The organism is Neoroseomonas marina (assembly GCF_012927745.1).
Lineage (GTDB): Bacteria > Pseudomonadota > Alphaproteobacteria > Acetobacterales > Acetobacteraceae > Neoroseomonas > Neoroseomonas marina.
On the sequence record NZ_JABBKX010000007.1, the window covers coordinates 218,447 to 259,133 of the forward strand.

Annotated in this window: 39 protein-coding genes (1 of these 39 only partly in view); 15 read left to right on the plus strand and 24 right to left on the minus strand. The window is 71.8% G+C overall.

Annotated features, from left to right (window positions below; translation table 11 throughout):
• A protein-coding gene (kdpB, locus tag GWK16_RS19110) for a potassium-transporting ATPase subunit KdpB (RefSeq protein WP_170055563.1) crosses the window boundary here: on the plus strand, nt 1–1,927 show its 3' portion. It extends 143 nt beyond the left edge of the window; only the last 1,927 of its 2,070 coding nucleotides appear in the window; the start codon falls outside the window, past its left edge; the stop codon is at nt 1,925–1,927.
• 2 nt (nt 1,928–1,929) lie between these two features.
• Nucleotides 1,930–2,517, plus strand: a complete 588-nt coding sequence (gene kdpC, locus GWK16_RS19115) for a potassium-transporting ATPase subunit KdpC (protein WP_170055564.1) — start codon at nt 1,930–1,932, stop codon at nt 2,515–2,517.
• A gap of 9 nt (nt 2,518–2,526) precedes the next feature.
• Here kdpC and GWK16_RS19120 read toward each other — a convergent pair whose 3' ends face one another.
• Entirely contained in the window at nt 2,527–3,633 is a 1,107-nt protein-coding gene (locus tag GWK16_RS19120) for an enolase C-terminal domain-like protein (protein ID WP_170055565.1), read from the minus strand.
• 99 nt (nt 3,634–3,732) lie between these two features.
• Between GWK16_RS19120 and GWK16_RS19125 the strand changes: the two genes are divergently transcribed.
• The 6 genes from GWK16_RS19125 (at nt 3,733) to GWK16_RS19150 (ending at nt 9,829) form a co-directional block, all read left to right on the plus strand.
• Nucleotides 3,733–4,488 carry a FadR/GntR family transcriptional regulator gene (locus GWK16_RS19125; RefSeq protein WP_170055566.1) on the plus strand — a complete coding sequence of 252 codons (756 nt, stop codon included), beginning with the start codon at nt 3,733–3,735 and terminating at the stop codon, nt 4,486–4,488.
• On the plus strand, nt 4,485–5,624 hold the full coding sequence (locus GWK16_RS19130) for a mandelate racemase/muconate lactonizing enzyme family protein (RefSeq protein WP_170055567.1): 1,140 nt from the start codon (nt 4,485–4,487) through the stop codon (nt 5,622–5,624). Before GWK16_RS19125 ends, GWK16_RS19130 begins: the two co-directional genes overlap by 4 nt.
• Nucleotides 5,624–6,634, plus strand: coding sequence for a hydroxyacid dehydrogenase (locus GWK16_RS19135; RefSeq protein ID WP_170055568.1), 1,011 nt, complete (start codon nt 5,624–5,626; stop codon nt 6,632–6,634). Before GWK16_RS19130 ends, GWK16_RS19135 begins: the two co-directional genes overlap by 1 nt.
• A complete protein-coding gene (locus tag GWK16_RS19140; protein ID WP_170055569.1) occupies nt 6,631–7,800 on the plus strand; it encodes a mandelate racemase/muconate lactonizing enzyme family protein in 1,170 nt (389 codons plus the stop codon). Before GWK16_RS19135 ends, GWK16_RS19140 begins: the two co-directional genes overlap by 4 nt.
• A 51-nt stretch (nt 7,801–7,851) precedes the next feature.
• On the plus strand, nt 7,852–8,835 hold the full coding sequence (locus GWK16_RS19145) for a Bug family tripartite tricarboxylate transporter substrate binding protein (RefSeq protein WP_170055570.1): 984 nt from the start codon (nt 7,852–7,854) through the stop codon (nt 8,833–8,835).
• A 124-nt stretch (nt 8,836–8,959) separates the two neighbouring features.
• Nucleotides 8,960–9,829 carry a shikimate dehydrogenase gene (locus GWK16_RS19150; protein ID WP_170055571.1) on the plus strand — a complete coding sequence of 290 codons (870 nt, stop codon included), beginning with the start codon at nt 8,960–8,962 and terminating at the stop codon, nt 9,827–9,829.
• A gap of 4 nt (nt 9,830–9,833) precedes the next feature.
• Here GWK16_RS19150 and GWK16_RS19155 read toward each other — a convergent pair whose 3' ends face one another.
• Entirely contained in the window at nt 9,834–10,484 is a 651-nt protein-coding gene (locus GWK16_RS19155) for a GntR family transcriptional regulator (protein ID WP_170055572.1), read from the minus strand.
• On the minus strand, nt 10,481–11,218 hold the full coding sequence (locus GWK16_RS19160; protein ID WP_170055573.1) for a GntR family transcriptional regulator: 738 nt from the start codon (nt 11,216–11,218) through the stop codon (nt 10,481–10,483). The genes GWK16_RS19155 and GWK16_RS19160 overlap by 4 nt, the downstream gene beginning before the upstream one ends.
• A gap of 163 nt (nt 11,219–11,381) precedes the next feature.
• Between GWK16_RS19160 and dctP the strand changes: the two genes are divergently transcribed.
• From dctP to GWK16_RS19185, 5 genes are all read left to right on the plus strand, one after another.
• Nucleotides 11,382–12,377 (plus strand): TRAP transporter substrate-binding protein DctP, encoded by a 996-nt coding sequence (gene dctP, locus GWK16_RS19165; protein ID WP_170055574.1) that lies wholly within the window; start codon nt 11,382–11,384, stop codon nt 12,375–12,377.
• Nucleotides 12,378–12,387: 10 nt separating this feature from the next.
• Entirely contained in the window at nt 12,388–12,861 is a 474-nt protein-coding gene (locus GWK16_RS19170; RefSeq protein ID WP_170055575.1) for a TRAP transporter small permease, read from the plus strand.
• Nucleotides 12,858–14,159, plus strand: a complete 1,302-nt coding sequence (locus tag GWK16_RS19175) for a TRAP transporter large permease subunit (RefSeq protein WP_170055576.1) — start codon at nt 12,858–12,860, stop codon at nt 14,157–14,159. The genes GWK16_RS19170 and GWK16_RS19175 overlap by 4 nt, the downstream gene beginning before the upstream one ends.
• A 13-nt stretch (nt 14,160–14,172) precedes the next feature.
• Nucleotides 14,173–14,616, plus strand: coding sequence for a type II 3-dehydroquinate dehydratase (locus tag GWK16_RS19180; RefSeq protein WP_170055577.1), 444 nt, complete (start codon nt 14,173–14,175; stop codon nt 14,614–14,616).
• A 109-nt stretch (nt 14,617–14,725) separates the two neighbouring features.
• Nucleotides 14,726–15,652, plus strand: a complete 927-nt coding sequence (locus GWK16_RS19185; RefSeq protein WP_170055578.1) for a 2-hydroxyacid dehydrogenase — start codon at nt 14,726–14,728, stop codon at nt 15,650–15,652.
• On the opposite strand, the gene GWK16_RS19190 is transcribed toward GWK16_RS19185, so the two are convergent.
• The 14 genes from GWK16_RS19190 to GWK16_RS19255 form a co-directional block, all read right to left on the minus strand.
• On the minus strand, nt 15,646–16,269 hold the full coding sequence (locus GWK16_RS19190; RefSeq protein WP_170055579.1) for a biliverdin-producing heme oxygenase: 624 nt from the start codon (nt 16,267–16,269) through the stop codon (nt 15,646–15,648). The genes GWK16_RS19185 and GWK16_RS19190 overlap by 7 nt on opposite strands.
• Nucleotides 16,270–16,272: 3 nt before the next feature.
• Nucleotides 16,273–18,468 carry a GAF domain-containing protein gene (locus tag GWK16_RS19195; protein ID WP_211187557.1) on the minus strand — a complete coding sequence of 732 codons (2,196 nt, stop codon included), beginning with the start codon at nt 18,466–18,468 and terminating at the stop codon, nt 16,273–16,275.
• Complete coding sequence (gene ppsR, locus GWK16_RS19200; protein WP_170055580.1) at nt 18,465–19,817, minus strand: transcriptional regulator PpsR; 1,353 nt, start codon at nt 19,815–19,817, stop codon at nt 18,465–18,467. Before ppsR ends, GWK16_RS19195 begins: the two co-directional genes overlap by 4 nt.
• Nucleotides 19,818–19,939: 122 nt before the next feature.
• Nucleotides 19,940–20,962 (minus strand): photosynthetic reaction center cytochrome PufC, encoded by a 1,023-nt coding sequence (gene pufC, locus GWK16_RS19205; protein WP_170055581.1) that lies wholly within the window; start codon nt 20,960–20,962, stop codon nt 19,940–19,942.
• Entirely contained in the window at nt 20,959–21,936 is a 978-nt protein-coding gene (gene pufM, locus GWK16_RS19210) for a photosynthetic reaction center subunit M (protein WP_170055582.1), read from the minus strand. Before pufM ends, pufC begins: the two co-directional genes overlap by 4 nt.
• 14 nt (nt 21,937–21,950) lie before the next feature.
• On the minus strand, nt 21,951–22,778 hold the full coding sequence (pufL, locus tag GWK16_RS19215) for a photosynthetic reaction center subunit L (protein ID WP_170055583.1): 828 nt from the start codon (nt 22,776–22,778) through the stop codon (nt 21,951–21,953).
• 105 nt (nt 22,779–22,883) lie between these two features.
• Nucleotides 22,884–23,048, minus strand: coding sequence for a light-harvesting antenna LH1, alpha subunit (gene pufA, locus GWK16_RS19220; RefSeq protein WP_170055584.1), 165 nt, complete (start codon nt 23,046–23,048; stop codon nt 22,884–22,886).
• A 14-nt stretch (nt 23,049–23,062) separates the two neighbouring features.
• Complete coding sequence (pufB, locus tag GWK16_RS19225; protein WP_211187558.1) at nt 23,063–23,275, minus strand: light-harvesting antenna LH1, beta subunit; 213 nt, start codon at nt 23,273–23,275, stop codon at nt 23,063–23,065.
• Between the two features lie 160 nt (nt 23,276–23,435).
• The gene (gene bchZ / locus GWK16_RS19230; protein WP_170055585.1) at nt 23,436–24,884 is read right to left on the minus strand and encodes a chlorophyllide a reductase subunit Z; all 1,449 of its coding nucleotides are present in this window, start codon (nt 24,882–24,884) and stop codon (nt 23,436–23,438) included.
• Between the two features lie 2 nt (nt 24,885–24,886).
• A complete protein-coding gene (bchY, locus tag GWK16_RS19235; RefSeq protein WP_456306761.1) occupies nt 24,887–26,380 on the minus strand; it encodes a chlorophyllide a reductase subunit Y in 1,494 nt (497 codons plus the stop codon).
• 3 nt (nt 26,381–26,383) lie between these two features.
• Nucleotides 26,384–27,403, minus strand: a complete 1,020-nt coding sequence (locus tag GWK16_RS19240; protein ID WP_170055586.1) for a chlorophyllide a reductase iron protein subunit X — start codon at nt 27,401–27,403, stop codon at nt 26,384–26,386.
• Nucleotides 27,400–28,356, minus strand: coding sequence for a chlorophyll synthesis pathway protein BchC (gene bchC / locus GWK16_RS19245; RefSeq protein WP_170055587.1), 957 nt, complete (start codon nt 28,354–28,356; stop codon nt 27,400–27,402). Before bchC ends, GWK16_RS19240 begins: the two co-directional genes overlap by 4 nt.
• A gap of 88 nt (nt 28,357–28,444) precedes the next feature.
• Nucleotides 28,445–29,575: a methyltransferase gene (locus GWK16_RS19250; RefSeq protein ID WP_170055588.1), complete on the minus strand. Its 1,131-nt coding sequence runs from the start codon at nt 29,573–29,575 to the stop codon at nt 28,445–28,447.
• Nucleotide 29,576: 1 nt separating this feature from the next.
• Complete coding sequence (locus GWK16_RS19255; RefSeq protein ID WP_170055589.1) at nt 29,577–30,446, minus strand: polyprenyl synthetase family protein; 870 nt, start codon at nt 30,444–30,446, stop codon at nt 29,577–29,579.
• 120 nt (nt 30,447–30,566) lie between these two features.
• Between GWK16_RS19255 and crtD the strand changes: the two genes are divergently transcribed.
• Nucleotides 30,567–32,114, plus strand: a complete 1,548-nt coding sequence (crtD, locus tag GWK16_RS19260; protein ID WP_170055590.1) for a 1-hydroxycarotenoid 3,4-desaturase CrtD — start codon at nt 30,567–30,569, stop codon at nt 32,112–32,114.
• Between the two features lie 89 nt (nt 32,115–32,203).
• Nucleotides 32,204–32,953, plus strand: coding sequence for a carotenoid 1,2-hydratase (locus GWK16_RS19265; RefSeq protein WP_338144514.1), 750 nt, complete (start codon nt 32,204–32,206; stop codon nt 32,951–32,953).
• Here GWK16_RS19265 and GWK16_RS25620 read toward each other — a convergent pair.
• The 7 genes from GWK16_RS25620 to bchI are packed head-to-tail and all read right to left on the minus strand — an operon-like array spanning nt 32,942 to nt 40,591.
• On the minus strand, nt 32,942–33,067 hold the full coding sequence (locus GWK16_RS25620; RefSeq protein ID WP_277613653.1) for a hypothetical protein: 126 nt from the start codon (nt 33,065–33,067) through the stop codon (nt 32,942–32,944). The two genes, GWK16_RS19265 and GWK16_RS25620, sit on opposite strands and share 12 nt — an antisense overlap.
• Nucleotides 33,068–33,074: 7 nt before the next feature.
• Nucleotides 33,075–34,091: a phytoene/squalene synthase family protein gene (locus tag GWK16_RS19270; RefSeq protein WP_211187559.1), complete on the minus strand. Its 1,017-nt coding sequence runs from the start codon at nt 34,089–34,091 to the stop codon at nt 33,075–33,077.
• The gene (locus GWK16_RS19275; protein WP_338144515.1) at nt 34,078–35,589 is read right to left on the minus strand and encodes a phytoene desaturase; all 1,512 of its coding nucleotides are present in this window, start codon (nt 35,587–35,589) and stop codon (nt 34,078–34,080) included. Before GWK16_RS19275 ends, GWK16_RS19270 begins: the two co-directional genes overlap by 14 nt.
• Nucleotides 35,586–36,869, minus strand: coding sequence for a DUF3422 family protein (locus GWK16_RS19280; RefSeq protein WP_170055592.1), 1,284 nt, complete (start codon nt 36,867–36,869; stop codon nt 35,586–35,588). The genes GWK16_RS19275 and GWK16_RS19280 overlap by 4 nt, the downstream gene beginning before the upstream one ends.
• Nucleotides 36,866–37,804: an alpha/beta fold hydrolase BchO gene (gene bchO, locus GWK16_RS19285; RefSeq protein WP_338144516.1), complete on the minus strand. Its 939-nt coding sequence runs from the start codon at nt 37,802–37,804 to the stop codon at nt 36,866–36,868. Before bchO ends, GWK16_RS19280 begins: the two co-directional genes overlap by 4 nt.
• Nucleotide 37,805: 1 nt before the next feature.
• Complete coding sequence (locus tag GWK16_RS19290; protein ID WP_170055594.1) at nt 37,806–39,521, minus strand: magnesium chelatase subunit D; 1,716 nt, start codon at nt 39,519–39,521, stop codon at nt 37,806–37,808.
• The gene (gene bchI / locus GWK16_RS19295; protein WP_211187560.1) at nt 39,518–40,591 is read right to left on the minus strand and encodes a magnesium chelatase ATPase subunit I; all 1,074 of its coding nucleotides are present in this window, start codon (nt 40,589–40,591) and stop codon (nt 39,518–39,520) included. The genes GWK16_RS19290 and bchI overlap by 4 nt, the downstream gene beginning before the upstream one ends.
• Nucleotides 40,592–40,687: the final 96 nt, after the last annotated feature.

Sequence of the window (40,687 nt, forward strand, 5' to 3'; positions counted from 1 at the left end):
CATCTTCGTGACCGAGGTGGTCTCCATCCTCGTCACGATCCTCGCGCTCCGCGCCGCGGCGCTCGGGCAGCCCTGGACCTTCCAGGCCGGCATCGCCCTGTGGCTCTGGCTGACCGTGCTCTTCGCCACCTTCGCCGAGGCGGTCGCCGAGGGCCGGGGCCGCGCGCAGGCGGACAGCCTGCGCCGGGCGCGGTCGGATACGCAGGCCAAGGTCCTGCTGCGCGCCGACGATCGCGCGCTGTGGGAACCGCGCGCGGCGGAAGGCCTGCGCGTCGGCGAGCTGGTGCTGGTCGAGGCCGGCGACCTCATTCCCTCCGACGGCGAGGTCGTCGAAGGAATCGCGAGCGTGAACGAGGCCGCGGTGACCGGCGAATCCGCCCCGGTGATCCGCGAGAGCGGCGGCGACCGCAGCGCGGTGACCGGCGGCACGCTGGTGGTCTCGGACTGGATCGTCGTGCGCATCACCGCCGCGCCCGGCTCGACCTTCCTCGACCGCATGATCGGGCTGGTGGAAGGGGCGTCGCGCCAGAAGACGCCGAACGAGATCGCGCTCGACATCCTGCTGGCCGGCATGACGATCATCTTCCTCGTGGCGGTCGCGACCCTGGTCGGGCTGGCGTCCTGGAACGGGCAGCCGCCATCCGTCGCGGTCCTGGCCGCGCTGCTCGTGACCCTGATCCCCACGACCATCGGCGGGCTGCTGTCGGCCATCGGCATCGCGGGCATGGACCGCCTGGTGCGGTTCAACGTGCTGGCGACCTCCGGCCGGGCGGTGGAGGCGGCGGGCGACGTCGATGTCCTGCTGCTCGACAAGACCGGCACGATCACGCTGGGCAACCGCCAGGCGGCCGCCTTCGTCCCGGTCCCGGGCGTCGGCGAGCGGGAGCTGGCCGAGGCCGCCGCGCTGTCCTCGCTGGCGGACGAGACGCCGGAAGGCCGCTCGATCCTCGCCTTTGCGCGGGAACGCCACGGCATCACGGTGCCGCCGCAACCGGCGGCCGCCACCGTCGTGCCCTTCACGGCGCAGACCCGCATCTCGGGCGTCGACCTGCCTACCGGGAGCTACCGCAAGGGCGCGGTCGACGCCATGCTGCGGAGCCTCGGCGGCGAGGCCCCCCCCGCGTTGCGGGAGGCCGTGGATCGCATCGCGCGGGCGGGCGGCACGCCGCTCGCGGTGGCGAAGGACAGCCGGCTGCTCGGCGCGATCGAGCTGAAGGACATCGTCAAGACCGGCATGCGCGCGCGCTTCGATGCGCTGCGCCGCATGGGCATCCGCACGGTGATGGTCACCGGCGACAACCGGCGCACGGCCGCCGCGATCGCGGCGGAAGCGGGCGTCGACGACTTCATCGCGGAGGCCACGCCCGAGGACAAGCTCGCCTACATCCGGAAGGCCCAGGCGGAAGGCCGGCTGGTCGCCATGGCCGGCGACGGCACCAACGACGCGCCGGCCCTGGCCCAGGCCGATGTCGGCCTCGCCATGCAGACCGGCACCCAGGCAGCGCGGGAAGCCGGCAACATGGTCGATCTCGACAGCGACCCGACCAAGCTCATCGAGGTGGTGGAGATCGGCAAGCAGCTGCTGATCACGCGCGGCGCGCTGACGACCTTCTCCATCGCCAACGACGTCGCGAAGTACTTCGCCATCCTGCCGGCGATCTTCGTCGCGAGCTATCCGGAGCTCCAGGCCCTCAACGTCATGCACCTGGCCAGCCCGGAGAGCGCCATCCTGTCCGCCGTCATCTTCAACGCCCTGATCATCGTGGCGCTGGTGCCGCTCGCCTTGCGCGGCGTGCGCTACGTGCCGGTCGGCGCCGCCGCCCTGCTGCGGCGGAACCTGCTGATCTACGGGCTGGGCGGCATCGCGGCGCCCTTCCTCGGCATCAAGATCATCGATTCCATCCTCCAGCTCCTAGGGCTTGCCTGACCATGACGACCATCCTTCGCCCGGCCATCAGCGTGGTCGTGCTGCTCACCCTTCTCCTCGGCCTGGCCGTGCCGCTCGCCTTCACCGGGGTGGCCGGCGTGGCCTTCCCCACCCAGGCCGGCGGCAGCCTGGTCGAGCGCGAGGGCCGCGTGGTCGGCTCCGCCCTGCTCGGCCAGAACTTCACCTCGGAGCGCTACTTCCACCCGCGCCCTTCGGCGACCACGGAGCCGGATCCCGAGAACGCGGGCAGCACGCGCGCGGCACCGTACAACGCGGCGGCCTCGGCCGCCTCGCAGCTCGGTCCGACCTCCGAAGCCCTGCGCGGCGCGGTGCAGGAGCGTGTCGCGGCGCTCGGCGGCGGTCCCGTGCCCGCCGATGCCGTCACCGCCTCCGGCTCCGGCCTCGACCCGCACATCAGCCCGCAGAACGCGGCGCGGCAGATCGGCCGCGTGGCACGGGCCCGCGGCGTGCCGGAGGCACGGCTCGCGGCGCTGGTCGCGCAGCATACGGAAGGCCCGGCCCTCGGCCTGCTGGGCGAGCCCCGGGTGAACGTGCTCGCCCTCAACCTCGCACTCGACGGCTTGCGCTGACGCGGAGGATCAGCGCAGCACCGCGATCGCATTGTGCCGGATCAGGTCGAAGTCGATCGCGGCACCCAGCCCGGGCTTGTCCGGCGCGCGCACCAGGCCGTTCGCGTCGATCTCGATCTCCTCCAGCATGCCGTACTTCTGCGCCTCCTCGGGCAGCAGCACCTCGAAGAACTCGGTGTTCGGGATGCACATGGCGAGGTGGAGGTTGGCGAGGTTGTTCAGCGAATTCCCGCCATGGTGGATCTCGTAGTTCATGCGGAAGGCCTGGGCGAGGTGCGCCGTCTTCAGGCAGGTGGTCAGCCCGCCCTTCACCGTGACGTCGCCGCGCAGGTAGTCGGTGGCGTGGTTCATCAGCCAGACCGGGTAGGATTCGAGCCCGGTCATCGGATACTCGGTCGCCATGATCGGGATGTGCAGCGTCTGGCGCAGCTTGACGTAGTTGTAGACGTCCTGGTCGTGCAGCGGGTCCTCGTACCAGTAGAAGCCCATCTCCTCGATCGCGCGGCCGACACGCAGCGCGGTGGGGAAATCGTAGCCCCAGGTGGAATCGAGCATCACGCGGTAGTCGTCGCCGACCGCGCGGCGCACCGCCTCGCAGGCGGCGATGTCGTCGCGCAGGCGCTGCGGCGGATGGATCTTGTAGGCCGCCCAGCCGGCCTGCTTGATGCGCTGCGCTTCCTCGGCATAGGCGCTCGCGGAGGGCAGCACGGCCGAGCTCGCATAGGCCGGGATCGCGTCGCGCACCTTGCCGATCAGCTTCCACACCGGCACGCCGAGCGCCTTGCCGGCGATGTCCCACAGCGCGATGTCGATGGCGCCGACGGCGCGCGTCGTGGTCTGGCGGATGCGGCTCCAGAGTTTCTGATTGAGCCTTTCGCGCGCGAAGGGATCCTCGCTCAGCATCATCGGCTTCAGCGTGCGGATCAGGGATGCCGCCTCGCTGTCCGCCCCATTCGTCGCGCTGCCGAGGAAGGCGTGGCCGGTCACGCCCTCATCCGTCTCGATGGCGAGCAGGCCCATCTTGGTCTCGCCGCCGCCGGCGGCATGCGCGCCGTAGCTGATCTTCGGCAGGTTGCTCCAGGTGAACAGCGTCAGCGTGATGTCGGTGATCTTCATGCGTCTCGTCCCCGTGCGGCTGCCCCGACGCTGCAAGCCCCTTGAGGGATTGTCAAATTGGCCCTACCAATCTGGTGGGACCAATTTGGACGGTCAGACATGTCGCCAGCACACCCGGCGATCTCGGTGCGCCCCGCCCGCGAGGACGAACGGTCGGACCTCGTCGCGCGCATCCTCGCCTTCGTCGCGGACCGCCGCCTGACCTCGGGCGAGCGCCTGCCCTCGGAACGCGAGCTCGCCGAGCGCTTCGAGGTCGGGCGCAACGCGATCCGCGAGGCGATCGCCGTGCTCGAGACCGTGCGCATGGTCGAGCGGCGCCCGAACTCCGGCATCTACCTGCGCGCCATGGACCGCGACGGCAGCCTCGATGCGCTGGTGCTGCGGGCCGATCTCGGCGTGCCGCTGGACGAGGCGGAGGTGTCCGAGCTCATCGAGATGCGGCGAATCCTCGAGGTGCAGGGCACCGAACTCGCCGGGCTGCGCCGGAAGGACGAGGACCTGGCCCGCATCGATGCGGCGCTCGAGGCCGGGCGGCGGACCGTCGCGGCCGGCGATAACTTCGCGGCCTGCGACGCGGAATTCCACCTGGCCGTCGCGGCGGCCACGCGCAACAGCGTACTGCGTCGGGTGGTCAATTCCTTCTACCTGCTCTCGCGCACGCGGCGCTGGCACTACTTCGCCGATGGCCGCCGCGCGCCCGAGGCGCAGCGCCAGCACGAGGCCATGGCCGATGCGATCCGCGCCGGCGACGCCACCGCCGCCGCGGGGCTGATGCGCGCGCATCTGCAATCGACCGAGGCCTATTGGCACGAATTGCTGCAGCAACGTCTTCCGGGGGGAAAAGCCGCTTCATGAAGGTCACGTCCGTCACCTGCCACCTGCTGCAGTCGAAGGTCGAGAAGCCCTTCGTCTCGGCCCGCGGCTGGGTCTACTCCACGCGTTCCTCCTGCATCGTCGAGATCGCGACGGATGCGGGCATCACCGGCTGGGGCGAATGCTACGGCCCGGCGGCGGTGAACAAGGCGCTGATCGAGACGCAGTACGCCCCGCGCATCATCGGCCGCGACCCCTTCGACGTGGAGGTGGTGTGGGAGGATTTGTACAACCGCATCAAGGACTACGGCGCGCAGGGCTTCGCCATCACCGCGCTGTCCGGCATCGACATCGCGCTGTGGGACATCATGGGCCGCGCCGTGGGCAAGCCGATCCACAAGCTGATCGGCGGCGCGCATCGCACCGAGGTCATGGCCTATGCCACCGGCCTGTATTTCATCGACATGAACCGCCTGGTCGAGGAAGCGGTGGAGGAAGCCGTCGGCTATGCCGAACAGGGCTTCCGCGCCATCAAGATGAAGATCGGGCTCGGCGACCCGGCGCTCGACCACCGCCGCGTGAAGGCGGTGCGCGACGCGATCGGGCCGGAGGTGAAGCTCGCGGTCGATGCGAACCATTGCTTCACGGTGCCGCAGGCGATCCGGCTCGGCCGCATGATGGAACCGCTCGACCTGCTGTGGTTCGAGGAACCGATCAGCCCCGAGGACCATGACGGCTATGTGGAGGTCACGCGCGCGCTCGACATGGCGGTGGCCGGTGGGGAGAACGACTTCACCCGCTGGGGCTTCCGCGACATCATCGCGAAGAAGGCGATGGACATCGTCCAGCCCGATGTCTGCGCCGCGGGCGGCATCAGCGAATGCCGCAAGATCGCGACGCTGGCCTCCGCGCATGGGGTGGAATGCGTCCCGCATGCCTGGGGCAGCGCGATCGGACTTGCCGCGACGGTGCAGTTCCTCGCCGCCCTGCCCGACACCCCGCCGGCCTTCCGCCCCATCCCGCCGATGCTGGAATTCGAGCAGACGCCGAACCCGCTGCGCGACGACCTGGCGCAGGAACCGATCCGCCAGGTGAAGGGCATCGTGAAGGTGCCGGACGGTCCCGGCCTCGGCATCGAGGTGGACCGCGAGGTGCTCGCGCGCTGGAAGGTCGGCTGATGCGCGTCGCCCTGACCGATCCGGTCGAGCCCATCGCCGAACGCATCCTGACCGAGGCCGGGCACGAGATCGCCCGCCTGTCGGGCTCCGGCCCCGACGCCTTGCGCGCCCTGTGCCGCGACGCCGATGCGGTGATGGTCCGCCAGAAGCTGCCCGACGACCTGCTGGACCACGCGCCCCGTCTGCTGGCGGCGGTGCGGCACGGCGTCGGCGTGGACATGATCCCGGTGGAGTCCTGCACGGCGCATGGCGTGCTGGTCGCGAACGTGCCCGGTTCGAACGCCGATGCCGTGGCGGAGTTCCTCGTCGCGCAGATGCTCGCCGCCGCACGGCATGTCGAAGCGATGCACGCCGACCACCTCGCCAATGGCTGGGGGCCGGCGCGCAGCCGATCCGCGACCGCGACCGAGTTGCGCGGCAAGACGCTCGGCATCCTCGGCGTCGGCGACATCGGCTCGCGGCTCGGGCGCATCGCCGCCCTCGGCTTCGGCATGCGCGTGCTCGGACACCGGCGTCACGCCGCGGGGCTGCCGGAGCACATCGCCTATGCCGCCCTGCCGGACCTGTTCGCCGAGAGCGACTACATCGCCCTCGCCTGCCCGCTGACGCCGGAGACGCAGGGCATCGTCGACGCGGCGATGCTCGCCCGCATGAAGCCGACCGCCTGGCTGCTGAACGTCTCGCGCGGGCCGGTGGTGCAGGAAGGCCCGCTCGTCGCGGCGCTGCGCGAAGGGCGCATCGGCGGCGCGGCGCTCGACGTCTACTGGGCGCAGCCGCTCGCGACCGACCATCCGCTGCGCGCCCTGCCGAACGTCATCCTGTCGCCGCACGCGGCCGGCCTGACGATGGAAAGCGTCGAGACGATGAGCCGCGTCTCGGCGACCGACACGGTGCGCATCCTGGCGGGCCTCCGCCCGCTCAACTTCTTCAACCCCGAGGCCTGGGAAGCGTCGCGCGCCCGTCGCCGCGCGCTCGGCCTGCCGATGCCCGAGGAAGGCAACGCCGCATGAAGATCACCCGCGTCCAGGCCACCTGGTGCCATGTGCCGATCCCCTATGAACGGCAGCACACCAGCGATTTCGGCCGCGTCACCTCCTTCGATTCCGTCATCGTGCGCATCGAGACCGATGCCGGCCTCACCGGCTGGGGCGAATGCAAGGCCGGCGTCGGCAGCGCCGCCGCCTGCGCGGGCCTCGCGGCCATCGTGAATCTCGACTACGCACCGCTGCTGGTCGGCCAGGATCCGCGCGACATCTCCCGCCTGTGGGACGTGATGTACAACACGCCGCGCGAGGGCTACGCGGTCGCCGAAGGCCATGTGCTGCCGCAGCTCGGCCGGCGGGGGCTGTCGATCTCGGCCATCGCGGGCGTGGACGTCGCGCTGTGGGACATCCTCGGCAAGTCGCTCGGCGTGCCGGTGTGGCGGCTGCTCGGCGGCAGGCGCGCCGAGCGCATGCCCGCCTATGCCTCGGGCGGCTGGGCGGACGAGGCCAGTATCGGCGCGCAGCTCAAGGGCTATTGCGACAAGGCCGGCTTCCGCGCGGTGAAGATGCGCATCGGCGTCATGGACGGATCGCCCGCGCGGTCCGCCGCGCGCGTGCGCGCCGCCCGCAAGGCGCTCGGGCCCGACATCAAGCTGATGGCCGACGCGCACGGCACCTGGACCGTCGCCGAGGCCAAGGCCTTCTGCCGCATGGTCGAGGACCAGGACCTGTACTGGTTCGAGGAACCGGTCAGCGCCGACGACAAGCAGGGCCTGGCGGAAGTCCGCCGCAGCAGCGCCGTGCCGATCAGCACCGGCGAGAGCGAATTCACCCGCCACGATTTCCGCGAGATCGCGGAGCTGCGCGGCGCGGACGTGCTGCAGCCCGACCTCGCCATCGCGGGCGGGCTGACGGAAGGCCTGCGCATCGGCGCGATCGCGAGTGCCTTCAACCTGCGCCTCGCGCCGCATCTGTGGTCGGGCGCGCCGGCCTTCGCCGCCGGTCTGCATCTCGCGGCGACGCAATCGGCGGGCTTCATCCTGGAATACTCGCTCGGCCACAACCCGATGCTGCACGACCTGATCGAGGAGGATTTCCCCGTCGAGGACGGCATGGTCGCGATCCCCGATCGCCCCGGCCTCGGCATCACGGTGCGGGAGGCGTTCCTCGAACAGTACGGCCGCACGGCCTGACCCAGGCCCGCAGCGCGGCGGGCCACATCAACCGGGAATGGGAGGACACGAATGACAGCATCACGGATACGGCGCCTGGGCCTGGCGGCCCTTGCGATCGCCGGTCTCGGGGCGGCGCTGCCCGCCGCGGCGCAGCAGCCGTTCCTCAACCGGGAGGTCCGGTTCCTCAACGCCTTCGCGCCCGGCGGGACGTCCGACCTGCTCGGGCGCATCCTGGCCGAGCAGCTGTCGCAGCAGATCGGGCAGCGCGTGGTGGTGGAGAACCGCACCGGCGCCGCCGGCGTGATCGCCACGCAGGAGGCGGCCCGCGCGGCACCCGACGGGCACACCATCCTGCTCGCGTCCATGGGCATCATGGCGATCACGCCGCAGATGCAGCAGGTGCCCTACAACGTCGACACCGACCTGACGCCGATCGTCAACGCCGCCTCCGTCTACAACATCCTCGTCGCCAACCCGAATGGCGAGATCCGCACCTGGCAGGACCTGGCGCGGATCGGCAAGGAACGCCCGCGCAGCCTGCGCTGCGCGACGGTCGGACCGGGTTCGAGCCAGCAGCTCTCCTGCGTGCTGTTCATGTCGCTCACCGGCGCGCAGATCGAACAGGTGCCCTATCGCGGCGGCGCGCCGGCGATCCTCGACATCGTCGCGGGGCGCGTCGACGTGATGTTCGGCAACATGCCCGAATACATGGCGCAGATCCGCGGCGGCGGGCTGCGCGCCGTCGCCTATGGCGCCTCCGAGGCCTCGCCGCTGATGCCGGACCTGCCGGTGATCTCGCGCCAGGGCCTGCCCCAGTTCGTCATCCACAACTGGTTCGGCATCGTCGGCCCGGGGCGGATGAGCCCCGAGCTCACCGCGCGCTGGAACGAGGAGATCAACAAGGCAATGCAGGCGCCCGACGTCCAGCGCCGGTTCGTGGAGAACGGCCTGCAGCGGCTCGGCGGCACCCAGCAGGATTTCGTGCGGCAGATCATGGCCGACCGCGCGACCTGGGGCGAGGTGATCCGGGCGCACAACATCCGCCCCGAATAGCGAGGCGGGTTTCCGCCAGGGCGGGTGCGATCGCGCGCCCGCCCCGGCCCAGCCATGGACGTCGCATTGACCGTCGCGTGCGGATCGGGCCATTCAGGCCGCACGCGCGAAAGATCGGGTCACGATGCGATGGGATGAGCAGCCGGCGGTGCTGGAAGGGCTGATCGGCAGCCACATCCAGGCCTCCCTGACACCGGCGATGCATGAACGCGAGGGCGCGGAGCAGGGCCTGCGCCTGATCTACCGGCGCATCGACATCGACGTGCTCGGGCTCGGACCGGAAGCCCTGCCGGACCTCCTGGCGGCGGCCGAATGGACGGGCTTCGCCGGCGTCAACATCACCTTTCCCTGCAAGCAGTCGGTCATCCCGCTGCTGCACGACCTGACCGACGAGGCGCGGGCCCTGGGGGCCGTCAACACGGTGGTGCTGCGCGACGGACGGCGCATCGGCCACAACACCGACTGTTCCGGCTTCGCCGAGGCGTTTCGGCGCAGCCTGCCCGATGTCGCGCGCCGCCATGTCGTGATGATCGGCGCCGGCGGCGCCGGCGCTGCGGTGGCGCATGCGCTGCTGGCCGAGGGCGTCGAACGTCTGTCGGTGCACGACGCCGAGGCATCCCGGGCCGAAGCGCTCGTCCGCGGCCTGCTGGCCCGCTTCGGCGCGAACCGCGCGCGAGCGATCGAAGCCGTCGCGCAGGCCATGGGCGACGCCGACGGCCTGGTGAACTGCACGCCCGTGGGGATGACCAAGCTGCCGGGCATGCCGCTGCCCGCCGCGCTGCTGCGGCCGGAGCTCTGGGTGGCCGACGTCATCTACTTCCCGATCGAGACGGCGTTGCTGCGCGCCGCGCGCGCGGCCGGCTGCCGGACACTGGATGGCGGCGGCATGGCAGTGTTCCAGGCCGTCGGCGCGTTCCGCCTGTTTACCGGCATCGCGCCCGATCCCGAACGCATGCTGCGGCACTTCACGGCGATGGTGCAGGCCGGCCGCTGAAGCGTCAGAACCCGCCGCTGGCCAGCGCATGTTCGACGCCGCCCCGGATGTGGGCGGCCAGGACCTCGCGCGCCGCGGCGGCGTCCCGTCGGATCGCCGCGTCGCACAGGTCGCGGTGCTCGCGCACGGCAATCGCCCCGCGGAAGCCGAGGGCGAGATTCTGGTACCGCGAGTAGCGGTCGAAGATGCTGCCATGCGTCGCCATCAGCGCGCGCGATCCGCAGGCGGAGATGAGCGCCTTGTGAAACTCCGCATCGAAGCGTCGCCAGGGTTCGAGCGCGGCGGCGTCGCCGGCGGCGAGGCGGTCCTGCATCTGGGACAGCTTGTGGTGGACCGCGACGACGTCGGCCTCCCATTCCACGTCGCCGGTCCGGAAGGCGTGCTCCAGGGCGTGGCCCTCCAGCAGAAGGCGGAGTTCCGCCACCTCCCGCAGCTCCGTCTCGGAGAAGCCGGCAACCTCGAAGCCGCGCTGGCCCTCCGCCACCACCAGCCGTTCGGCCACCAGGCGGCTCAGGCTCTCCCGCAGCGTGCTGAGGCCGACGCCGTAGCTTTCCCGCAGCCGGTCGAGCGTCAGTTTCCGGCCGGGGCCGAGGACGCCGCGCAGGATATCGGCGCGGATCCGCCCGAAGGCGCGTTCGCTGGTCGCCTCGCTCATCGCGCGCCACCGCCCGCGCGGCGCGGCGCTGCCTGTGCGGCGACGCGCGGCCGCGGCGCGAAGGGCGCGAGCGTGCCCGCCTGCACGACATGCTCGACGCAGCCTTCGACGTGGTCACGCAGGATGCGCTGCGCGCGCGGCGCATCGCGGGCGAGGGCGCAGTCGAGCAGCGCGGCATGCTGCTCCGCCGCCGCCGCGCCCCGGAACACGACGGCGACCATCTGGTAGCGCAGGAACCTGTCATAGGCGGCGGCGTAGGTCTCGAGCAGCGTCTCGGACCCGCAGGCGGCGATCAGCGCCTGATGGAATTCACGGTCGTAGCGCTTCCACTGCGCCGCATCCGCCTTCTCGCCGGCGAGCAGACGCCGTTCGAGCGTGGCGAGCTTGTGATGCGCGGCGACGACGCCGCCTTCCCAGTCGAGATCGCCCGCGGCGAAGGATGCGGCGACCGCATGGCATTCCAGCAGCAGCCGGAGTTCCGCGACTTCCCGGAAATCCTCGGGCGAGACCGGGGCGACGGCGAAGCCGCGCTGGCCCTCCGCCAACACCAGGCCCTCCGTGGCCAACCGGAACAGCGCTTCGCGCAGGGTGCCGATCGCCACGCCATAGGTGCCGCGCAGGCCATCGAGGCCGAGCTTGCGGCCCGGCGCCAGGCGACCGAGCACGACATCGGCGCGGATGCGGCGATAGGCCGCCTCCCCTGGGGTTTCGTCGCTGCCGGCTGCTGGCGCCATGCGCGACACTATTGGCAAGGCGTGGCGCCGGCACAATAGCCGGCATTACACGAAATATCGGATAATCCTCCGAATCGCTATTGATCGCCGGGAGGACCCTCCCCTAGCGTCAGCGCCGCGCCGCGCTGCGGCCCAAGGACAAGGTCCAGGGAAGGAAACACCGATGCGATCGCACACCGGACGCCGCTCCGTCCTGACGGCCGCGGCCGCGGCCGTCGCGCTGGCGGCCCCTGCGCTGCCCGCGCGCGCCCAGGCCCGGCGCCGCATCCGCTTCACCGCCGTCTTCTCGGACCAGGACATCCGCGCCGAAGCGATGCGCGGCTTCCAGCGCGACCTCGCGAACGAGTTCGACGTCGAGCTGCACCTCAACGCGACGCTGTTCCGCCAGGGCACGGAGCTGGTCGCGATCCAGCGCGGCAATGTCGAGATGGCGAACCTCGCGCCGCAGGATTTCTCGCGCCAGATCCCGGCCTGGTCGGCGATGGCATCGGCCTACCTGTTCCGCGATGTCGACCACATGAACAAGGTCTTCGCCAGCCCGATCGGCGAGGACTTCAAGAAGATGGCGCGCGACCAGCTGAACGTGCAGGTCCTCGGGCCGCTCTATTTCGGCACGCGGCACGTGAACCTGAAGCCGCGGCGGCGCATCGCGACGCCGGCGGACATGGCCGGCATCAAGCTGCGGATGCCGCCGGGCGAGACCTGGCAGTTCCTGGGCGAGGCGCTGGGCGCCAACCCGACGCCGGTCGCCTTCGCCGAGCTCTACACCGCGCTGCAGACCGGCACGGTGGACGGCCAGGACAATCCGCTGCCGACCAGTCGCACCATGCGCTTCAACGAGGTGACGACGCAGTTCGTCCTCACCAGCCATCTCGTCGCCTATGACCTGCTGTCGATCTCGTCGCGCACCTGGGACGCGCTGACGCCGGCGCAGCGCACCACCGTGCAGGCCGCCGCCGACAAGGCGATCGCGGAGAGCACGCGCCGCCACCTGGCGCAGGAACAGGAATGCGTCGACGTGTTCAAGTCTCAGGGCCTCGAGGTCTATGTGCCGAACCTCGATGCCTTCCGGGCCGAGGCGCAGCGTCGCTACCTCGCCTCCAGCCAGTCGCAGAGCTGGCCGGCGGGCGTCCTCGACCGCATCAACGCGATCCGCTGATCCCGGCGCGATGACCGGTTGGCTCGGCCGCCGCGCGGAGGATGTGCTCTCCGCGCTGCTGGTGGCGATGTTCGTCGCCTTCATGCTGCAGGTCGTGACGCGCTACGTGCTGAACGCGCCGCTGAGCTGGACGGCCGAGCTGTCGACCCTGTGCTGGGTCTGGGGAATCCTGTGGGGCGCCGGCCTCGTGCTGCGCGACGAGGAGGAGATCCGCTTCGACGTGCTGTACGGCCTGCTGCCGCAGCGCCTGCGCCGCGTCGCGGACGGCATCGCGAGCGCCGCCGTGGTCGCCGTCTTCACCTGGTCGCTGCCCGCGATGGTGGACTACGTCACCTTCATGAAGGTCGAGACGTCGGCCTATCTCGGCATCCGCTTCGATATCCTCTACTCCGTCTACCTTATCTTCGCGGTGGCGATGATCGTCCGCCACGCGGCGATCGTCTGGCGGTCGGTGACGGGCCGCGGGCTGGGTCGCATCGCGTGAGCCTGCTCGATCCCTTCACCCTCGCGATGGTCGCGCTGCTCGGGCTGTCGCTGCTCGGCCTGCCCATCGGGCTCGCGATGATCACAGCGACCATCGTCTATCTCGGCACCTCGGGGCAGGACATGTCCGTCGCGGCGGAACAGGTCCTGAACGGGCTGAACGGAAGCTATGTCCTGCTGGCCGTGCCGCTGTTCATCTTCTCGGCCGGGCTGATGAACGCCGGCAGCCTGACCGATCGGCTGCTGCGCTTCTGCAATCTGCTGGTCGGACGCTTCCGCGGCGGGCTCGGCCACGTCAACGTGGTGCAGAGCGTGATCTTCGCCGGCATGTCGGGATCGGCCATCGCCGACGCCGCGGGCAGCGGCAAGGTGCAGATCGACATGATGACCAAGGGCGGCGCCTATCCCGCGAGCTACGCGGCGGCGCTCACGGCGGTCACCGCGGTGATCGGCCCGATCATCCCGCCCTCCATCCCGATGGTGCTGTATGCGCTCGTGGCGGATGCCTCGATCGGCTACCTGTTCCTCGGCGGCGTGATCCCGGGCCTGCTGATGGCCATCGCGCAGATGGGCATCAACAGCTGGATGGCCCATCGGCACGACTTCCCGATCGCCGAGCGCGTGCCGCTGCGCGAGTTCCCCCGCCTGACGCTCGAGGCGCTGCCCGCGCTGCTGATGCCGGTGATCCTGCTGGGCGGCATCTATGGCGGCGTGATGACGCCGACCGAGGCCGCGGCCGTCGCCGCCGCCTATGCCTGGCTGATCGCCGCGGTGTTCTACCGCAGCATCACCCTCGCCCAGACCTGGGCGGCGGTGCGCGAAAGCGCGCGGTCCACCGCCGCGATCGGCATGCTGATCGCCGGCGCGCTGGCGCTGAACTACGTCATCACCAGCGAGAACGTGCCCAACACGGTGCGCGGCATCCTCGCGGGGTGGGAGATGTCGCCCTGGCAGTTCCTGCTGGTGGTGAACCTGATCCTGCTGGTGCTCGGCTGCCTGATGGAAGGCAGCACCATCCTGCTGGTGGTCGTGCCGGTGCTGGTGCCGACGGCCCAGGCGCTCGGCATCGACATGGTGCATTTCGGCGTCGTCGTGGTCGTGAACATCATGATCGGCCTGATCACGCCGCCCTACGGGCTGCTGCTGTTCATCTGCGCGAAGCTGTCCGACCAGCCGCTGACGGCGGTGGTGCGGGACACCCTGCCCTTCCTCGTCGCGATGGTCGCGGCGCTGATGCTGATCACCTATGTCCCCGAGCTCGTGCTCTGGCTGCCGCGCCAGCTCGGCTACCAGGGTTGAGGAGACCTTCGCGATGCCGCGCTCCATCCATGTGCTGAACGGGCCCAACCTCAACCGGCTCGGCAAGCGGGAGCCGGAGATCTACGGCCGCACGACCCTCGCCGAGATCGAGGCGATGTGCCGCGCGGAGACCGGCGAGCATCCCCTCGTGTTCCGCCAGACCAACTGGGAAGGGCAGCTCGTCGACTGGATCCACGAGGCGATCGACGACGAGGCCGGCGGCATCGTGATCAACCCCGCCGGGCTGACCTTCCGCTCCATCCCCGTCCTCGACGCGCTGAAGATGTTCAAGGGCATCATCATCGAGCTGCACCTGTCGAACATCCACCGGCGGGAGGCGATCTACCATCATTCGCTGATGTCGGCCGTCGCGACGGCGGTCGTCGCGGGCCTCGGCGCGCGGGGATATCCCGTCGCGACGCGCTGCGTGCGGGAGATGCTGGCCGAGGCCGCCTGAGTCCGCGCTTGCGCGCGACCGTGCTAAGGCAGGCCCGGTGCCGCGGCACCGCGACGGGACGCGGCGCGGGCGTGACGATGGCGCCGGCGGGACAGGATGCGATGGGCTGATGGCTTTTCTCTACAAGGCGGACCCCGTGCTGGGCCGCGAATGGGCGCGGCTGTTCGCCGAACGGCGCCCGGACCTCCCCTTCCACATCTGGCCCGAGACCGGCGATCCGGCGGCGATCCGCTACATGGCGGCCTGGGTGCCGCAGCCGGATGTCGCGACGCGCTTCCCGAACCTCCAGGTGATGTTCTCGACCGGCGCCGGCGTCGACCAGTTCGACCTCTCGCTGCTGCCGCCCGGCGTTCCGCTGGTGCGCATGATCGAGCCGGGCATCATCGACGCGATGGTCGAATACGCGACCATGGCCGTGCTCGCGATCCATCGCGACATGCCGGACTACCTCAACCACCAGAAGGAAGGCGCCTGGCGCAAGATCCGGGTGCGGCGCGCGGCGACGCGGCGCGTCGGCATCCTCGGCCTTGGCGAGCTCGGCCGCGCGGTACTGACGGCCCTCGCCCCCTTCGGCTTCGCGCTGTCGGGGTGGAGCCGGTCGCCGCGGCGGCTCCCGGGCGTCACCTGCCATGCCGGGAGCGACGCCCTGCCGGCCTTCCTGAACGGCTGCGACATCCTCGTCTGCCTGCTGCCGCTGACGGCGGAAACGCGCGGCATCCTGAACCGGGATCGGTTCGCGATGCTGCCGCGCGGCGCGGCACTGGTGAACACCGGCCGGGGCGGGCACCTGGTGCAGGACGACCTGCTGGAGGCCCTGGAGGCGGGGCACCTGTCCAGCGCCATCCTCGACGTGACCGATCCCGAGCCGCTTCCGCCGGATCATCCCTTCTGGCGCCATCCGCGCATCTGGCTGACGCCCCACATCGCCAGCATGACCCAGCCGGAAACGGCCGTCGAAGCGGTGCTCGCCAATCTCGAGCGCCATGAACGGGGCGCGCCGCTGCTCGGCCTCGTCGATCCGGCGCGGGGCTACTGACGCCCGACGGCGAGGCAGGCCTCCAGCGCGGCGAAGGCCGCCTGCGCGGATTCGATCATCGCGACGCGGCGCCCGGGGGTGTCGCCCGCCGCGTCCAGCACGTCGCAGAAGGCGGCCCAGCCGCGATTCCCGCAGAGCCCATCGCCGGACAGGAACCGGCGCCCGGCGGGACACCCCGCCGGCAGGATCCCGTCCAGCGCCTTCGCCAGGACGCGGCCGCCGAGGCGCGATCCTTCCGTGACGTACAGGTAGCCGAGGGCGGCCGCGATCGACCGCGGCACGGCGAGTCCGTCCACCGGCGCCATCGGGTCCGGCACGGGCACGCCGAGCGCCGCCAGGTCGTCGCGAAGCTGATCGGAGCGCCGGTGGGCCGCCAGCTCGATGCCGACCGGCGCCGGATCCGGCCCCTGCGCAAGCCGCGCCTCGACCGCGCTGTGGAAGCGCAGGAAGTCCAGCAGCAGGGTCCCGTAGTCCTCCCGCCCGATCGATCCGTCCTCGAGGCGCCGCAACCGCGGATGCACGTGCATCCGCTCGTGCTGCAGCCGGGTGCCGTCCCGCAGCGCCCGGCGCGCCAGGCCGGGCCGACGCGATGCGGGGGCCGCCGTCGCGCCGTCCATGGTTCAATCCTGCTCCGTCGAGCGCTTCGCCGCGACGTGGTGCGCGTGCCAGATCAGCACCTCGAGCATGTCCGCCGTGCGCGCGACCGAGGCACGGACGCTCTCGAGCAGGTCGGGCATCCGCTCGGCCTCGACGCCGTCGGTGATCTCGAGCGCGGCGAGCTGCGCATTCTCGACGACCGAAGCCAGCAAGGTGCGGAACACCAGGTCCTCGCGGGAATCGAGCCGGCCGGCGCGCGGCCGGTGGCTCTCCACGATGCCCTCCTGGAAGCGGCGCCGCGCGGCATCGGCTTCCTTGCGCCGGGTCAGGTCGTTGAACAGGAAGATGAAGCCCAGCACGCGATCCGGTGCCGAGAACACCGGATCCGCGCGCACCAGCAGGGCGCGCCCCTCCCCGCCCCGGAGCCGCACTTCCCCGCGCCAGCTGCGCAGGTTGCCGAGCACGTCGCGCAGCCGGCGACGGGTCAGCGCAGCGTCCTCGAAATGCTCGAAGAGCTCCTCGACGTGATGCAGCGCCTTGCGCGCACCGTCGGGCAGCAGATGGTCGAAGGCCTGGTTCGCCAGCTGGATCTCGCCGCCGGAATCGCAGATCACGACCGGCAGATCCGATTCGATCACCTGCCGGCGAACCATGTTGAGCTGGTCCTGCGCGATCAGCATCCGCACCGAGCGGAACTGCAGCACGACGTCGGTAACCGTCTCCCCGATGATGCGCGCCGCGGCCAGGTCGCGCGCCGACCAGGGCGCCGCGGTGCCTTCCACCACCTGGTGCCATTGCGCGAAGGACCGCCGCGGCGAGAGGTCGGCCGGGTCGTTGCCGACGATCACCGCCTTGTTCGGGTCGCCGCCCCAGGTGACGGTGTGCTTCCGCTCCGGCCGGAACCACAGCAGGTATTCGCCCGGCGCCGTCGACACCGGCGCGGCCAGCAGGCCGCTCGCCACCCGCGCGAGCCGGCCCATGGCGGGCAGCCTTGCGGCGAGGGCATTGGTGGCGAAGAAGGGCGCGCGCGCCTGGCGGTCGAGCCACTGCCCGATCTCGCGCAGTTCGGCGGTGCCCGGCACCTCGCCGGCCGACTGCACCTGCCCTTCGAACAGCAGCGCGGCGCCTGTCGCGCCGACCGGCTGCAGCAGGGTGTCCGAGGCTTCGAACAGCGCGGCCTGCCAGTCGCCCTTGCGCGTGATCGCCTCGATCATCCGCTGTTCGAGCCGGCGCACCGAAATCTCGGCCTGGCCCTGGAAGAAGCTTTCCAGCGCGGCGATGCGGGTGCCGAGCGCCTCGGCCAGCAGCTCGCACACCGCCCGTACGGCAAAGGAGGCGATGCGCGGGACGTAATGGTGGCACGAGACCAGGCCCCACAGCCTGCCGCCCACCATGATGGACCCGACCATCGTCGCCGCCACGCCCATGTTGCGCAGGTACTGCACATGGATCGGGGAGGAACTGCGCAGCACGCAGAGCGACATGTCGAGCTCGAGGCCCGTCGCCGGCGACACGCGCGGTTCGATCGGCACCGGCGTGTAGCCGATGTCGACCAGGACGCGGACGCGGTTCCGCTCATAGAGCCGGCGCGCGATCTGCGGGATGTCCGAGGCTGGATAGCGGTTGCCGAGGAAGGCCTCGAGGTCCTGGCGCCGCTGCTCCGAGAACACCTCGCCGTGGCCGTCCTCGTCGAAGCGGTAGATCATCACGCGGTCGTAGCCGCTGATGTCGCGGAAGATCCGCGCCGCCTCGTCGCACAGGGATTGCAGGTTGTAGGTCGACAGCAGCTTCTGCAGCGCGCGCTCGACCTGTTCGGCGAAGTCGAGCGGCTCGCCGGCCGGTTCGAACTCCAGGACCAGGCCACCGGTCGAGGGCCGGTGCAGCAGCACGTCGCAGGCGACCGCGCGCCGGCCCACGCGGCACTGCAGCGCGACGGGCACGGCATCGAGCGGGTCGGCGCCGAGCGCGCGCACGCGGCGTTCCAGCGCGCCATCCAGATCGCCGAGCGCACGGCCCAGCAGCGGGTCGGCCTCCCCGAGAAACCTCGCTGCGTTGGCGCTCGCCTGCACGATGCGCAGGTCCTGCTCGTCCACCAGCAGCAACGCACCATGCGGCTGGATCGACCCGGCGAGATGGATCTGCTCGCGCTCGCAATTCGACAGGTCGGCCTGGCCGAAGGCCGGGACCGATGGCAGCGCCGGCGTGCCGTCGCCGGTCACCCCTGCTCTCCCGGTCCTTCCTCGGCGTCGGCTTGAAGGCCGTATCGGCCGAGCTTGGCATACAGGCTCTGGCGGCTCAGCCCCAGCAGCTCCGCGGCCGCCGTCCGGTTGCCCTCCGCGATGCCGAGCGCGCGTTCGATGCAGTGCCGCTCGAGGACCTCCGCGATGCGGCGGACGAGCATCGGCAGCGGCGTGCTGCCGATGCCGGCCTCGATGCCGCCGATCGCTTCCCGCAGGCAGGACCCTTCGGCCCGCGCCCAGATCCGCCGGCCGACGTCGCGCACGACGATGCCGATGGCGCGCGAGGCGCCGATGCCGCCCGCGGCCGCCGAAAGCTCGACCTCGACCTCGGTGCCGAGCTCGCCGGTCAGGACCGAGGGAAAGACGCGCACCTCGCCATGCTGATGCAGGTTCGCGAGCAGTACCGCGAGCCCGTCGCCCGGCCCCGCCAGCCAGCGACCCAGCGATTCGCCCAGCACCCCTCCCTCCGCCGGCATCTGCGCCATGTCGAGGAAGGCGCGGTTCGCGCGCCGGATCAGGCCATCCTGGTCGGTGACGATGAAGGCGTCCGGCAGGCGCTCGAGCAGGTCGTCGAGCCGCAGCGCGGTGCCGCGGGCCGCGACCTGCGGTTCCACGGCACTGGAGGTGAGCTGCAGCAGGAACACCGGGCCGGGGTCGTGCGCCATCAGTGTCGCACGCACCAGCCAGGCCGTGCGCTCGGCGCCGAGATGGACCGCGATGCCGGGCGCGCGGCCGTTCTCCCGCGCCCGCTGCAGCATGCCGCGGAACGCCTCGATGTCGCGGGGGGCGACCTCGCGCAGGAATTCCCAGCCCGGCGCGAGGCCCAGCGCGCGGATGGCCGCCGGGTTGGCTTCGATCACCCGCAGGGTCTGCGCCTCGACCACCAGCACCGCCTCGCTCGAGGCGTCGAACAGCAGGCGGGAGCGCGTCTCGATCTCGCGCAGCTTCCAGTAGTCCTGCTCGCGCGCCTGCTGCGTCGCGATCAGCCGGGACTGGAGCTCGGCCACGGCCTGGAGGTTCTTCCCGACCGCGATGAGGCCGGCCTCGCCGCCCAGGCGGACGGTGGTGTATTCGATCGGGAGTTCGAGACCGCTCGGGAAGCGCTGCCGGACCTGGCGGAAGGCCGAGACGCCGTTGCTGCGCGCGTCGTCGAGCATGCGGCGGATCCAGTCGCCGCCGGATTCCCCCACGGTTTCCGTCCAGGGATGACCGACCCAGTCCTGGACGGTCTCCGCGGGAATCGCATTCGACAGCGACGCCTTCCGGATCACGCCCTCGAGGTCGAGCATGAGCGTGATGTCGGGCTGCGCGAAGGTCACTCGATTCATGATCTGTTCCAGAGCGCCGGTGCGAGTCGGGCCCCGGCCATCCGTGTTCCTAGACCAAAACACGGGCCGTTTGCAGGCCCGTGTTCATGTCCCGGCCGGAAACACCCGGCCGCCGTCCTGTATCAGCGCGCCGCGGCCGGCCGGAGTTCCGGATAGTCCCGCAGCATCGGAGCCCCGAGCAGCGGCCGGTTCACACCCTGGTGACAGGTGGCGCAGTTCGCCTGGAGCGCGTCGCCCATCGGGCCGCGTCGGCTGGCGGGCAGGATCTCCCGCAGCGGCTCGATGTAGTTGACGTTGACGTCGCGGACCATGCGGATGCCGTGCCAGGCGGTCAGGCGCGGCGGGTGGCTCTCGGTCCAGGAGGAGAAGGCCCGGGAGTTGTGGCAGAAGGTGCAGTTCACCCCCAGCGCCTCCGAGATGTGGATCATCAGCCCGTAGACCGATTCCGCATCCTGGATCGGATGCACGCCGCCGGGGGCGAGCGCACGGGTCGTCTGCACGCGGATGTTCCCGTCCTGCGCGAGGAAGCGCGAGAAGGGATCATAGGGCAGCGAGGTGAGCCCCACGGCCGGCGCGGCGAGGTTCTGCCCGTTGGCCGAGGCTGCCATGCCGCGCGCGCCGTGCTCGGGCGCCGTCGCCCACACCTGCTGCGGCACCAGGTTGCCGCGGTGGCAGGTGTAGCAGGTGACGCCGGTCTGCTGCACATGGTTGGCCCAGTCCGCATTGATGTGGCGGACCATCTGGACCATGCGCCGCGCGACGCGCTTGCGGTAGTTGTCGTCGGAGGCGAAGTCGCCTTCGACATGGCAGCCGTTGCAGCCTTCCGCCGGCGAGACCCACTCGGTCATCGCCTGCATGATGCGGCCGAACTGCTCGACGCTGAGGTCGCCGAAGACCTGCAGGTTGTCGTAGATCGAGGAGGCGCGGTCGCCGTCCGTCCCCGCAGCCTCCGGGGCGGCCGGCACCTGGTTGCGGGCGACCAGCCCGGCATCGCGCCGCGGGTTTGTCACGCCGACCATGCCGGTGCCGCGGAAGCCCTGCTGCACGCTCACGGGCGGGGGTCGCTCGAAGGCCTGCAGCACGAAGACCGAGCCGAGGAAGGCGAGGAAGACCGCCGCCAGGGCCAGGGGGAACCTGATCTTCATCGCGTGCCTCCCGTTGCGAGGGCCGGGTCGGTGATGGCAGGCGCGACGGCGGGGTAGCCGGGCGCGTAGCCATGGTCCATGGCCCAGGCGTACCAGTTGTCGACCACGGTGCCGGTCAGCAGGATGCCGATCCCACCGGTGATGGGGCAGAGCGCGGCGAACCACCAGGCCCAGCGGTGCAGCGATTCGAAGGTGGCGTTGAAGCCCATCGTCCAGCGCCAGAAGATCGCCGCGCGCTCGGCCGCCGTGCCGCGGTCCACCGCCTGCTCGACCTCACGCTCGCCGCCGAAGCGGCTGACCGCGAGGATGGTCGCGCCATGCATCGCGAACAGCAGCGTCGACCCGTAGAGGAAGGCGATCGAGAGCGCGTGGAACGGGTTGTAGAAGAGGTTGCCGTAGCGGATGGAGAAGGCGGCGGTCCAATCGAGGTGCGGGAAGATGCCGAAGGGCACCGCCTCGGACCAGGATCCCATCAGCAGCGGGCGAATGAAGCCCAGCACCAGGTAGAGCCAGATCGCCGCGGCGAAGGCCCAGGACAGGTGCTGGCCGAGGCCGAGCTGATGCGCGCGGCGATAGAGCCTCGCCCACCACAGCAGGATCGACATCGTCAGGAAGAAGCCCGCCATCAGCCACCATCCGCCATGCGCAAGCGGCGGGAAGCGCAGCCCGTAGGCCGGGGACGGAGGTTCGAGACCCAGCCAGGGCAGCTGCCGCACGAACTGGATCGGGTTCCAGTTCACCGAGGCGAGCATGTTCAGCCCGATGATCTCGAAGGCGACGAAGCCGAAGACGAGCGACAGCACGCCCAGGTGGCCCAGGTAGATCGGCCCGACCTGCGCATCGCCGATCTTGCCCATCAGGTAGCTGAAGCCGCGCTGGGGCGATCGGTGCTGGTCGTCCCGCCCGATCGGCACGCCGGCATAGACCGGCCCGCGAACCTGCACCCGGGTGAAGAGGTTGAGGTATTCGGCCATGACCTGCGCCTCCCTCAATGCGCCCAGATGGGCAGGTTGAGCCACCAGCCCCACCATTCGGGCCAGCCGCGCGTCCAGAACGGTCCGCTGATGACGATGCAGACCGCGCTCCAGAAGCCCGCGGACAGCGCGATGAAGAGGCCGAGGCGATGGATGCCGAGCGTGCCGATCGAGTAGCCGATCGCATCGCGGAAGAAGGTGTTCTCATGCTCGGTGGTCTTCACCGGCTCGCCCCGCGCGGGGTTGATGGCGGCGAGCACGACCGAGGCGTGCATCGAGAGCGCGAGCGTCGTGGTGAAGAAGAAGGTCACCGCGATCATGTGCGCCGGATTGTAGTGGAAGTGCAGGTACTGGTAGCCGACGTTGGACACCCAATCGAGGTGCGTCCAGATCCCGTAGGGAAAGCCGTGGCCCCAGGCGCCCATCAGCACCGGGCGGATCACCACCAGGGTGAAGTAGGCGAAGACGGCCATGCCGAAGGCGAAGGGGATGTGCAGCCCCATGCCGAGCTTGCGCGCGATCTCCGCCTGGCGCAGCGCCCAGGAGACGAAGGCGCCCAGCGCGCAGACCGTGATCGCCTGCCAGAATCCGCCCTGCTTCAGCGGCGCCAGGCCGAGCCCATAGGCCAGGTCCGGCGGCGCCACGCTGATCTTCCACGGATTCCACACGCCGTCGATCGCGGTGGAGTAGAGGATCAGCGCCGTGCCGAGCACGCCGAAGAAGACCGTCAGAACGCCGAAGAAGCCGACGTAGAACGGCCCCACCCAGAAATCGAAGAGATCACCGCCAAGCAGCGTTCCGCCGCGGACGCGGTACTTCCTCTCGAACGACAGCATCGCCATGAGCCTGTCCTCCCGCCTGCCGCGGCGACGACGCGTCGCCATCGGGGACCCGGCGGCGGGCGGCGAGGCGAGGCGCCGCGCCGTCCCGTCGCCGGGCAGTCTCCGCTACCGGGGCGCCGAAGCGGCCGGAGCGGGTCGCGGACCCTCGATCCAGTTGAACCGGTCGGTGCTGAGCAGAATGAAGTGGATCAGCAACGCCAGGGTCATCAGGAACACGGAGAGCGCCACGAGAACGCGACGCGGATCGAAAAGCAGCCAGAGTCGCCACATGTCCTGCGCCTCCTTCAGACGAAGAACGACGCCACGGTCGTGGCGCCATCCATCAGCTCGGTGTATCCGCGCGGCCCTGGGAGCCAGGGACGCCACATCCACACCAGGATGTGCGCAACGATCGCGACCACGGTGAATCCGACGAAGCTCGAGACGAAGAGTCCATGGAACTCGCGCGCCTCGGACTCCGTGAGCCCGCTGATCGATCCTTCCTTATCGGCCATCATGAGGCCTTTCGGATGGCGGCCTTGCGGCCGGTTACCGCACATCTCCCGCGCGGCAGGGACACATCCGGCCCACCGGGCCGGCTGCGGCGTTCGATCCGGGGGAACCGGACCGGCGCTCGGTCGAGGCGGCCATGCCGCCCGATCTGGATGGTGTTCGCGCTCATGCCGGCACGGGCTCCGGCAGGGGGCCGAGCGCAGCGGCGACGCGGGCGCGCGTCACGCGCGCCTCGCCAGCGGCAAGGGCGGCGTCCTCGACCTGCTCGCGCAGGCGCTTCGCCGCCGAGATGCGCAGCAGGAAGGGCGCCGCCTCGACATGCGCGTCGAGCAGGTCGCGCGCCGCATCCTCCCACGTCTCGCCGGCGCGGGCCGGCGTCGCGACCGCGGCGCGGTCGAGTTGCGTGCCCAGCGGCAGGATGTGGAACAGCGCGTCGAACAGCGCGTTGCAGTATTCCTGCACGACGTAGGTCGCGCCGGCGTAGCCCATGAAGGGCGTGCCGGTGGCGCGGCGGATGATCGCACCGGGGAAGCTCGCCGGGATGTACTGCGCGCGGCCGCCGACCTCGGCCGCGTACATGCGTTCGTTGTAGGACCCGAAGAGCACCAGCGGCGGCGTGCGGTGGATCGCCTCGCGCACCGCGGTGTTGTCCGGCTTCTCGCCCGCCTTGCGGCCGAAGGCGAAGGCGCAGGGAATGCCGAGATCCTCGGCCAGCAGGCGCTGCAGCCCGCGCGCATAGGTCTCGGTCGCCGCGACGCCGAAGGAGGCGGTGGCGAAGAAATCCTGCGTCACGCTGCGCCACAGGTCCCACAGGGGCTTCAGCGTGGTGTGCTTCTCGCGCTCGATGAAGGGCTCGGGGTCGACGCCCGTCAGCTCGCCGAGCTGGCGCAGGAAGTTCGTCGTCGCATGCAGGCCCATCGGCGCGCGCAGCCAGGGGCGCTCGAGCGTCTCGCACAGCCGTGCGCCGAATTCACGGTAGAGGCAGACATTCACCTCGGCGTCCGCGAGGCGCGGAATGTCCTCGACATGGCTGCCGAGCGGGAAGACCAGGTTCACCTCGCAGCCGATGCCCTCGACCAGGCGGCGGATCTCCGCGAGGTCGGACGGCATGTTGAAGGTGCCGTAGATCGGGCCGATCAGGTTGACGCGGGGGCACTCGCCCTCCTTGCGCGGCTTCGGTGCCTTGACGCGCCTGGTGCCGAACTCGGTCCAGAGCCAGTTGATGGCGCGATCGGCCGACTGCCACTGGTCCTCGTCGATGGTGCGCGGGATGAAGCGGCGGAGGTTCGATCCTTCCGGCGTCACGCCGCCGCCGATCATCTCGGCGATCGAGCCCGTCACCACCACGGCGGGCAGGTCCGGATCCTGCGTGGCGGAAGCCCGCTTCAGCAGCGACTCGGTGCCGTTCTGGGAGAGCGCGTCCTCGTCGATGCCGGTGACGACGATGGGCAGCTCGTGCGGCGGCAGGCCATCGGTGTAGTGCAGCACGGCGGTGACCGGCAGGTTCTCGCAGCCTACCGGGCCGTCGATCACCACGCGCAGCCCGCGCACTGCGCTGAAGGCGTAGACCGCCCCCCAGTAGCCGCCGGCGCGATCATGATCGAGGACGAGCATGGTCAGGTCCCCACCGCTTCTTCCGCCTTGGCCTTCGCCGCGCGCAGCTTGCGCTGCCGCTCGCGGAAGCCGGGCGGGTCGACCGGGCGTTCGCGGAAGCCGTAGCCCGCGCCGTCCGGCGTGCCGACGCCGTCGAAGAAGGACACCATGCGTGCGAAGCGTTCCCGCCCGCGCGTCTGCGCCGCCACGATGCCGGCGAGCGACGCCGCGCCCGCCGGGCCGAACAGCGGCCGCGCCGAGACCATGTTGGTGAAGTAGAGCGCGGGGATGCCGAGCTCCTTCGCCTTCTGCACCAACGGCGTGGTGCCGAGCGCAAGGTCCGGCCGCACCTCCTTCATCGCGGCCATGTCCTGCTCGAGGCTCGCGCGGTACTGGACATGCGCCCCCCGCGCGGCGAGCCAGTCGCGGTCGGCCGCGCTCCAGTCCGTGCGCGGGCAGGCGGTGCCGACATAGGGCACCTCCGCACCGGCCTCGATCAGCAGCCGCGCGACGAGAAGTTCCGATCCCTCATAGCCCGAGACGGTGACGCGCGCCTGGATCGGGTTCGCCGCCAGCGCCGCGCGGATCGCCGGCAGGGCGCGCGCCTTCGCGTCGTCGAGCCGCGCCGCTTCCACCCCCGCCGCGCCGGCGATCGCCTCGAGCCAGGCCGCCGTGCCCTCGACGCCGACCGGCGCCGAACCGACCACCGGCCGCCCCGCCGCGCGGAACTCGCGCACCGTCGCGACATAGAAGGGATGCACCGCGGCGGCGACGACGCTGTCGAGCGCGCCGTAGAGGTCGCGCCATTCCCGTGCCGGCAGCTGCGGCGCCAGGCTGAGGCCGAGCGGCGCGAGCAGCGCCGCGATGCCGGGCGGATCGGCGGGGAACAGCTCTCCGATCAGCGAGACGCCGCGCAGCCCCTCCTGCATCTCGCGCGGCCGCGCCACGGGGCCGGCCTCGGCCTCCAGACGCGCGGTGCGCAGCATGGCGCCGGCGAGCACGTCCTTCGCCTCGGCATGGGTCGGCACGCCGAAGCCCGGCACGTCGATGCCGATCACCCGCACGCCGCCGATCGTCTTCGGCAGCAGCTCGAGCGGCACGCCGGACGCCGTCGGGACGCAGAGGTTGATGACGACGACGGCGTCATGCTCGTCGGGATTCGCGGTCTGGTGGACGGCGTCGCGGATGTCCTCGAACAGCTTGCCGGTGACGAGCGTCTCGGAATTGAAGGGCACGTAGCCCACGGAACGCCGCGCGCCGTAGAAATGGCTGGTGAAGGTCAGGCCGTAGACGCAGCAGGCCGAGCCCGAGAGGATCGTCGCCACGCGCCGCATCCGCAGCCCGACGCGCAGCGACCCGAAGGCCGGGCACATGGATTGCGGCTGGTCGTGCGGGCCGCGGGGATAGTCCTCCGCCAGGCGGGCCATCGCCTCGCCCTTGCCCGCGGCGCGCGCCGCCTCGAGCATGGTTTCCCGCCCGCCATGGCAGCCCGAAGTGGTGGGAGGGAGCGTGTCCAAGGCTCAGCTCCCCTCGTAGACCACTTCGAGGGACGGCTTCTGCAGCACCTCGGCCGCGCACATGTCCTCCATGGTCGCGGGGTCGAGCACCACATGCCGGCCGACCGTCTCGCCCTTGAACAGGCCGAGCAGCGATTCCTGCGTCAGCGGCGTCGGGCGCAGCGGCGGGGCCTCGGCCACCTGCACGCCGAGCGCGGCGAACAACGGCCCCCATTCGCCGTCGGGCTTGCCGATGATCTCGTAGTTGGCGGATTTGCGCCGGATGTCCTCATTGGCCGGGATGGCGGCGAGCACCGGGATGCCGGCGGCCTCGGCGAAGGCCTGCGCCTCGCCGGTGTTGTCGTCCTTGTTCACCACCATGCCGGCGACGCCGACATTGCCGCCGAGCTTGCGGAAGTATTCCACCGCCGAGCAGACGTTGTTGGCGACGTAGAGCGACTGCAGGTCGTTCGAGCCGACGACGATGACCTTCTGGCACATGTCGCGCGCGATCGGCAGGCCGAAGCCGCCGCAGACCACGTCGCCCAGGAAGTCGAGCAGCACGAAGTCGAAGTCCCACTGGTGGAAGCCGAGCTTCTCCAGCAGTTCGAAGCCGTGGATGATGCCGCGCCCGCCGCAGCCGCGCCCGACCTCGGGGCCGCCGAGTTCCATGGCGAAGACACCGTCGCGCTTGAAGCAGACATCGCCGATCGCCACCGGCTCGCCGGCGGCCTTCTTGCGGCTGCTCGTCTCGATGATCGTCGGACAGGACTTGCCGCCGAACAGCAGGCTGGTCGTGTCGCTCTTCGGGTCGCAGCCGATCAGCAGCACGCGCTTGCCCTGCTGCGCCATCATGTAGGACAGGTTCGCGAGCGTGAACGACTTGCCGATGCCGCCCTTGCCGTAGATCGCGATGACCTGCGTCTTCTTCGCGGCGGGCGTGGTCGGCACGGGGTCGGGGCCGATGGAGGCCTCGGCGCGGAGGCGGTCGGCCATCGAGAGCGTCGGCGACGCGCCCTGCGGGTTCGGCACGGGGGCGTTCATGCGGCGTCTCTCCAATCGAGGACAAGCTTCAGGCAGGCGGCGTCGTCGAAGGCGGTGCGGTAGGCGCGTTCCGCCTCCCCCGCCGCGGCGCGATGGGTGATGAGGCCGTCCAGGTCGAGCTGACCTTCGGCGACCATCTCGGTGACGGCATGCAGGTCGGCGGGCTTCCACTCGGCCGCCACGCGCAGCCGCGCCTCCTTCATGAAGGCGGGCGGAAAGGCGAAGGAGATGCGCTCGGCATAGAAGCCGGCGAGGACGATCTCTCCGCCCGGCGCCAGGCGCGCGATCAGGGAATCGATCGCCTGCGCATCGCCGCTCGCATCGTAGATGGCGCGGTAGTCGCGCCGCGGATCGTCCTCCGGCGCGACGACGTCGTAGCCGCTGGCGCCGGCGCGCCGCGTCGCGGAGGTCTCCCACACCACCGGGGCACGCCCGCCGGACAGCACGGCGAGGCGCGCCATCAGCCGTCCCAGCACGCCATGCCCCACGATGAGCTCCGGTCGTGTCGCGCCCGGCGCCGCGATGGCGTGCCAGGCCGTCGCCGCGAGCGCGAGCAGCACGCCGCGCTCGCCCAGCGCAGGATCGATGCGCGTGGTGCGCGCGCCCGGCACGACGAGGCGCGAGGCCGCGCCACCGAACAGGCCGCGGAGTTCCGCACCATCCAGCGCGCCGAAGCAGCGGGCCCCAGGCACGAAGACGGCATCGCCGACGCGGCGGCCGGAGGCGGGCCCGGCCGCGACGATATGGCCGACGGCCTCATAGCCGGGCACCAGCGGATAGCCCATGCCAGGGAAGGGTGGCATCCGGCCGGACCAGAGCAGACGCTCCGTGCCGGTGCTGACGCCGCTCCAGTCCACTGCGACGACCACGTCGGACTCGCCCGGCATCGCGAGCGGAACGCGCCGAAGCGCCAGTTCCTGCGGGGCCGTCATGACGATAGCGACGGTGTCCATCGGCCGGACTCCTGGGTTCGCGGCAGTGTCAGTCTAAGAGGACAGTAAAGACTGTCAAGAAGAATGGACTTGATTGCCGCTTTCAGCGTCAATCGCCCATGACATCGGCGACCATCACGCTGGCGATCAGCGGCATCCGCACGCGCAGCAGCCGCGGCTGCGCGAAGCCGGCCGCGCGCAGCATCTCCGCGAGCTCCGCCGCGCTGCGCAGCCGCCCCTGCCCCATGGCGAGGAGGTAGAGCGCGAAATACGCGCCGACGCGCTCGGCCCCCGGCGTGCCGGCCATCGGCTCGGCAATGAGGATGCGCCCGCCGGACGGCAGCGCCGCGCGAACCTTGCCCAGCAAGGCGCGGACGACCGCGTCGTCATGGTCGTGCAGCACGCGCACCAGCGTCACGAGATCCGCGCCTGGCGGCAGCGGGTCGGCGCGGAAGTCGCCACCCTCGGCCGAGCTGCGCGCGGCAAGCCCTGCCGCGGCGAAGCGCGCCCGCGCGCGATCCGCGACGGGCGGCAGGTCGAACAGGGTGAAGGCCGTCTCGGGCGCGCGCGGCGCGACCTCGATGACGAAGCGCCCTTCCCCCCCACCGATGTCGAGCACATGGCGATGCTGCCCGATGGCATAGGCATCCGCGACCTGCGCCGCGACCATGGGCTGGGATGCGGCCATCAGCGCGCCGTAGGGATCGACGCCCGTGGCGGGTGCGCCGGCCTCCGTGCCGGCATAGGCCCAGAAGCCGGACAGCGCCTCCCCGCGACCGGCGCGCAGCAGGGCGACCGGGTCGCGCAGATCCTCGTACAGCAGCGCGTGATGACCCACCATCGCCGCGACGCCGGGATTGTCGACCATCGCCGCGCCCAGCGCGCCGAGCCCATAGGCCCCGTCCGTCCGCCGCGCGAGAAGCCGCAGCGCCACGCAGGCCTCGAGCAACCGCGTCGTGCTCGCGAGCGGCAGTCCCGCGCGAAGCGAAATCGCGACCGCCGGCATCGGCCGTTCGCGCACCATCTCGAACAGGCCCAGCCGCAGCGCGGCCGAGAGCGCCTGCGCGTAGACGAAGCCGGCGCAGAGGTCGAACAGCGCCGCCGCGCGCCGCCGCGCGATCGGGCGCGTCAGCGGGAAGCGTTCGGCCCAGCGTCGGAAGCGGTCGCTCGCCGACAGCCGCGCCTGCAGCGCGCCGATGCGGTCGCGCAGCGTGGCCGACGCCGCCGCCGCACCGGCCACGTCACGCGGCCTTCTGCGCGAGCTTCCGCGGCAGCAGGCGCTGCATCTCGCCCAGGATCAGCGCGCCGAGCGCCTCCTGCCCCGGGCAACAGGGAATCGCGGCGACGGCGCCCGCGGTAAGCTCGCGCAGCCGCGCCACGGCGCCCTCGATGCCGAAGCTGCGCACCGCACTCGGGCGCCCGAGCGCGGCGTCACGCCCGACCGGCTTGCCGATCTCGGCTTCGTCCGCCACCGCATCGCGCAGGTCGTCCGCGACCTGGTAGGCCTCGCCGAGCTTGTCGCCGAGCGTGCGCCAGGGCTCCGCTTCCCGCCCCGCGGCGGCGGCACCGGCCATCGCGGCGGCGGCGAACAGCGCACCGGTCTTCTGCCGCTGGTATTCGGAGAGGTCCGCACGCGGCTCGCATTCCCAGGCCTGGCCCGCGACGATCCCGAAGGGCACGCCGACGCCGTCGCCCACCGCCATCATCACCGCCGGCAGGCGCTCCGGTGCCGTCACGGCCGCGCGCGCGAGCGCCTGGAAGGCGAGCACGATCAGCGCATCGCCGGCGAGCAAGGCAAGGGGCTCCCCGAAGGCGCGATGCACGCTGGGTCGTCCACGCCGCGTCTCGGCGTCGTCGAAACAGGGCATGTCGTCATGCACGAGCGAGGCGCAGTGCAGCAGTTCCACCGCCGCCGCCGCCGCGCCCGACAGCGCGGGACGGTCGTCGCCGCAACTCGCCGCGACCGCCAGCACCAGGCGCGGCCGCACCCGCGCGCCGCGCGGGAACACCGCATGCCGCATCGCGGCCGCAAGCCGCGGTGGCGCACCGACCGCTTCGGCCAGCAACACGCTGTCGGCGAGCGCGCTTTCGATCCGGGTCACCCCATCCATGGCGCTCCTCCTGGCGGCGACGCGGCTGTCAGGCGGCCTTGTCGCTTGGATTTGTCGAACAAGACTGTCAATCTGTCCTGACAGGCGTGTCAATCACTTTCCGCCGGGACGGGAGGATGGATGCCGGACGCGCGCGTCGCGATCATCGGTGCCGGGGTCGGCGGGCTCACCGCCGCGCTGCTGTTGGCGGCGCGTGGGCTCGAGGTGACGGTCTACGAACGCGCCCCCACGGTCGGCGGCAAGATGCGGGAGGTGGTCGCCGGCGGCCGCGCCATCGATGCCGGCCCGACGGTCTTCACCATGCGCTGGGTGCTGGACGAGATCCTCGCCGCAGCCGGGGCGCGGCTCGACGACCACCTGGTGCTGCGCCCGGCCGGCATTCTCGCGCGCCATGCCTGGAGCGCGGCGGAACGGCTCGACCTGCATGCCTCGGTCGAGGCCTCGGCCGAGGCGATCGGCGATTTCGCGGGCGCGGCGGCGGCGCGCGGCTATCGCGACTTCTGCGCGCGCGCGGGCCGGATCTACGCCGCGCTCGAAGCGCCCTTCCTGCGCCATCCGCATCCGACGCCGGTGTCGCTGGCCTTCTCGGCGGGATGGCGCGCCTTCCGCGAGGTCTCGCCCTTCGCGACGCTGTGGCGCGTGCTGGGTGCGCATTTCGAGGATGCGCGCCTGCGCCAGCTCTTCGGCCGCTACGCGACCTATTGCGGCTGCTCCCCCTTCCTCGCCCCGGCGACGCTGATGCTGATCGCCCATGTCGAGCAATCCGGCGTCTGGCTGGTGGATGGCGGGATGCATCGCATCGCGCGGATGCTGCGCGACCTGGCCGAGGCCCGCGGCGCGCGCTTCCGCCTCGGTGCGGAGGTCAGCGACATACTCGCCGCCGGGGGACGCGTGCGCGGCCTGCGCCTGGCCGATGGCGAGGTGGTCGAGGCCGGGACCGTGATCGCCAATGCCGATGCGGCCGCGTTGGCCACCGGGCTGTTTGGCGACGCCGCGCGGCCGACGGTGCCGCGGCCCGGCGCGCGATCCCTGTCCGCCGTCACCTGGACGATGCTGGCCGAGGCGGAGGGCTTCCCCCTGCACCGCCACAACGTCTTCTTCGGCGGCGATTCCGAGGCCGAGTTCGGCGACCTCTTTGCCCGCCAGCGGCTGCCGGCCGATCCCACCGTCTATGTCTGCGCGCAGGACCGCGGCGACGAAGCCGCGCCGGCCGCCGGCCCGGAACGCCTGCTCTGCCTCGTCAACGCCCCGCCGACCGGCGACCGCCATCCCCACGACGCTTCGGAGATCGATGCATGCGCGACCAGATCCTTCGCCCTGCTGGCGCGGTGCGGGCTGCGCCTGACGACCTCTCCGGAGGCGGTGGTCACGACGACGCCGCAGGACTTCGAAGGGCTGTTCCCCGCGACGGGCGGGGCGCTGTACGGCCGGGCGGTGCATGGCTGGCAGGCGAGCTTCCAGCGACCGACCGCGGCGACGCGCCTGCCGGGCCTCTACCTGGCGGGGGGCAGCGCGCATCCGGGGGCAGGCGTGCCGATGGCGGCGATGTCGGGGCGCTTCGCAGCCGAGCGTGCGATGGCGGACCTCGCTTCGACGCGCCGGTTCCACCGGACGGCTATGCCTGGTGGTATGTCGATGGACTCAGCGAGGACGGGCGGCACGGCCTGACGGTCATCGCCTTCCTCGGCAGCGTCTTCTCGCCCTGGTATGCCTGGGCGCGGCGGCGCGGCCCCGCGGATCCCCTGCAGCACTGCGCGGTGAACGTCTCGCTCTACGGCGCGGGCGGGCGGCGCTGGACGATGACGGAACGCGACGCGTCCAGCGTGCGGCGCACCGCGCGGGCGCTCACCATCGGGCGCAGCGCGATGCACTGGGACGGCAGCACGCTGGTGATCGACATCGACGAGGTGACGGCGCCGATCCCTCGCCGCGTGCGCGGCACGGTGCGGGTGCATCCGATGGCGCTCGGCGATCGCGGCTTCCTGCTGGATGCGGCCGGCCGGCACCGCTGGCGCCCGATCGCCGCCTGCGCACGGATCGAGGCGGCGTTCGAATCGCCCGCCCTGCGCTGGTCCGGCCCGGCCTATTTCGACACCAATGACGGCGATGCGCCGCTCGAATCCGATTTCCGCGACTGGGACTGGTGCCGCGCGCCGCTGCGCGACGGCACGGCGATCCTCTACAACGCGCGCCGCGCGGACGGCACCGACCAGTCCCTCGCGCTGCGTTCCGGCCGCGACGGACGCATCGAGACCTTCGATCCGCCGCCGCCCGTCGCCATGCGCCGCACCCTGTGGCGCATGCCGCGGCCGACGCGCGCCGAGGGCGGTGCCGCCCGCGTGACCGAGACGCTGCAGGACGCGCCCTTCTACTCCCGTTCCGTCATCGCGACGCGGCTTCTCGGGCAGGAGGCGACGGCGGTGCACGAAAGCCTCGACCTGCGGCGCTTCGCCGCCCTGCCGGTGCAGATGATGCTGCCCTTCCGGGTGCCGCGCTCAATCTTCTGAGGGCGGCGCGCGCCGCTTGTCGCGGCGCAGCTTCACGAGTTCCCAGATGCCCCAGGCGAGCGGCACGCCGAAGCCGAATGCCAGGTCGAGGATGCCGAAGGTGTAGTCGGACATCGTCGCCTCACGCGCGGCGGCGTTCGCGCGCGTCCAGGCTCGCGAGGAGTTCCGCCGTCCGCACGATGCGCTGGCCCAGCGCCCACCAGGGCAGGCCGGGCGCGACCTGTGGCCCGGCGCCCACGGCGTCGACGAGGAAGCGGTTCGCCGCCAGCACCGGCGCCTCGGCCGGCGTCGCGCGATAGCCGAGGATCGGCGCCGCCAGCAGCAGCCGCGCCTTGCGGCGGCCCGGAACCACCGCGCGGCGGGTGACGGAATCGCAGCCCTGGCGTTCCAGCGCGCGCCCGATCTCCGCATAGATGAGCCGCGCCGCCGCGATGCCCGGCCGACAGTCGGCCGGCAGCAGTGCGATGCCCGCCTCGGCGCGGACGTAATGGCCATCCGCCGCGCGCAACAGCCGCGCGACGACGCCGCCCAGCGCCGGGGAGAAGCGGGTCAGGCCTGCGGGTTCGAGGCCCGACTCCCGCAGCCAGTCCATCGGCAGGTAGACGCGCCCGGCGCGTGCATCCTCGCCCACGTCGCGGGCGATGTTGGTCAGTTGCATCGCGACGCCGAGGTCGGTCGCGCGGGCCACCGCCTCCGGCGCGCGCGCACCCATGATGAGCGCCATCATCGCGCCGACGCTGCCGGCGACGCGGGCGCCGTAATCCTCGAGCTCGGCCAGCGTCGCATAGCACCGGCCGCCGGCATCCCAGGCCAGGCCCTCGATCAGCGCGGCCGGAAGCGCCTGCGGGATGGCGTGGCGCGCGACGACCACGGCGAAGGCGCGGTCCGCCGCCCAGGGCCCGGGACGCCCGGCGCAGATCGCGTCGAGCCGGTCCTCGAGCGCGCGCACCGCCGCGACGCCGCCGCCCTCCCGGTCGATCAGGTCGTCCGCGACGCGACAGAAGGCGTAGAGCGCGGTCGCCGGCACCGCGACGCGCCGCGGCAGCAGCAGCGACGCCACGCGGAAGCTGCGCGAGCCGCCCGCCAGCATGGCGCGGCATTCGGCGAGGTCGGCGGGATCGATCTCAGACCAGCGCATGGGCATGAGGCACCAGCCGGTCGAGCACGCGGGCGGAGGAAAGCACGCCGGGCAGGCCCGCACCCGGATGCGTGCCGGCGCCGACGAGATACAGGCCCTCCAGTTCCTCGCTGCGGTTGTGCGGCCGGAACCAGGCGCTCTGCGTCAGCACCGGCTCCAGCCCGAAGCCCGCGCCGCGCCAGGCGAGCAGGTCGTCGCGGAAGTCGAGGGGCGTCAGCATGCGGGAGGTGACGATCTCGGCTTCGAAGCCGGGCAGCACCGTCTCGTGCAGGCGCTGCGCGATGCGCCGGCGCAGCGGTTCGGCGGCCACGCGCCAGTCGATCTCGCCCTGCAGGTTCGGCACGGGCGCGAGGACGTAGAAGGCGTCGCAGCCGGACGGCGCCATAGTGGGATCGGTCGCCGTCGGCCGGTGCAGGTAGAGGCTGACATCCGGCGCCAGCACCTTGCGGCGGAAGATGTCGCGCAGCAGCCCCCGGTAGCGCGGGCCGAGCAGGATGGTGTGGTGGCCCACATCCTCGAACCGCCGCTTCGTCCCGAAGTACCAGACGAAGAGCCCCATGGAGGAGGAGGCGCGTTCGAGCTTCCGGTCGGTCCAGCGTCGCCGCGGCTCGGCACCGAGCAGCGCGCGGTAGGTCCAGGCCGAATCCGCGTTGGAGACGACGATCTCGGCCGGGATGGTCTCACCGGAGGCGAGGCGGACGCCACGCGCGCGCCCGCCCTCGGCCAGGATCGCGGCGACATCCGCGTGCAACCTGATCGACCCGCCCTGGCTGCCGATCAGCCCGGCCAGCCCGTCGACCAGCCGCCCGGTGCCGCCCATCGCCCAATGCACGCCCCAGCGGCGTTCCAGATGCGGGATCAGCGCGTAGATCGCGCTCGCCCGGAACGGATCGCCGCCGATCAGCAGCGGGTGGAAGCTGAAGGCGGTGCGCAGGCGCTCATCCTTCATGTGCAGCGCCACGGCGGCGTAGACGCTGCGCCAGACGCCAAAGCGGACCAGCGCAGGCGCCACCCGCGCCATGTCCGCCAGCGAGGCGAAGGACGCGTCCCCCAGCTCCTCGAAGCCGAGGCGGCACAGTTCCGCCGACAGGCGCATGAAGCGCTCATAGCCCTCGACATCGCCGGGGGACAGGCGCGCCACTTCCGCCCGCATCGCCGCCTCGTCGTCCGAGACGTCGAAGGCCGTGCCGTCGTCGAAGCGCAGCCGGTAGAAGGGCGTCATGGCGCGCAGCGACACGTCGTCGGCCATGCGGCGGCCGCAGAGCGTCCAGAGTTCCTCGAACAATTGCGGCGCGGTGACGATGGTCGGGCCGGCGTCGAAGGTGAAGCCGTCCTGGCGGAAGACCCGCGCGCGACCGCCCAGCTGCCCGAGCCGTTCCAGCACCGTCACCCGGTAGCCGCGCGCGCCGAGCCGCACGGCGGCCGCCAGCCCGCCGAAGCCACTGCCGATGACCACGGCATGCGGGCGACGATCCGGCCTGGACGCGATGATGTTCACAGCGCGCGCTCCCGTATCGCCGCGTGGCGCAATCGCCGCGTCCCGACATAGACCAGCAACGCCACCAGCGGCACCGCGATCGCCACCAGCACGTCATAGGCGACAGGCAGCCCCGCCGCGCCGGCACCGCGCAGCACATAGGCCAGCATGCCGACCACGTAGTAGCTGATCGCCGCGACCGACAGGCCCTCGACGGTTTCCTGCAGGCGCAGCTGCATCCGCGCGCTGCGGTCGAGCGAATGGAGCAGCACCTGGTTCTGCTGCTGCCGCGTCAGGTCGACACGCGTGGACAGCAGCTGCGTCGCGCGGGCGATGCGCAGCGCAAGCTGTTCCTGCCGCTGCGCCACGGCGCGGCAGGTGTTCATCGCGGGGGCCAGGCGGCGCTCGGTGAATTCGCGGAAGGTCTGCAGGCCCTCGATGCGGCCTTCGCGCAGCTCGGCGATGCGGGTCTGGACCAGGTCGTAATAGGCGGCCGCGGCGCCGAACCGGTAGCGGTTGGTGGCCTCGCGGCTTTCGGTGCCGGCGGCGAGGCGCGTCAGGCGCGCGAGCAGTGCCGGTTCCTCCGCCTCCCGTCCGGCGAGGAGGGAGGCGGTGATCTCGGCGAGGTCTTCTTCCTGCGCGGTCAGCATCGGCACCAGCGCGCGCGCCACCGGCAGGGCCAGCAGCGCCATGATGCGATAGGTCTCGATCTCGAGCAGCCGCTGCACGATCCGCCCTGCCTGCCAGGGCGTCATGCCGTCGTCGAGCACGAGGAACGGCACGAAGCCGTCGGCATGGATGCGGAAATCGCCGAAGGCCATGCCGCGGCCGTCGAGCAGGCGCGATCCGATGATCTGGCTGCCTTCGAAGAACCGCTCGGCGACCGCCGCGGGGTCCCGCGGCGCGCCGGCGCCCGGCAGCATCGTGACATGGGCGGCATCGACGAGTTCGCCGGGCAGGCTCGCGACCCAGTCGGCCGGCAAGGCGGCGATGGCGCTGGACGCGTCCTCGCCCGCGCAGAAGACGGTGTAGCGGCTGAATTCCGTATGCCGTTCCCACTTCAGCCGGAACGGGCCGAAATCGGCACTGAAATGGTTTGCGTCCGGCGCCGGGGGCGCGATGCCGTACGCCTCCGCCAGACGCAGCACCGCCTGCCGGGCCCCATCCCGGCCGGATTCCAGCAGGGCCAGTTGCGACACGCGCACCGGCGCGACCAGCGGTTCGGGCGGCCGCGCATGGACCTCGTCATTCAGGACCGCGCGCAGCGCGTGACCGGCAGGCAGCGCGACCGCGCCCATCATGGGAGCGCGCCGCAGGCAGCGGCTTCCTGGAGGATCAGGCCGGCGACGCGCTCCGCATCCTCCTCATGCGCCAGATGGCCAAGGCCGGGCAGTCGCAGGATCCGCGTCGCCGGCAGGCGCTGCCGAACCTGCGTCGCCTGGTGCGGCGGCACGGCCCGGTCCCCGGTGCCGACGACGAGCAGCAGCGGCGCGGCCAGTCGCGGCAGGTCGCGCAACAGGGGCCGCAGGTCCCATTGCGCCATCATCCGCAATGCGCTGCCGATATGCGATGGGTAACGGAACAGCCGCGCGTAGAGGTCGATGCCGCGGCGATCCAGCCGCGATCCGGTATCCGCGAGCAGCTTCTCCGCCACGGCCCGGCGCGATGCCTGCCAGGCGAAGAGCCGCGGCACGAAGGGAAGCCCGGCAAGCACCCGCGCGAGGCGCGAGAACAGCGCCGCGTGTGCCTCGCCGAGCGGCAGCAGGGCGGCGTTGAGGCCGATGACGCCGCGCGGCGCAAGGGTGCCGTCGAGCGTCATGCGCAGCAGGATCGCCGCGCCCGCCGAGTGTCCGACGACCAATACCGGCGCGATGTCGAGTGCCGCGACCAGATCGCCGAGTGCGCGCGCCATGCCCGGGAGGGTCAGCCCATGGCCAGCCGGAATGCCGGTGAAGCCGTGTCCCGGCAGATCAGGTGCGACCACGGTGAAGCGTTCCGCCAGCGCAGGCATCAGATCGCGCCAGGAATGGGTCGATGCGGCGGTGCCATGCACCAGCAGGAGTACGGGTCCCCGCCCCATGACCTGGAGATGCCATCGCAATCCGCCGGCCTCGACGAAGCTGCTCGCCGCGCGATTGGGCCAGTCCGCCCCGTCGCGGCTCCACTCCGGCCGCGTCGCGTCGGCGGCCGTTCCCGGCGCCGGCGCCAGGATGCGCGGCTGCGCGCGCGCTGCCACGTCAGCCGCTCCGCGCCGCCGCCACGACGGTCGACAGCGCGGCGGCATCGGCCTGCGGCAAAGCGACGTACCGCGCGCCGAGCGCACCGGCGAGCACCCGCCCATAGGCGTGCGGGCGCGGCGCCGTATCGACCATCAGCGTCGCCACGCCTGCAGCCCGCAGCAACGCCGCGGCGGCGAGCGCATCGGCCTCGCCGGCGTCCCGACCCGTCCGTCCGTCACGGGCGACGTTGGGCCGGGCGTCGGTGACGAGGACGAGAAGCGGCTGCCGCCCCTGGCGGCGCTCGCCATCGGCGGCGATGCGGGCGAGGTCGATGGCGGAAGCCAGTGGCGTCGCCCCGCCGCCCGGCAGCGCCGCGAGGCAGCGCCGTGCGCGCGCCGGCGCCTGGGTGGGCGGCAGCACCGTGCTGGCCTCGGTGCCGCGGAAGGCGAGCAGACCCACCCGATCGCGGCGCGCATAGCATTCGCCGAGCAGAAGCTCGATCGCGCCCTTCGCCTCGGCCAGGCGATGCAGCGCGGAGGACCCGGACGCGTCCACGGCGAAGAGCGTCGTCGTCCCGCGTCGCGCCTCATGGCGGCGCAGGCGGATATCCTCGGCGCGGATCAGAACGGGTCTCGCACGGTCACCCTTCGCTCGCCGCCGGATGGTCTGCCAGGGCGCAGCCGCCCGCAGCGTCGCGATGAGGGCGACGCGACCGCCTCGCGGGGGCCCGGGGCGCGACCCGAGGACCCGGCCCCGCCCGCCATCCTTCACCGGGGCGCCGCTGCGACCATCGGATGCCGCGGCGCGCCCGCGGAGCGCGGAGGCGAGCGCGGCGAGCAGGCCCGGCGGCAAGGCCGCGCGCATCGCGGAGACGACAATCTCCGAAAGGTCGCTGCCGTCCTTCGGCGGCCCGCCATCGGCGTTGCCCTGTTCTTCCGCTGGCGGCGGCGCCTCCTCCGGCGTCGCGGGAAGGCAGGTCGCACGCGGCGCCAGGACCAGCCGGGCGGCGAGAACCACGTCCGCCTCGGCGACATCCCGCCGGTCGGCCAGCGCGGCGGCAGCACGGGCCGTCCGCAAGGCGAGTGCCGGCGCGCGCGGCGAGCCGATCCCGAAGGCGAGTGACGCCTCGCAGAGCGTGCGGAGCACTTCGTCCGAGGCCCGCACGTCACCCAGGACGCCGCGTGCGTTCGCGACCCTGGCCGCATCCGGTCCGGGACCGACGAGGCAGCCAGGCGAAAGCGGCAGGCGCAGCGCCAGGCGGTCCGCCAGACCCGCCGGGATCCGCTCGTCGTCGGCGGTGCTTTCGTCGAGCGCGACCACGGCGAGGCTGGCCGGCCAGCGGGCAGCCGCGCCATCCCGTTCGAGCGTCACCTCGGCCGTATCGAGCACGGCGGCGTAGCGCGCGGCGGCGGCCTGCGTCAGGCGCTCGGCCATCGGGATCACGACGACGCCGCCGTTCGATTCCGCCAGCGCCCCGCGTTCGAGGCGCAGGCGGCCCGTTGCCAGCGTCGCAGCCAGGTCGATCCCCCCGATCAGTCGGTCGTCCGGCGCGTCCGGTGGCAAGCGGCGCCACGGCGCGCCGAAGCGCAGCAACCCACGCAGGCGTGCAAGCCAGGCATCGCGCGCGACACCATGGGGTGCCTGCAGCACGACGCCACACAGGCCGCCGGGGTCGACGGCAAGCAAGGCCGCGGCCATCGCGGCGTCACCGCCGGATGCTGCGGCCTCGGTCACGGGCCGAGGCTCTCGGCCACGGCGCGATCGACACGGGCGCGGCTGCCCGCTTCATCGAGCGGATTGCGCCGCAGGCGGTGCCCCAGCGCGGCCCCGGCCACGAGGCGGAGCGCGTCTGCCGTCACGCTGTCGCGCCCCTCGAAGGCCGCGAGGGCGCGGGCGGCCCGGATCAGGGTCAGCTCGCCGCGCAGCCCGTCGGTGCCGAGCGTCATGCAGAGCCGCGCCGCGGCCTCCAGCGTCGCGTCCGGCGTCGCGATCTCCCCAAGCCTCGAGCGCGCGCGGAGGATGCGCCGGCGCAGCCGCGCTTCCGCCGCGCGCCAGGATTCGCAGAAGGCGGCGGGCGCGCGATCGTAGGAGTCCCGCCGGCGCACGACCTCGACGCGGGTCGCGAGATCCGTCGGCGTGCGGACCTCGACCGCCAGGCCGAAACGGTCGAGCAGCTGTGGCCGCAACTCGCCTTCCTCGGGGTTGCCGCTGCCCACCAGGACGAAACGCGCCGGGTGGCGCAGGCTGATGCCCTCGCGCTCGACCAGGTTCTCCCCCGACGCCGCGACATCGAGCAGGAGGTCGACCAGGTGATCCTCGAGGAGATTGACCTCGTCGATGTACAGGAAGCCGCGGTTCGCGCGCGCGAGGAGGCCTGGCTGGAAGACCTTCGCGCCATCGACCAGCGCGCGCTCGATATCGAGCGCGCCTGCGACGCGATCCTCCGTCGCCCCAAGCGGCAAGTCGACGACCGGCACGGGCACCTTCGCCACCGGGCGATGACGCAGTTCGCGGCAGGATTCGCACATCTGCGCCGGTGCCGCCGGATCGCAGCCGAAGCGACAGCCCGCGACCACCGACATCTCCGGCAGCAGGGCGGCCAAGGCGCGCACCGCGGTCGATTTCCCCGTGCCACGGTCGCCCAGGATCAGCACGCCGCCGATCCCGGGATCCACGGCGGCCAGGATCAAGGCGCGCGTCATCTCCTCCTGGCCGACGATGGCCGTGAAGGGGTAGGGCTGCCGCCGCGACGCGGGCGGCGTCGCGCGTGCCTCCGACGCCAAGGCGCCGACGATCCCGTCCATCCTACGCCGCCCGCTTGAGGCTGAAGCGGGCCCAGACGTCGGCGAGTGCGGCGACGAGGCGGTCCATGTCGGCATCGGTGTGCACCGGCGAGGGCG

Coding starts and splice junctions, on each gene's coding strand:
- GWK16_RS19180 (WP_170055577.1), top strand. CDS start 14,173: ATGCCGCGCTCCATCCATGTGCTGAACGGGCCCAACCTCAACCGGCTC.
- GWK16_RS19135 (WP_170055568.1), top strand. CDS start 5,624: ATGCGCGTCGCCCTGACCGATCCGGTCGAGCCCATCGCCGAACGCATC.
- GWK16_RS19145 (WP_170055570.1), top strand. CDS start 7,852: ATGACAGCATCACGGATACGGCGCCTGGGCCTGGCGGCCCTTGCGATC.
- GWK16_RS19185 (WP_170055578.1), top strand. CDS start 14,726: ATGGCTTTTCTCTACAAGGCGGACCCCGTGCTGGGCCGCGAATGGGCG.
- bchI (WP_211187560.1), bottom strand. CDS start 40,591: ATGGACGGGATCGTCGGCGCCTTGGCGTCGGAGGCACGCGCGACGCCG.
- GWK16_RS19190 (WP_170055579.1), bottom strand. CDS start 16,269: ATGGACGGCGCGACGGCGGCCCCCGCATCGCGTCGGCCCGGCCTGGCG.
- GWK16_RS19120 (WP_170055565.1), bottom strand. CDS start 3,633: ATGAAGATCACCGACATCACGCTGACGCTGTTCACCTGGAGCAACCTG.
- pufA (WP_170055584.1), bottom strand. CDS start 23,048: ATGTGGCGACTCTGGCTGCTTTTCGATCCGCGTCGCGTTCTCGTGGCG.
- ppsR (WP_170055580.1), bottom strand. CDS start 19,817: ATGAATCGAGTGACCTTCGCGCAGCCCGACATCACGCTCATGCTCGAC.
- bchZ (WP_170055585.1), bottom strand. CDS start 24,884: ATGCTCGTCCTCGATCATGATCGCGCCGGCGGCTACTGGGGGGCGGTC.
- GWK16_RS25620 (WP_277613653.1), bottom strand. CDS start 33,067: ATGTCCGACTACACCTTCGGCATCCTCGACCTGGCATTCGGCTTCGGC.
- GWK16_RS19170 (WP_170055575.1), top strand. CDS start 12,388: ATGACCGGTTGGCTCGGCCGCCGCGCGGAGGATGTGCTCTCCGCGCTG.
- bchC (WP_170055587.1), bottom strand. CDS start 28,356: ATGGACACCGTCGCTATCGTCATGACGGCCCCGCAGGAACTGGCGCTT.
- pufL (WP_170055583.1), bottom strand. CDS start 22,778: ATGGCGATGCTGTCGTTCGAGAGGAAGTACCGCGTCCGCGGCGGAACG.
- pufM (WP_170055582.1), bottom strand. CDS start 21,936: ATGGCCGAATACCTCAACCTCTTCACCCGGGTGCAGGTTCGCGGGCCG.
- kdpC (WP_170055564.1), top strand. CDS start 1,930: ATGACGACCATCCTTCGCCCGGCCATCAGCGTGGTCGTGCTGCTCACC.
- crtD (WP_170055590.1), top strand. CDS start 30,567: ATGCCGGACGCGCGCGTCGCGATCATCGGTGCCGGGGTCGGCGGGCTC.
- GWK16_RS19160 (WP_170055573.1), bottom strand. CDS start 11,218: ATGGCGCCAGCAGCCGGCAGCGACGAAACCCCAGGGGAGGCGGCCTAT.
- GWK16_RS19255 (WP_170055589.1), bottom strand. CDS start 30,446: ATGGATGGGGTGACCCGGATCGAAAGCGCGCTCGCCGACAGCGTGTTG.
- GWK16_RS19155 (WP_170055572.1), bottom strand. CDS start 10,484: ATGAGCGAGGCGACCAGCGAACGCGCCTTCGGGCGGATCCGCGCCGAT.
- GWK16_RS19125 (WP_170055566.1), top strand. CDS start 3,733: ATGTCGCCAGCACACCCGGCGATCTCGGTGCGCCCCGCCCGCGAGGAC.
- GWK16_RS19240 (WP_170055586.1), bottom strand. CDS start 27,403: ATGAACGCCCCCGTGCCGAACCCGCAGGGCGCGTCGCCGACGCTCTCG.
- GWK16_RS19150 (WP_170055571.1), top strand. CDS start 8,960: ATGCGATGGGATGAGCAGCCGGCGGTGCTGGAAGGGCTGATCGGCAGC.
- GWK16_RS19270 (WP_211187559.1), bottom strand. CDS start 34,091: ATGCGCTGGTCTGAGATCGATCCCGCCGACCTCGCCGAATGCCGCGCC.
- GWK16_RS19130 (WP_170055567.1), top strand. CDS start 4,485: ATGAAGGTCACGTCCGTCACCTGCCACCTGCTGCAGTCGAAGGTCGAG.
- pufB (WP_211187558.1), bottom strand. CDS start 23,275: ATGATGGCCGATAAGGAAGGATCGATCAGCGGGCTCACGGAGTCCGAG.
- GWK16_RS19140 (WP_170055569.1), top strand. CDS start 6,631: ATGAAGATCACCCGCGTCCAGGCCACCTGGTGCCATGTGCCGATCCCC.
- pufC (WP_170055581.1), bottom strand. CDS start 20,962: ATGAAGATCAGGTTCCCCCTGGCCCTGGCGGCGGTCTTCCTCGCCTTC.
- dctP (WP_170055574.1), top strand. CDS start 11,382: ATGCGATCGCACACCGGACGCCGCTCCGTCCTGACGGCCGCGGCCGCG.
- GWK16_RS19280 (WP_170055592.1), bottom strand. CDS start 36,869: ATGATGGGCGCGGTCGCGCTGCCTGCCGGTCACGCGCTGCGCGCGGTC.